Genomic DNA, 43,917 nt, shown 5'->3' on the forward strand with positions numbered 1-43,917 from the left:
AATTCTGGGGGGGCGGGGGCCCAAAAAAAAAAACCCAAAATTTTTTGTCCCCCCCCCCCCCCCCCCAAAAAACAACACCCCGTCCCCCCCCCCCGGGGTTGCGGGGCCGGGGCCCCCCCGAAGCGATTCTATTTGCTGATCAGCCCGGTACCACCAGCACCTTGACCTCGCCTGGCGCAGGCGGATTGGCGATCACCGCAGCCGCATCCTCAAGCGTCACCTGCCGGGAGATGAGGTTGTCGATCTCGATCGCACCCGAGGCGATGAGATTGGCAGCCCGGCGATGCGTAAACGGATTGAGGAACGACCCCAGCACCCTCAATTCCCGGAACAACAGGTCGAAAGGCTCGAATTCGGCCTTCATGCCTTGAGGCATCACGCCGACGACGACAACCGTGCCACCGGCCCTGGCGAGCCGCATCGATTGCTCGACCGTGTCCCTTACGCCGGCACATTCGAACACCACATCGACACCACCCGGCAGGAGGCCCGACGGACCGACGACCGTGTCGATGATGTCGCAAGCGGTTGGATCGACCGTCGCTGTTGCGCCCAATTCTTCTGCAAGGGCACGCCGCGAGGCCTGGCGCGTCGACAGGATGATTGTCGTCGCGCCGGCAAGCCTCGCCAGTTGCACGGTGAGCAGGCCGATCACGCCGCCGCCAAGCACGGCGACCGAGGAGCCGGGTCTGATCTGCGCCAGGTCCACGCCATGCAGGCAGCAGCCAAGCGGCTCGCAGAACGCGCCATGCGTCGGCCTCAGGTCTTTCGGGAGGAGGAAGGCCTGCTTGTGAGGCAGCACGACATATTCGGCGAAGCCGCCGTCGCGGCGGATGCCGATGGCAACCAGATTATGGCACAGATTGATGCGACCGGCGTGGCAGTGCGGACAGTGCCCGCAGGCGATGTTGGGATCGCCGGTGACGCGATCGCCGACCGAAAAGCCGGACACGGCGGTTCCAATCGCCTCGACGATCCCGGAGAATTCATGTCCGAGCGTCACCGGCGGCGTACAGGGAAATTCGCCATGGAAAAGATGCCGGTCGGTGCCGCAGACGCCGCAGGCCTCGATCCGTACCAGGAGATCGTCCGGCCCGGCCACGGGCTTGTCGACCTCCCGAAGGGCGATGCTGCCGACGCCCTCCAGCCGCACCGCTTTCATGTCTGTAGAGCCTCCGGCGTCAATTGAAACTCGGTGGTTGGGACAGATTGGGCGCTGGCGCTGCCGGCTTGGCAGCCGGCGTTTCACCGAAATTCGGCGGCTGCGACAGATCCGGTGCAGGCGCAGTCGGCGCCGTGCCGCCATCCGCAGGCGGAACGCCGAGCGGCGACAGGCTCGGCGTTTCCGGCACCTGGTAGTCGATCGTGCCCGGGTCCGCTGCCGTGCCCTTGTAGTGCATCACCATTTGCGGGAAGGCGATGGTCAAGCCGATCATGATCACCTGGATGCAAACGAAGGGCACCGCCCCCCAATAGATCTGGCCGGTGGTTACCGGCGCGATCTTTTTGCCGGTGAGGCGATCGAGATAGGGCACCCGGGCGGCGACCGAACGCAGGTAGAACAGCGCGAAGCCGAATGGCGGGTGCATGAAGCTGGTCTGCATGTTGACGCCGAGCAGCACGCCGAACCAGATCAGGTCGATTCCGAGCTTGTCGGCGGCCGGCGCCAAAAGCGGCACGATGATGAAGGCGAGCTCGAAGAAATCGAGGAAGAAGGCGAGCAGGAAGACGAGGATGTTGACGCCGATCAGGAAACCGATCTCGCCGCCCGGCAGCGATGTCAGGAGGTGTTCGACCCAGATATGGCCGTTGACACCGTAGAAAGTGAGCGAGAACACTCGCGCGCCGATCAGGATGAACAGCACGAAGGAGGATAGCCGCGTCGTCGACGCCAGCGCCTGCTTGATCACGTCCAGCGACAGCCGCCCCTTCATCGCTGCCATGATCAGCGCGCCGACAGCGCCCATGGCGCCGCCTTCGGTCGGCGTGGCGATGCCGAGGAAGATGGTGCCCAACACCAGGAAGATCAGCGCCAGTGGCGGGATCAGCACTATGATCACCTGCTGAGCCAGCCGCGACATCATGTTGATCTTCAGGCGCTGGTCGGCGATTGCCACGACATAGATGGAGATCACGCCGATGGTGGCGCCGAGGATGTCGGCGTTTTGGCCCTGCGAGGGCGCCAGATAGCGATAGGCCGCGTAGGAAACCACGATTGCCGCCAGCACCGCGACCAGCAGCGACAGGACACCGTGGCCGAGGGTGCGGGCCTCAAGTGGCAGCGCCGGCATCGAGTTCGGCCGAATGATCGACATGATCACGATATACATCGTATAAAGGCCGGTCAGAACCATCCCCGGGATCAGCGCACCCGCATACATGTCGCCGACCGAGCGGCCGAGCTGGTCGGCCAGAACGATCAGCACCAGCGACGGCGGAATGATCTGGGCGAGCGTGCCCGACGCGGCGATGACGCCGGATGCCACACGGCGGTCATAGCCGTAGCGCAGCATGATCGGCAGCGAGATCAGGCCCATGGCGATGACGGAGGCAGCCACCACGCCCGTGGTTGCGGCAAGCAGCGCGCCGACGAAGATCACGGCATAGGCGAGGCCGCCGCGGATCGGCCCGAACAATTGGCCGATCGTATCGAGCAGGTCCTCGGCCATGCCCGATCGTTCGAGCACGATGCCCATGAAGGTGAAGAACGGGATGGCCAGCAGCGTGTCGTTCGACATTACCCGGCTGCCGTAGAAATTGTCCGGCAGCGCGTGCAGCAGCGGCCAGGCGAGATTGATCGAGCCGCCTGAATAGGGTGACAGCACAACGCCGATGAAGAAGAACAGCAGGCCGTTGGCGGCGAGCGAGAAGGCGACCGGATAGCCGATCAGCAGGAAGATGACCAGCGAGGCGAACATGATCGGCGCCATGTTCTGGGCGATGAACTCGATCACGAGCGCACCTCTTCGGCGAGCGCCTTCGCTTCGAGTTCGGCTTGCTCATGCACCGATATGAACGGGGTGGGATCGTCCATGTCGCCGCGCATGATGGCGACCTTCTTGATGATCTCGGAAATGCCCTGAAGCGCTAGCAGGAAAAAGCCGGCCAGCAGGATCGCCTTCGCCGGCCAGATGATCAGCCCGCCCGAATTGTTCGACATTTCGCCGCTGCGAAACGACAGCGACACATAGGGAACAAAATAGATCACCATCAGCGTGACGAACGGCATCAGGAAAAAGAGGTGACCGAAGAGGTCGATCCAGTGCTGCACGCGGCGCGAGAACATGCCGTAGACGACGTCGATGCGGATATGGTCGTTCTGCTTGAGCGTGTAGGCGGCGGCCAGCATGAAGGCGGCGCCGAACAAATACCACTGCAGTTCCAGCCAGGCGTTCGACGACATGTCGAACGTCTTTCGGATCACCGCATTGGCGGCACTGACCAGCACTGCCAGCAGGATCAGCCACGACACCCATTTGCCGATGAACTCGTTCACACGGTCAATGGTTCTGGATAGAGTGAGAAGCCCTGCCATACATTCCTCCCTTTACGCATCAGCCCGAAAATCGGTGTCGATTTCGGAAAGCACGGTGCGTGACTCAAAGAATTAGCGGCGCGCCGATTCCCGCTTGTTTTCCGCCGCTTCAATGTGGCGCAACGGTATGCCGTGCGTGGCCCGGCGGGTCAACACAGGGCAGACCGAGTAAAACAATCTTGTGGGATGGGGAAGGGGCGAAACAGCCGCGGAAGGGATCATGCGCAAAAATCAAAGTGGCAGCCAACGCTAGCCGGGTTGGCGCAGTCAGACGATCTTGCTCTGGTCTCGCCCGGCGCCGATCAGCACCAGCATGGCGACGAGGAACAGATACATCCAGGCGTCGCGCCACTCGACCGGAAAATAGCCGGCCCACAGCGATTCGGCCATGCCGAAAGCGGCAGCGCCAAGTGCTGCCCGCAACGGCGAGAGATAGCCGCCCACCGCCGTCACGAACAGGATTTTCAGCCCGTAGACCAGGCCGGAGCCGAAGCTGATGTTGCCATAGTAGAGGCCGGCGAGCACACCGGCCAGCGCCGCGCAAAGGCCGCCGGCGAGCACCGCGTGCCGAAACACCGCGCGCACGTCGACGCCGCACATGGCGGCGGCTTTGGGGTCGTCGGACACGGCGCGCCAGCGCCGGCCGAAACTCGAGCGGGCGAACGCCCAGGAGGCGAGCACAATGGTTGCCACGACGATCCCGCAGTCGAGCAATTGGATAAGCGTCAGGGTGGCATTGAAGTTGGCCCCGTTCGCAAAAATGATGGGCTGGGCCAGCATTGGCGGCAGCCACAGATCATGCGTGTCAGCGGCGATGCGGCTTGCCTCCGACAGCAGCAGCAATATGCCCAGCGTCGTCACCACGATCGCATTGGGCGTGCGGTCGGCCAGCGGCTCGAAGATGCTGCGCGACAGGACATGGCTGATCAGCCCCGCATACAGGAACGCCGCGACAATACCGAGCGCGACGGCCGCGAACAGGGTCAGCCACAGGGCCTGATAGCCGAAGGCCGCGGTGAGGATCATCGTCTGTCCGCAAAAGGCGAACAGCGCCCCATAGGCGAGGTTCGTCCGGTGCAGGATGCCGTTGGTCAGCACATAGCCGAAGGCGAGCAGGGCATAGAGCGCGCCGGAATGCAGCCCGTTCAGCACCTGCTGGAAGAAATAGAGCATGCCAATGTCCTTGGATCGCGGAGAACCGCGTCCGTGCGGAGCAGATTTGCATCGGCAATCTAACTTGTCAAACGCAGCTTATCGGTTAGAAATGGCGCCCATGACGGTTTCCTGGACCCCGCACCGCTTCACTGGCGGCCTTCTTGCGCTCGACACGGCGAACACCGTCGTGCTGCGCGGCGATCCCCGGAAAACCTTCGACCGGTTCAAAGATCCGGCGGAGATCGCCCGTTTCGCCGACACGGCGAGCGTCTTTCGCGCCGCCGAGCTTGGCGGCAGGCGGCTCGAAGCGCCGTTCCCGGACAAGATAGCGCCGGTCGTGCTGGCGATCCGCGAGACGACCGACCGGCTGTTTCGTCGTGCGGTGTCGAAGGGCGCGGTCACTACAGGCGATCTACCGGGCTTCCTGAAGGCCTGCGCCGACGGTCTCGCGGACGGCCGCACCGAGATCGGTGCGCCGGGACGGCCGTTCGGCGAGCCGGCGACGCCCATCGCCTTCGAGGCGGCACTGGCGGTTTCCGCACTGTCGCTGCTGCAGGCTGACACCGTCGCAAGGCTGAGGATCTGCCCCAATTGCAGCTGGTTGTTTCTCGACCGAAGCCGCAATTCCAGCCGTCGTTGGTGCGACATGGCGGTGTGCGGCAACCGCCAGAAGGCAAGTCGCCACTATCGCCGCCGAACGGCAGCCAGAGGGACCGCCAATGTCTAGGAAAATCTTGCGCCTGATCGTTGTCGGCGCCATGCTCGTGGCCGCGGCAACGCTCGGCGCCTGCCGCGATACCGGCAAGGACGGCGAAGGCAGATTGTTCGAGATTTCCGGCAGGCTGGTCGTCTTCAATTATCGCCTCGCAAGGGCAACCTTTGTCGTCACGCTGAGGCCGCTGCAGCCTATGGAGGAAGGACAGGTTGCGGTCGCCAGCTTCCAGAACCCAGCGGGCGGCGAGCCACTGATCGTCGAACAGAAAATCTGGCCGAAGCTCGGCAAGGTGTCGCTGGAGAGCCCGGCGCTTTCCTGCATCGTCAAGGACAAGCCCTATGCGATATCGATCAGCATCAAGGATGCCAACGGTGCAATCCTCCAGAAGATCGACACCACGCTGATGTCGACGCAGGACCAATCGGTCCTGCCCGACCGGCCGCTGGTCATCGATCAGCTCTATACGCCCAATCCAGAGCTTGCCGGCCATCCGGACGGCAAGCTGCCGGGCGCGCCCAAGCCCGACTGTTCGAAGGCCGGCTGACGCGACATCGCCGGTATCGGTCGCGGCCGGAATATTCTTGGCGCTGGACCAATTGGTGCGCGTTTCTTACAGAATCGGGCGTGGACCGGATCGTTTGTTGCGCTTCGCCTGGCATCTTCGATTTTGTTTGACCTGCCCGGCAAGGGGAGAAACACTGCAGCCTCCAACTCCGACGTTGGCTGCGCTCGAACTGCGGCCTCCGCAGAGGAAATGCCTGATGACGCTGCATGATGTCTCGCTCGACGACAAGTTCGACCTGCGAAAGGAGCGCATCTTCCTTTCCGGCGCACAGGCGGTCATCCGAATGCTTTTGATGCAGCGCGAGCGCGACCGCCGGGTTGGCCTGAACACCGCTGGCTTCGTCTCCGGCTATCGCGGCTCGCCGCTCGGCGGCCTCGACATGCAGCTTTGGAAGGCCAGGAAGCAGCTCGCCCAGTCGGACATCGTCTTCCAGCCCGGCCTCAACGAGGAACTCGCGGCCACCGCCTGCTGGGGATCGCAGCAGGCCGAATTGCTGGGCGAGGGCACGCATGACGGCATCTTTTCGGTCTGGTACGGCAAGGGACCGGGCGTCGACCGCTCCGGCGACGTCTTCCGCCATGCCAATCTTGCCGGCTCGTCAAGACATGGCGGCGTGCTCGCCCTGATGGGCGACGACCACATGGCCGAATCCTCGACCAACGCGCACGCGACCGAGTTCCTGTTTGTCGACACCATGGTGCCGATCCTCAATCCGGCCGGGGTCCAGGAGATCATCGACTATGGGCTCTATGGCATTGCCATGTCGCGCTTCGCCGGCACCTGGGCGGCGATCAAATGCGTCAAGGACAACATCGAATCGACGGCTTCGGTCGATGCCGCGCTCGAACGGCTTGATATCGTCGTCCCGGACTTCAAGATGCCGCCCGGCGGCCTCAACATCCGCAACGAGATCGATATGCTCGGCCAGGAGGAGCGACTGCATGAATACAAACGCGCCGCCGCTTCGGCCTTTATCCACGCCAACGGGCTGAATCGGATCGTCTATTCCGGCGGCAGTGGCCCGAAGCTTGGCATCGTCACCGTCGGCAAGAGCTATCTCGATGTTCGCCAGGCGCTGGAAGACATCGGCGTCGACGAAGCCGCCGCCAACCGCATCGGCATCAGGCTGTTCAAGGTTGGCTGCCCGTGGCCGCTCGACCTGCAGCACATCACCGACTTCGCTCGCGGCCTCGACACCATCGTCGTCGTCGAGGAGAAACGCTCGCTGATCGAGGTGCAACTGCGCGAGAATCTTTACGGCACCGCCATGCAGCCGATCATCGTCGGCAAGAAGGACGAGCGCGGCGACGGGCTGTTCCCGGCCAAGGGCGCGCTCGATCCCAACGACATCGCCATCGCGCTCGGGGAGAGAATCTTGCGGACGATCGGTCCGTCGGACGAGATCGCCGCGCGGGTGGCGAAACTTCGCCAGTTCCAGGCGATGCTCGCCGAGACAACAGACTTTGCCTCGCGCACGCCCTTCTTCTGCTCCGGCTGTCCGCACAATTCCTCGACCAAGGTGCCCGACGGCTCGCTCGCCGCCGCTGGCATCGGCTGCCATTTCATGGCGCTGTGGATGGATCGCAACACCGTAGGTTTCACCGCCATGGGCGGTGAGGGCGCGCAATGGGTCGGCCAGGCGCCGTTCTCGAAGCGCGACCACATCTTTCAGAATCTCGGCGACGGCACCTACAACCACTCCGGCGCGCTGGCGATCCGCTTCGCGCTGTCGACCGACGCCAACATCACCTACAAGATCCTCTACAACGACGCCGTCGCCATGACTGGCGGCCAGCCGCACGAGGGTGGCCTGACCGTGGACATGATCGCCAGGCAGGTGCGGGCCGAGGGCGTCGAGCGGATCGCCATCGTCACCGACGAGCCGGCCAAATATACCGGCAAGGTCGAATTCCCTGCAGTCGCCACCATCCATCATCGCGACGACCTCGACCTCGTGCAGCGCGAGTTGCGCGCGGTCAGGGGCACATCCGTGCTGATCTACGACCAGACCTGCGCCGCCGAAAAGCGCCGCCGCCGCAAGCGCGGCACTTTCCCCGATCCCGACAAGCGCGTCTTCATTAACGAACTGGTCTGCGAAGGCTGCGGCGATTGTGGGGTGCAGTCGAATTGTGTGTCGATCCAGCCGGTCGAGACCGAATTCGGCCGCAAGCGCAAGATCGATCAGTCGAGCTGCAACAAGGATTTCTCCTGCATCAACGGCTTCTGTCCGTCCTTCGTCACCGTGCATGGCGCCAAGATCAGGAAGGCCGAGGGTATGGCCGGCACCACCGATCCGCTCGACGGCGTGCCCGCGCCCGCGGAATTCCCGCTCGGCGACCAAGGCTGGGCGGCGATCATCGACGGCGTCGGCGGCACCGGCGTCGTCACCATCGGCGCGGTGCTTGGCATGGCGGCTCATCTCGAAGACAAGGGCTGCGGCATGATCGACATGGCCGGCCTTGCCCAGAAGGGCGGCTCGGTGTTCACCCACGTCCGCATCGCGCGCAGCCCGGACGATATCCATGCCATCCGCGTTTCGGCCGGCAAGGCAGACCTTGTGCTTGGCTGCGACCTCGTCGTGTCGGGCGCCCAAAAGGTGCTCGCCGCGGTGCGCGAAGGCCACACGATCTTCCTCGCCAACACCGCGGAGATCATGCCCGGCGAGTTTACCCGGTCGGCCGATTTCTCGCTGCCCGTTGAGCGGCTGAAAAAGGCGATCCGCACTGCCGCCGGCGACGACAAGGCGCATTTTTTCGATGCCACCCGCACCGCCACCGCGCTGTTCGGCAGCTCGCTCGGCGCCAACATGTTCATGCTTGGCTTCGCCTTTCAGCATGGTGGCTTGCCGCTGTCTGCCGAGGCAGTCGAAAAGGCGATCGAGCTCAACGGCCAGTCGGTGGCGATGAACGTCTCAGCCTTCCGCTGGGGCCGCCGCGCCTCCCACCAGCCGGATTTCGTGCGCGCCCTCGTCGTTCAGCCGGGCACGGCCGCACAGAACACCGCTGTCGCCGAGACGCTCGATGACGTCATCGCCCGCCGCGTCGCCTTCCTCACCGCCTATCAGAACGCCGCTTATGGCAAGCGCTATGCCGACAGAGTGGCCGTGCTGCGCAAGGCCGAAGCCAGCGTGGCGCCCGGTTCGACTGATGTGACCGAAGCCGCCGCGAGGAACCTGTTCAAGCTGATGGCGATCAAGGACGAATACGAGGTGGCAAGGCTCTACACCGATGGCTCCTTTGCCGCTGAACTGGGCAAGCAGTTCCAGAGCTACGACAAACTCGAATTCCATCTCGCGCCGCCGATCATGGCCAGGCGCGGCAAGGACGGCAAGCCGAGGAAGTCGAGCTTCGGTCCCTGGATGATGAAGGGATTCCGCCTGCTGGCAGCGATGAAAGGCTTGCGCGGCACGGTCTTTGATGTGTTCGGCTACAGCTCCGAAAGGCGTATGGAACGGCAGCTTCTTGCGCAGTACGAGGCCGACCTGGAGCTTGTCGCCGGCGCGCTGGCGCCAGGCAAGGTCGAGGCCGCGGCAGCGCTTGCCTCGGTGCCGGCACTCATTCGCGGCTATGGTCACGTCAGGCGGGCCAGCGCCGAAAAGGCCGCCGGCGAGCGCCTGAGGCTGCTCGATCGCCTGGCGAAGACACCGGCTCGGCCGGAACTCCAGGCCGCCGAGTGATCGATGTCTTGTTTACCTGAAGGGTAGCTTCCCTGGCGTTAGCCGACCTGATGGTGAGGCCCGGAACCGCCTCTCTAAATCTTTCTTAAGGCTGATGTGACACAGCTTGCCTCCCCAGGGTGGGACTCAGGCGTGAATCTGAAAAGAAAAAACGAGATCCCGGTCGACGTCTACATTCCGTTCGTGGAAACTCTGTTCCGCGACAGCCTGACGCTTTCGATTGGATTCTTTGCCCAAACCCTGCTGGTCGCCCTGGTCTACTGGAAGACCAGGGATCCGATCTACATTGCGGTGGTCGCCGGATTTCTGATCGTCGCATTTCTGCGCCTGCGTAACATCAGAAAATACCGCCACGCCCCGTCACCCAGGAATTGGGAGGAGGCGCGCCGCCGCGAAAATGATTACATTTTCTACGGCTCCATGCATGGTTTCATGCTGGGCGCCTTCTGTTTCGCCGGCATCTACTTGGCGCATGACAACTATGCCGAAATCGCCGCTGTCTGCGTTACGCTGGCGTCCGCCACGGCGATCGCCGGCCGCAATTACGGCTCCCCGAGGATGGTCATGATCTTCATCATGACCATGACGTGGTCGATCTCGCTGGGCTTTATCCTGCGTGGCGATGTCTACCATGTGATCCTCGGTCTGATGTCGGCTCCCTTCCTATTCGCGATCAAACGCTTCGCCGATGTGGTCAGGGAGGTGCTTTTCGCCGCTTTGTCCGAAGAGAAGAAGGCGAACCGCCTCGCCCAGCGCTTCAATCGGGCGCTGAACACCATGTCGCACGGGCTTGTCATGCTCGGCCCTGACGGCCGGGTGGTGGTGGCCAACGCCGAAGCCGCGCATCTGATGTCGCTCAAGTCGCCCGACGCGCTGCTCGGGCGATCGATCCACGGCCTGCTGATGCGCGGCGTTGCCGGCGGCATGCTGGCGCCGAAGGACTGCCGCTACATCGAAGCCCAGCTTACGCGCGCCCTGCGCGAGGGCCGCGACCGCAAGGTTCTCGTCTCGCTCGCGAACGGGCAGCACTATGAGTTCTCGGCGCGTGAGGGCAGCCAGGAACTGGGCGTCATCACCTTCGAGGATGTGACGGCCCGCGTCGAGGCAGAAGGCAAGATCCGCTTCATGGCGCGCTACGACAGCCTCACCGGCCTGCCCAACCGCGCCTATTTCCACGAGCTGATCGGAGAGGCCATGGCATCCGGTGACCTCGAGCGTCTCTGCGGGCTCGCCGTGCTCGACCTCGACGACTTCAAGAGCGTCAACGACACGCTTGGCCACCCGGTCGGCGACGGATTGATCTACGCCGTGGCGGAGCGGCTGGCAGCGATCGCCGGACCAGGCGTCACCATCAGCCGTTTCGGCGGCGACGAGTTCATGGCCTTCTTCGACCGCGTTGAGGACGAGAGCCACCTGACCAGCCAAATCGACGGGATTTTCATTGAACTGCAGGGCGAGGTCGACGTCGCCGGCCACGGACTGCGTATCCAGGCCAGCGGTGGCGCGGTGCTGTCGCGGGTCAGGGATACCGATGTCGACGCCATGATCGTCAAGGCGGACCTGGCGCTCTACAAAGCCAAGGAACTCGGCAAGAACACCTGGCGGCTGTTCGAGGGATCGATGGATGCCGCTTTCCGCAACCGTCAGCTGATGAAGGCGGATCTGCGCACTGCGGTGGAAAGCAAGGGGTTGCGGGTGGTTTACCAGCCGATCGTGGCGATGAGCACGATGCGCATAGCCAGCTGCGAGGCGCTGTGCCGTTGGGACCACCCCGATCTCGGACCGATCTCGCCCAGCATCTTCATTCCGCTGGCGGAGGAAATGGGCATCATCTCCGAGATCAGCACCTTCGTCCTGCATGCGGCGTGCGTCGAATGCGCCAAATGGCCAGCACGGACCAGTGTCTCGGTCAATCTCTCGGCCAAGGACTTTCGCAACCGCGACGTTGTGCAAAAGGTTCGCGATGCGCTCGCCAGCTCCGGCCTCGCCGCCGGCCGCCTGGAGATCGAGGTCACCGAGACGGCGCTGCTCGACGACAAGTCGCTGACGCGTCAGTATATCGAGGAATTGAAGCGGCTTGGCGTGCGCATCGCGCTCGACGATTTCGGCACCGGCTATTCGAGCCTGAGTTATCTCCACAAACTGCCGCTCGACAAGATCAAGATCGACCGTTCATTCCTGATGGACGTCACCCAGAACAGCCGTTCGCTCGAACTGCTCAAGGGCATCGTCAATCTGTCACGGCCGCTGGGGCTTTCGGTGACAGTCGAGGGCGTCGAGACTTTCGAGCAGCTCAAGATCCTGGCCTTGCAGGTCAAGCCGGACCTGGTCCAGGGATTCCTGTTCGGCTCGGCGCTCAGCGCATCCGGTATCGAAACGATGGCGAGCACGGTCTGGCCCTTCGCCAAGGACATCAAGACGGCCAGCAAGGCGACGCATCGCTGAATTCGCCGGAAGACCTGGTACTTTAGTATAATTCTGCCGATTATTAACCTTAATAGCCGGTAAATGATTTCTATCTTGTTTTCATCTTTACATCATACGGCCCTGCCGTAGTGTTGATCGCGGCGGCAGTTGCGGGGAACGAGTTGATGATTGTCGAGTTGACTTCACCTCGCCAAGCGGCGGGTGCGGACGGGACTAATGCGTCTGACGATATGTCCGGCTTTGCCAGGAACGTCTCGGCGATGCTCGAGCGGACGGAATATCGCCGCTGCGACAAGGGCGAAGATCTCGAAGACATTTACAGGTTGCGCTACAAATCTTACCGTCTGAGCGATATGGTCCCGGAGAATCCCGACCATATTGTGCATGACGAGCTCGACGAAGCGGCCAATTGTTCCAAGTTCGGAATCTATATCGACGGCGTTCTGGTCAGTACGCTGCGTATTCACCATGCCTGCAGCGCCACGCCGCAGTCGCCTTCCACGACGGTTTATGGCGACATATTGCGCCCTATGCTGGCGTCTGGTCTGCATTTTGCCGATCCCAGCCGCTTTGCCGCCGATCCGGACTGGTCGCGGGTCTATCCGCAAATTCCGTATCTGACGCTGCGCCTCGCTGGCATGGCATGCTTCTACTTCGACGCGCCTTATTGTCTCTCCACCATCCGCCCGGAACATGCAGGCTTCTATCGTCGCATTTACTGTTCCGAGCAAATTGGCGAGTTACGCAATTATCCGGGCCTGAATTACAAGGTCGTGCTCTACCGAGCCGACGTCAGCGCCATTCGCGAACGGTCTTTCTCCCGGTTCCCATTCTTTCGGTCGACGCCGATGGAGCAGCGCATGCTGTTTGAGACACCCAGTGCCGGTGAACTCGCGCCGCTGACCATTCTGCCGACCGCCAAATACTACCGCGAAGCCGCCTGACAATTGGCAAATTTAGAGCGCGGCTAGAGCTTTCAGGCCGCTTCGGCGTTCTGGGAGGCGCGCCGGTGGTGCGCGGACGACGTCAATCTGCATCGCTTCGGCGGAAATTCTACCGAAAGGAACCCGACATGACCATTCCCACGCTCGCACTCACTCCGTTGATCTCGCTGATTGCCGGCGTGCTGATCCTGGTGATGCCGCGACTCCTCAACTACATCGTCGCGCTCTACCTGATCGTCGTCGGCCTGCTTGGGCTGTTTCCGCAACTCGCCGGCTGAAAATGTCGGCAGGCGCGGCGCGTTAGCCGGAAAGCAAGCGCGAGGCGGCAGCCGCGAGCGCCTCCGAAACGACATCCTGCATCTGGCGGCTCCAATTTTCTTTTGAGGCTGTTGTCTCCAGCGATGCGGCAATAGCGCCATTGCCCTCGGCCTGGCTTTTCGCTATGTGCCTGAAAGATGTCTTCGAAGGGGTATTCCTATGGCTGATCACTCGCCGACCGGTCCTGTCGAACTAGGCGCGAAGATGGACTATGCCGAGCACGACCGCACCTATGCCGGCTTTATCATGCTCGCCAAATACGGGTCGCTGTTTTGCGCCGCCGTGCTTCTGGCAATGGCTTTCGGTTTCTTTGCGGGCGGCTTCTTCTCGGGCTTTGTCCTGTTCGTTCTGATCCTCGCCGTCGGCGCTTTCATTCTCCGGTAAATTCTTCAAAACTCCCTTGCCCGCGACATCGCCGGAAGTTCGGTCGGCGTCCTGCGCAGACAGGTTCCAGCCGAAAGGATCATGCGGTGGGACAGACGGTTTTCATCCCTCGTGAGCTCGATGCGAACGAGCCGCGCGTTGCTGCCTCGCCCGACACGGTGAAGCGGCTGGCGGGGCTGGGGTTTGACGTCATCGTCGAAAGCGGCGCCGGCACGGCATCGCGCATTCCCGACGAGGAGTTCGCCAAGGCCGGCGCTGCGATCGGTAAGGCCGGCGATGTCGCCAAGGCTGATGTGGTGCTGAAGGTGCGCCGGCCTGATGAGGCGGAGCTGAAGGCCTATCGCCCGGACAGTGCCGTCATCGCCATCATCGATCCCTATGGCAACGATGCTGCGGTCGATGCTCTGGCAAGGGCCGGCGTCACGGCCTTCTCGATGGAGTTCATGCCGCGCATCACGCGCGCCCAATCGATGGATGTCCTGTCCAGCCAGGCCAACCTCGCCGGCTATCAGGCGGTGATCGACGCGGCTGCCGAATATGACCGGGCGCTGCCGATGATGATGACGGCGGCGGGCACGGTGCCGGCGGCGAAAGCTTTCGTCATGGGCGTCGGCGTCGCCGGCCTGCAGGCGATCGCTACTGCACGTCGTCTCGGTGCCGTGGTCACCGCCACCGACGTGCGTCCCGCCGCCAAGGAACAGGTCGCCTCGCTCGGCGCAAAGTTCCTGGCGGTCGAGGATGAGGAGTTCAAGGCGGCCGAGACGGCTGGCGGCTACGCCAAGGAAATGTCTAGGGAATACCAGGCCAAGCAAGCCGCGCTGACTGCCGAGCACATCGCCAAGCAGGACATCGTCATCACCACGGCGCTGATTCCCGGCCGTCCGGCGCCGAAGCTCGTTTCGGCCGCGATGGTCGCCTCGATGAAGCCGGGCTCGGTGATCGTCGACCTGGCGGTCGAGCGCGGCGGCAATGTCGAGGGCGCCGTGCCCGGGCAGGTGGTGACCACGGTCAACGGCGTGAAAATCGTCGGCCATATCAACGTGCCGGGCCGCGTCGCTGCCTCCGCCTCGCTGCTCTATGCCAGGAACCTGTTTGCGTTCCTCGAGACGCTGGTCGACAAGACCACCAAGACGCTTGCCATCAACCGCGACGACGAACTGGTCAAGGCGACGATGCTGACCGATGGCGGCCAGGTCGTGCATCCGGCCTTCGCCGGCAAGCCGGCGGTGATGATCGCCTCGGCCGAGCCTGCGAAGCCCGCCGCTGCAAAAAATCCAGCCCTGCCAAAGAAAGCTGCCGCATCCAGGAAACTTGCCGCACCCAAGTCGCCAGCAAACAAGTCGAAAGGGAGCGCGTGATGGACCAAACCTTGCAGAAAGCCCTCGACCAGCTCGACCAGGCTACCGCCGCCGTCCGGCTCGCTGTGCAGGATCTGGCCACAGCTCCAGGCGGCACCGATGCGGCGGGCGACGCCGCGCACGCGCTGTCCGGCGGGGCAATCGATCCGTTCGTCTTCCGCTTCGCCATTTTCGTGCTGGCGATCTTTGTCGGCTATTACGTCGTCTGGTCGGTGACGCCGGCGCTGCACACGCCGCTGATGGCCGTCACCAACGCCATTTCCTCGGTCATCGTCGTCGGCGCGCTGCTTGCCGTCGGCATCTCGGCGTCCGGCATCGCCACCGGCTTCGGTTTCGTCGCGCTGATGCTGGTCTCGGTCAACATCTTCGGCGGCTTTCTCGTCACCCAGCGCATGCTGGCGATGTACAAGAAGAAGGACAAGTAGAGCGCCATGAACGCCAACTTCGCCTCCTTCCTCTATCTGGTCTCCGGCATCCTGTTCATCCTGGCATTGCGCGGCCTGTCGCACCCGACCACGAGCCGCCAGGGCAACATGTACGGCATGATCGGCATGGGCATCGCCATTGCCACCACGCTGGCGCTGGCGACCCCTTCGGCGGGAGGCTTCGGCCTCATCGTGCTCGGCCTTTTGATCGGCGGCTCGGTCGGCGCGGTCACCGCACGGCGCATCGCCATGACCTCGATGCCGCAGCTGGTCGCCGCCTTCCATTCGCTGGTTGGCCTTGCCGCCGTCATGGTGGCGGCTGCCGCCGTCTATGCGCCGGAAAGTTTTGACATCGGCACGGTCGCCGACATCCACGCCCAGGCGCTGATCGAGATGAGCCTCGGCGTCGCCATCGGCGCCATCACCTTCACCGGCTCGGTCATCGCCTTCCTCAAGCTTGACGGCCGCATGTCGGGCAAGCCGATCATGATCGGCGGCCGTCATTTCATCAACGCCGCCCTCGGCATCGGACTGATCGTGCTGATCGTGCTGCTCGTCACCACCGAGTCCAAGCTGGTGTTCTGGCTGATCGTGGCGGCATCGCTTGTCCTTGGCGTCCTTCTCATCATCCCGATCGGCGGCGCCGACATGCCGGTGGTCGTCTCGATGCTGAATTCCTATTCGGGCTGGGCGGCTGCGGCACTCGGCTTCACGCTCGGCAATCTGGCTCTGATCATCACCGGCGCGCTGGTCGGCTCGTCCGGAGCGATCCTGTCCTACATCATGTGCAAGGGCATGAACCGGTCGTTCATCTCGGTCATCCTCGGCGGCTTCGGCGGCGAGACGTCCGCCACTGCCGACGACGGCATCGAGCGCACGGTCAAGCAGGGTTCGGCCGACGATGCCGCCTATCTGATGATGAACGCGCAGAAGGTCGTCATCGTGCCTGGTTACGGCATGGCGGTCGCCCAGGCGCAGCACGCGCTGCGCGAGATGGCCGACAAGCTCAAGGCCAATGGCGTCGACGTGAAATACGCCATTCATCCAGTCGCCGGCCGCATGCCCGGCCACATGAACGTGCTCCTGGCCGAAGCCAACGTGCCTTACGACGAAGTGTTTGAGCTCGAGGACATCAACTCCGAATTCGCGCAGGCCGACGTCGCCTATGTCATCGGCGCCAACGACGTCACCAACCCGTCCGCCCGCGACGACAAGTCGTCGCCGATCTACGGCATGCCGATCCTCGATGTCGACAAGGCTCGCACCTGTCTGTTCGTCAAGCGCTCGCTCGGCTCCGGCTATGCCGGCATTGACAACACGCTGTTCTACAAGGACGGCACCATGATGCTGCTCGGCGACGCCAAGAAGATGACCGAAGAGATCGTCAAGGCCATGGATCACTGATCCGGGTTGGCGACCCCGACAATCGTCCCACTGCGAGCGTTGCCTTTCACCGGAGTGCCACCGTTCCATAGGCTGAAGCGGCGACTGAACTGCAAAGGTCAAACCACTCGCACCCGCCGCAAGCACCCCGGGTGCGGCCCGAAGAGAACGCATCGCGCATACTTCGCAGAAGCGAGGAATGGAGCTGAAGTTCCATGTCCTCGGCAATCGAGTACCCCAGAAGCGTACCAACACTGGCCGCCGCCTGACGGTCGCGCTCCGTCACGCTGTCGCGAAGGCAGTGCGGCTCCGCCTCACCGAGCAGGGGCGCGCAAATATCGTCAGGCCCGGAGACGATCAGGATGTGTTCGCCTGCGGAGAGCCGAGCCGCGATCGCGTCGAAATTGGCGACGAACGCAGCGCTGTAACCCTTGCCTGCGTAAGTCAGCAGGCAAAGGAGATGGTGCGGCCGCAGCCGGACGGTCATTTTTGCGCGCGGGTCATGAGCTTGAGCGTCACCGCGGCCAATGCCGACTTGAGCGCCCCGCCGATCAGGAACGGCGCGACGCCGTGGACAATTGCCTGTTCGATGCCAATGGCGACGGAAAGCCATGCCGCGCCCAGCACGAGGCAAAGCGCGTTTCCCAGGAGCATGGAGACGAACGCCAGCCAGGGGCGGTTGCCGTTCCAGCCGTGCTCCGCCAGCCATCCCGTGAGCGCGCCGACCACGGGGAAGGCAAAGAGGTATCCGGCGGTCGGGCCGACAAAGTGATGCGCACCGGCAGCGCCCCCAGATAAAACCGGCAACCCGATCGCGCCTTCGACCAACCATGCAACGATCGTGGCCGCGCCGAGTCTCCAGCCGTAGACCGCACCGATCAGGGTGACCGCAAAGGTCTGCATGGTCACGGGCACCGGAACCATAGGCACTTCGATGTAAGACGCCAGCGCCAGAAATACGGTTCCCAGGACGACCGCCCCGATCTGCCAGGACAGCGACCAGTCGCGGATGCGCTGCGCGCTCGAAGCCGCGTGGCTGGCGGAGGTGGGGTTATGACGCATATGTGTTCTCTTTCGTACTGGCTGTGAAGCAGGCGCTATGCCTGACTTGCGGGATTGAACGACGTGCTGCCCGGGAGGACGGAGTAGCGGATCAGGCGGCTGTCGGCAACGGCGGCTTGCCGATGCTTCATGGCGGCGCGACAAACGGCACCGGAAGTCACAGTCCTAAGTTTCGCGACAAAATCGTCAGCGTTGAACTCTTCAACAAATTCCTGTCGCAAAACCCTCCCGCAAAAAATCGGCGATTTGCGACAGATATCTGCGACGCTTTTTGCACTTGCTTCGGATTCAGCACTACGATGGGCAAGTTCTGTTCCGATGGACGGATTTGTCACCAACGGAGGCACCGGTGTCTGGCCCCCAGCCTGTCGCTTCGCCGACCAAGTCCGGCTCGCCCGCGAAGGCCAGCCTGCCGGCCCCCGGAAAGGCGCCGCGCAAGCTCAGCCAGGCCGTGGTCATCGTGCATGGCATGGGCGAACAGCGACCGATGGGCACGCTGAGGGAATTTGTTCAGGCTGTTTGGAGCCATGATTCCGCCCGCGCGCCGTTTTATGCCCAAGTCGCCGATCCGGGCGGTCCCGCCGGCTCGAAGATCAACCGGAGCTGGATCACGCCCGACAGCCGGACGAATTCGCACGAACTTCGCCGGATCACCACCCCTTACGATGTCGATGGCCGCCGCACTGATTTCTACGAGCTTTACTGGGCCGACATCACGCAAGGCACGACGCGGGGCCGGCTTGCGGCCTGGGTGACGAATCTGCTCTGGCGCAAGCCCGCCGACATTCCGCGCGACGCCCGCGGGCTCTACGTCGTTACGCTTCTGGCAGTCATAACAGTCTTGGGCGCGGCGTTCGTGCTCGCGACGTCGGCCTTGCAAGGGTATATTTCCTGGATCACGGGCATGCTCGCCACGATCCTGGCCTCGTTCGTCGTCTGGGCGGCGGACCGGTTTGGTCTTCCTTATTTCGGTGATGTGGCCGCCTATGTGCGGGCTGAAGCGGCAACGGTCGAGAAGCGCGCGCTTGTCCGCGACCGTGGCCTGACACTGTTGAGGCGCCTCATGGTGGACGACGGCTACGACCGCATCGTGCTGGTCTCGCACAGCCTGGGGTCAATCATCGCCTACGATCTGCTGCAGATATTGTGGGCCGATTTCAGGCCACGAAAGCTGGAAGCCCTCCGCGACAAGGCGAGACTGAAAGCGATCCGCGCCGTCGACAAGGCTACGCTCAAGTCAGATGGTTCTGCGTGGCCCGACAAATTGGATGATTTTTCTGGATTCCGGCGCGCCCAATGGGAGCTCTACCGCCACCTCCGCGCCAGCGACGCCGATCATCCATTGCCTTGGAAGATCAGCGATTTCATCACGCTCGGCAGTCCGCTGACCCACAGCGAATTTCTGGCGACCTACAATCTCGCCGAATTCAGGCGCGGCATCGCTGAGCGGCTGTTCTCGGCATGCCCGCCGATCGCCGAGACGGCGGCCGGTGGAACCGTCCTCTATCAGGAAGGGCGCAGCCGTTCGGGCAAGCCGCAGCGGGCGGTGCATCATGGTGCGGTGTTTGCCGCGACACGCTGGACCAACATCTTCGACAGGGGTAATGGCTGGCTGACCGGCGACCCGATCTCAGGACCGATGGCGGAAAATTTCGGCCCCGGCGTGGAGAACATTCAGGTCGAACTGCGCAGTTCGCTTGGCCGCATCTTCACGCACAGGCTCTACTGGTCGCTGGAGGCGACCGGCGTCGAGGTCGCGGCAGCCGCCGGCACGCCGCCGCGCTCGCATATCGACGTGCTGCGTGACGCCGTCGATCTCGGCCGCAAACTGGAGCCAAGCCAGCCGGCACCGACGACTTCTGCCGGAAGAGAGGGCACGCTCGTTTGGGCGAATCAGCGCGCAGTTCATGGCGATGACGTCGTCAAAACAACCGGTCGATGCCGGGGAAAGTCTCGGCGTCGATAGAACCCTCAAGCACCGATCAACGGTCGGTCAGGAAGACCGCCTCCTCGTCGTCGCGCTGCCTGCCCCCAAGTGCTGCCGCGGCGCTTGCGATGAAAGCGCCGACGACCAGGGACAGAGCGCCAAGCAGCGCGAAGGTGGCACCGGCTTTCCTGGCGGTGTCGGCAGCCTGCTGGGCCTGGACCTTCGCCTCTTCGACCCTGGCAAGCACGGCATCGACACGGGCCCTGGCATCGGGTTCCGACAGCCCGGTGCGGGCGGCTACCAACTGCGACAGATAGGTCTTGTCGTCGGCTGACACTTCGCCTGCTGCTGCGCTCGCGATCAAAATGCGCGAGGCCTGCGCCGTCGCCGCCGCATCGCTCTCCGGGTTGGCGGCAGCAAGCCTGGCCGCATCGGCCGGGCGGAACAACGCATCGACGAAGTACGACGTTGCGTTGTCGGTCGCGGCGCCTCCGGCGTTTGCGGTAGCACCTGCCGAAGCGCCCATTGCCGCGCCCGACGCGACTGTCGAAGCGGCGTGGACGCCGGTTCCGACAGCTGCGGAGAGCGCCGAGCCGAGCACACCGGCGACGAGCAACGTTGCAAGCGCCCAGGCGAGGAACCCGTGTGCGGTATCGCGGAAAAAGACCTCATCGGTGTGGACGCCGACCCATTTGGTGCGTAGGCGCCCGGCAAGATAACCGCCTACGGCCGACGACAGCCACTGCACGATGATCAGCCACGCAGCCGTGGAGGCCGCGAAAGTTGTGACTGAGGTGCTCAAGCCGGACCACGGCGAAACCATCGTCAGCCCGAGCCCGGAGCCGAGCAGCATCAGGATCAATGTTAGCGTCGAGGCAGCAAAGGCGCCGGCCACGATTGGCCCCCAGCTGACAGCGGTAGAAGAGGATTCCGTCGGTGCGGAAACGTCGACAGTCGTTAGGGTTGACTGCATGTCGGCCCCCTAACGTGCGAAAAGCATGATGAGAATAATGATCGGAATCGGGACTCCGAGAAGCCAGAGCAAAATGCCACGTCCCATGAGTGCCTCCTGCGGCGATTGTGATCGATTACAATGCCTTGGATGCTCTTCCGTTCCGACCGGCTCTCATGATCCTTTGTTGCGACGCAGCAGGGATCGTTGGTGGGCCTGGGCCTAGCAATACCTTAAGTCTCCTAAGCTGAGCAGCTGCTTGGGCCTCAAATATCCAGATTGGCCACCGACAGCGCGTTTTCCTGGATGAACTCGCGCCTGGGCTCGACCTCGTCGCCCATCAGCCGCGAAAACAGCGAGTCGGCGTCCGTTGCGTCATTGACCTTGACCTGCAGCAGCGAGCGCACATTCGGGTCGAGCGTGGTTTCCCAGAGCTGCTCGGCATTCATCTCGCCGAGGCCCTTGTAGCGCTGCATGGTCAGGCCCTTGCGGCCGGTGGCAAACACGGCATTGAGCAGCGCCAGCGGTCCCGAGATGGTTTCGGATACGTCCTTGCGGCGCAGCACCGGCGGCTCGCCATAGACTTCTGCTAGGCGCGGCGCATAGCGGTCGAGCTGGCGGGCGTCGGCCGAATTGATCAGCGCCAGATCGAGATGCGCGAACTCCTTGACGCTGCGCACCGTGCGCTCGAACACATAACCGCCGACCCCTTCGTTTGAGGTCGACATGCGGCCGGTCCAGCCGCGTTCGGTGTCCTCGGCGATGATGTCGAGGCGCCGGGCGACACGCTCGGCCATCGCGTTGGCCCGGCCGAGATCGACGAAGACATCCGGATTGAGCGCGCCGGCGATCGCCGCCTGCTCGACCACGCCTCTGTTATAGCGGGTGTGCAGCCCGTTGATGAGCTGGCGCACCGCCAGCGCATCGTCGATGGCGCTGCGCAGGTCCTGCCCGGCCCGCACCTCGCCGGTGCTGAGCGCAAGCGACGCTTCTTCCAGCCCTGAGCCGATCAGGAATTCCTCGAAGGCGCTTTCGTCCTTGATGTATTGCGAACTCTTGCCGCGGGTCACCTTGTAGAGCGGCGGCTGGGCGATGTAGAGATGCCCACGCTCGATCAGCTCCGGCATCTGCCGGAAGAAGAAGGTCAGCAGCAAGGTGCGGATGTGGGCGCCGTCGACGTCGGCGTCGGTCATCAGGATGATCTTGTGGTAGCGCAATTTGTCTGCGTTGAACTCGTCCTTGCCGATCGAGGTGCCGAGCGCGGTGATCAGCGTGCCGATCATGTCGGAGCCGAGCATACGGTCGAACCGGGCCCGCTCGACGTTGAGGATCTTGCCGCGCAGCGGAAGAATGGCCTGGTTCTGGCGCGAACGGCCGCCCTTGGCCGAGCCGCCGGCGCTGTCGCCCTCGACGATGAAGATTTCCGACTTCGCCGGGTCGCGTTCCTGGCAGTCGGCCAGCTTGCCGGGCAGCGAAGTGACGCCGAGCGAGCTCTTGCGGGTGATGTCGCGCGCCTTGCGCGCGGCTTCGCGCGCCGCTGCCGCCTGGATGACCTTCTCGATGACCACCTTGCCCTCGGTCGGGTGCTCTTCGAGCCAGGTGCCGAGCGCCTCGTTGACGAGCCCTTCCACCACCGGACGGACTTCGGACGAGACCAGCTTGTCCTTGGTCTGCGAGGAGAATTTCGGGTCGGGAACCTTGACCGACAGCACGGCCGTCAGTCCTTCGCGGCAATCGTCGCCGATCAGCGCCACCTTCTCCTTTTTGGTGAGGCCCGTGGATTCGCCATAGCCGGTAATCTGGCGCGTCAGCGCGCCGCGGAAACCGGCAAGATGCGTGCCGCCGTCGCGCTGCGGAATATTGTTGGTGAAGGCCAGCACGTTCTCGTGGTAGCTGTCGTTCCACCACATGGCGACTTCGACGGTGATACCGTCGCGCTCGGCCTTGATCGCAATCGGCTTGTCGATCAGCGGCTTCTTGACGCGGTCGAGATATCTGACGAACTCCTCGAGCCCGCCATCATAGTGCAGCTCATGGCGCACGACGTCGGCATGGCGGGCATCGGTCAAAATGATGCGCACGCCGGAATTCAGGAAGGCGAGTTCGCGCAGCCGGTGCTCCAGCGTGCCGAAGTCGAACTCGACCATGGTGAAGGTCTCGGTCGACGGAAAGAAGGTGATCTCGCTGCCGCTGCGCCCCTCATAGGTGCCGGCAACCTTGCGCTGCTCATAGCTGCCGGTGACCCTCAGCGGTCCGTCGGCGTTGCCATGCGAGAAGCTCATCTCGTAGATCTGGCCGTTGCGGCGGATTTTCAGCTTCAGCCAGGCCGACAGCGCGTTGACGACCGAGACGCCCACGCCGTGGAGGCCACCGGACACCTTGTAGGAGTTCTGGTCGAACTTGCCGCCGGCATGCAGCTGCGTCATGATCACTTCGGCCGCCGAAATGCCTTCGCCGGTGTGGATATCGGTCGGAATGCCGCGGCCATTGTCGATGACCGTCACCGAACCGTCGGGATTGAGCGTCACCGTGACGAGGTCGGCATGGCCGGCCAGCGCCTCGTCGATAGCGTTGTCGACGACCTCATAGACCATGTGATGCAGGCCCGAGCCGTCGTCGGTATCGCCGATATACATGCCGGGCCGCTTGCGGACGGCGTCCAAGCCCTTCAAAACCTTGATGGAATCGGCGCCGTACTCGGCCTCAGCGCCGCTGGCGTTGTCGATCTGATCGCTCATGAAAACCTGTCTGATTGATGCCGCACATCCAGCGCAAAAAATCGGCTCCGAATCGCGCGTCCTTGATGGCCCAGATATAGGTGCAAAAGGCGGTTTTTCCAAGGTTTGCAAGCATTTCCGAATGGAAGAAGAGCACGCCTGGCGGGCCACGGCATCGGACCCAAAAAGTGGAACTGGTTTTGGGAACAGAGCGGCCGCACAAGAGCGGGCCGACCTGTTCCCGACGATCATCTACTCTCCTGTGCCCCGGTGACATTTCCGGAGAGCGGGCCCTTCGCCCTTGCCGTTCAGCAACATGGACGCTTGGCTTGCCAGCCACTACATTGAGTTCACCAGCGGAGCACGCCATGGACAGTCAGCCCGCCCCCTTTGTCCCACCGGCGCCGAAGCCGCGCACGTCGCCGCCTTCGACGCTGGAGATGATCCGCATCGTCTATCGCAATCCGCTCGAACTGTGGGGCGAGCCGACCTACAACCAGCCTTGGATTTCGGTGACCGGCATCGGCGGGCCGCTGGTCATCGCCAACGATCCCGGCCTCATTCGCCACGTGCTGGTCGACAATGCCAAAAACTACAAGATGGCGACGGTGCGCCAGATGATCCTGCGGCCGATCCTGCGCGACGGCCTGCTGACCGCCGAGGGTGAGGTCTGGCGGCGTTCACGCAAGGCGATGGCGCCGGTGTTTACGCCGCGCCACATCTTCGGTTTTGCCGAGCCGATGCTGAGGCGTACGCGGGAGTTCGTCACCCGCTACGAGGGCGGCGGCACGTCGGACATCGCCCACGACATGACGCTGCTTACCTTTGACATCCTGGCCGAGACACTGTTTTCCGGTGAGATATCGGGTGAGCCGGGCAGCTTCGCCAAGGAGATCGACCGGCTGTTCGAAACCATGGGCCGCGTCGATCCGCTCGACCTGTTGCGGGCGCCAGACTGGCTGCCGCGCCTGACCCGCATCCGCGGCCGCAAAACCATGGCCTACTTCCGCAAGATCGTCACCGACACCGTCAAGATGCGCGAAGAGCGGGTCAAGCACGATCCGGACAAGGTGCCGCAGGATTTCCTCACGCTTTTGCTCGAGGCGGAGGGACCGGACGGGCTGACGCGCGCCGAGGTCGAGGACAACATCATCACCTTCATCGGCGCCGGTCACGAAACCACGGCGCGTGCGCTCGGCTGGACGCTCTATTGCCTGGCCGAAGCGCCTTGGGAGCGCGAAAAGGTCGAGCGCGAGATCGACGCCGTGCTGGCGCGCGAGCCCGACCCGACAAAGTGGCTCGACGCCATGCCGTTCACCCGCGCCGCCTTCGACGAGGCGCTCAGGCTCTATCCGCCGGCGCCGTCGATCAACCGCGAGCCGATCGAGCCCGAAACCTGGAACGGCCTCTACATACCGAGGCGTGCTGCGGTGCTGGTCATGCCGTGGGTCGTCCACCGCCATCGCAAGCTGTGGGACCGGCCCGACGCCTTCATGCCCGAACGTTTCCATCCGGGAAATCGCGAGAAGATCGACCGCTTCCAGTATTTGCCGTTCGGCGCCGGTCCTCGCGTCTGCATCGGCGCCAGCTTTGCCATGCAGGAGGCGATCATCGCTCTGGCGATCATGCTGTCGCGCTTTCGCTTCGATACCACCGCCGAAACCAAACCGTGGCCGGTGCAGAAACTGACGACGCAACCGCAGGGCGGCCTGCCGATGCAGGTCACGCGGCGGCTTTAATGCATGTCGCGCAAAAGCATGCCCTCGGGCCTGAGCCGAGGGTGTGCAGCGGTTTTGCGATAACGGCATGCATAAAACAATAACCTAAAGCGCGTCGCATGAGACCGGTCAAACGCGACGCGCTTTAGCGAGCCGCCTGATTGGCTATTCCGCCGTCTTGCGCTGGAATTGGCCGGCGGGCCGGTAGCGCCAGAGATAGCTCGGCAGGATGCTGCCGATCGACTGTGGCTGGATATCGAGGCCGGCGAGCGTCCGGTTTTCCCTGATGGCCGATTCCGAGACGATGTTGTCCCCGCGCAACTGCAGGACCTGATCCTTGGTCAGCAGCGGATTGGGCAAAAGCCCGAGGATCGATGCCTGCATGTTCGCCACCCACCACGGCACCGACACCAGGAACCGCTTGCGATCGATCATGGCAAGCATTTCCTGCATGCATTGCTTGAAGGTGAGCACCTGAGGTCCGCCTAGCTCGTAGATCCGGCCACCCTGGACTTTGCCGTCGACCGAGCGCGCCACCGCTTCGGCGACATCGCCGACATAGACCGGCTGGAATTTGGTCCGCCCGCCGCCGATCAGAGGCAGGACCGGCGAATAGCGCGCCATGCTGGCGAAGCGGTTGAAGAAACTGTCCTCGGGGCCGAAATTGATCGAGGGCCGCAAGATGACCGCATCCTCGATCGTTTCCAGGACCGCTTTTTCACCGAGCGCCTTGGTGCGCGCATACTCGGATTGCGCGTTCAGATCGGCGCCCAGCGCCGAGATATGGGTGAGCCCGGCGCCGACGGCGCGCGCCGCTTCGGCGATCGCGCGTGCGCCGAACTCGTGGACGGGCGTGAACTTCTGCCGGCCGCTCTCATGCAGGATGGCTACCAAATTGACGACATGGTCGGCGCCCTGCACGGCGCGGTCGACCGACCAGCGCACGCGAATATTGGCCTGCACCGGCTGGACCTGGCCGACATTGCCGAGCGGCTGCAGATGGCCGGCGAGATCGGGCCGGCGGCAGGCGACCCTGATGCGATAGCCACGCCGGGCCAGCGCCCGCACCACATGGCGGCCGACAAAGCCGGAGCCGCCGAACACGACGACGAGCTTTGGGGTCTGCAGGATTTCGGTCATTGCGGGCTCCGGCGCAGTTTCCAGATTTACTGGTGGCTTGGCTGAAGCCGTTCATAATCCGTTTCGCGCCGAAGGCAAAGGGCGATCCTTTGTCGCCGTTTGCCGCGATATCGGCTGGTTCAGAACGCTTTGCCGATGCGCGCGTCGACCGATTGGCGGTTGCCGCCGCGGATAACGAAGAAGAACAGGATCGCCGCCCACAGCAGCGATTTTTCGGCACCCGAAAAGCCCTCGCCCAGGGTGACCCAGTGGAACCAGACGGTGACCAGAAGCACGAACATTCCGGCGAAGGCGGCCGGGCGGGTCAAGAGACCGATGGCGATGAAGATGCCGCCGAAGAACTCGGTGCAGGCCAGCAGCACCGACCAGAACGCGCCAGGATAGAAGCCGAGGCCTTCAACCATCTCGGCGGCGCCGAGCGGGTCGATGATCTTGCCAGAGCCATGGATGGTGAGGAAGATGCCGGCCACGGCGCGCAGGATGGTTTCAGAGGTGGTGTTCAGCGCCGCATAGAGGCTGCCAAGGGCCGGAACGACAAGATTGGTGCTGGGATTGTGGGTGCTTGCGGCCATTGGGGCTCCTCTTCTGCTGCTCCGCGCAAACAGCCGCCACCCCAGCCAAAGTCAAATGAACAAAAGTTGACCGGGAAATGCATGTTACTGGTCAGATGCGGGAGAGCGCGGAAAAAACCAGCCGAGGCGAGGGTCTCCGGCTGTTTCCGAAACGTGGTTCGACGAGGCAGCCTTGGCGTAACGGCAAGTACGCCCGCTGTCGACGATCCGAAAGATGTGACCGTCTTCAGGAAGAATACCGGGCGGCGAATTCGGAGATGCGCTGCACCACGGCTTTCGGAGCCGTTATACCCCGTGCCGCTGCCTTCTCCGCCGCTTCGGCCCGGGCACGGCCGGGGACATGCACGCCGTAGCGGCGGCGCAACCGGTCGAGTTGATCTTTCATGCGCTTCTCGAAATTCGGATCGAGCAGCTTGGGCTCGACGGCCAGCACGAAGAGGCCGGTTCCAGGACTGTCCGGTCCGCCATTGAACCATGGCGCATCGAGCGACCAGTTGGCGCCCGACAGGCCCGCCGCCAGCACTTCGACCATCAGCGCGATGTTGGCGCCGCGTTGGCCGCCGAAGGCAAGCATCGCGCCTTTCATGGCGGCGGCCGGATCGGTGGTCGGGTTGCCGCTCGCATCCAGTGCCCAGCCTTCTGGAATTTTCTTGCCGTCCTCGGCTGCCTTGCGGATGTTGACGAAGGCAGTGGCGCTCGATGACTGGTCGATGACCAGCGGCGCTCCGTCGGCGGCGGGCGCGGCGAAGGACATCGGGTTGGTGCAGTAGACCGGCTTGACCGAGCCCGAGCCGGCAAGCACGGCCGGTCCGTTGGTCGCGGCGAAGGACACCAGTCCCTGCGCGGCCAGCCGCCCGGTGAAATAGCCGAGCGCGCCGCATGTATAGGCGTTCTTCTGCGAAAAGATGGCAACGCCGAACAGGCGCGCCGCCTTGGCGAGATCGTCGATGGTGCGGTCGAAGCCGGTATGCGCCAGACCGCCGCGCGCGTCGGAGAGATAGATCGCCAAAGCCGGCCTGGTGATGACCGGCTCGGCCTTGCCATCGATGCGGCCGGCCTCCAGCGCTTCGAGATAGTCGATGAAATGCGACAGTCCGACCGTCGACAGACCTTCTGCCTCGGCCGCCACGACGGAGGCTGCAAGCGACTGCGCCGCTTCCTCATTGGCGCCGGCGCCGAGCGCCGCCATCCGGCACAGCCCTGTCGCCTGGTCGAGACTGAGTTGCATCTTTAGCTGCCCTGAAGCTCTAGCGAGTAGCGAATAGGGATTAGAGGAAATCAGCGAACTATTCGCTATTCGCTACTCCTATTCGCTCCTCACTAACCAATTTTGTTCGGGATCCGCGCCTCAATCTTGCCGAGGGCGAAGACCAGGATGCCGGTGATCGCCATATAGATCAACGCCAGGAGCAGCAAGGGTTCATAGGTGAGGAACGTGCTCTGCCGCACCTTTGACGAGACGGCGAATATGTCGATCACGCTGATGGTCGCCACCAGCGGCGTCGATTTCAGTTGCAGCACGGTTTCGCCGGTCAGCGTCGGCAGCGCCCGGTAGAAGGCTTGTGGCAGCCAGATCCGCCGCAGGATCTTCCAGCGGCTCATGCCGAAGGCGCGCGCCGCTTCCAACTGTCCTTTCGGCACGCCGGCGAAGGCACCCCGCATGACTTCCCCCTCGTAACCGGCGAAGGACAAGGTCAGCGCCAGGACGCCATAGGGCCATGCTTGCCTGAGATACGGCCACATCCAAGACTCGCGTACCCATGGGTACTGTGGAAACAGCGAGCCGAGCCCATAGTAGAGCAGCCAGAGCTGCAGCAGCAGTGGCGTTCCCCTGATGACGGTGCAGAAGGCCTTTGCAGGCGCCGCGAGCCAGAACGGGCCGGCAGCCTGCGCCAATCCGAGCGGCACGGCGAGCAGGAAGCCCAGTGTGCAGGTGACGGCGAGGATCCAGAGCGTACGCCAGAGGCCGACAAGCGCCATTTCGTAATATTGCGGCAGCCAGTCCCAGCGCATGAAAAAAGCGGCCGCGAAAACCAGCGCCAGTCCAGTCACAATCAGCACGATGCGGTGCGGCTGCAACCACAGCGACGCGCGGGCGGCTACGTTGACGATGGTCGTTTCGACAGCCATCACCGCGCCTCCTTGAGCGAGGGCATGCCGCGCCGAGCCCAGACCTCGATGCGGCCGATGATCAGATTGGAGACCAGCGTCAACAGAAGATAGATCACGCCCGCGGCGAGGAAGAAGGTAAGATAGGCCTTGGTCACGCCCGCCGCTTGCCGGGTGGCCAATGTCAGTTCGAAGAAGCCGACGACCGCCAGCAGGGCGGTGTCCTTGGTGGCGATCAGCCAGAGATTGGCAAGGCCGGGTATGGCGAAAGGCAGCATCGCCGGCAGCGTGATGCGTCGCAGCAGCAGGCCGGGAGACATACCATAGGCGCGCGCGGCTTCGATCTGTCCCTGCGGGATGGCAAGGATCGCGCCGCGCATCACCTCGGTCGAATATGCGCCCTGGACGAAGCCGAGCACGGCAATGCCGGCCACCAGCCCGCTGATATCGATGCGCTGATATCCCATTGCCGTCAGCAACTGGTTGATCAAATCGGTGCCGGCATAATAGAGCAGCAGGATCAGCACTAGCTCCGGCACGGCGCGGACGATCGTCGTATAGACTGCCAGCAGATCGCGCACCACAGGCCCGCCATAGAGCTTGCCATACGCACCGCAAATGCCGATGACGAGGCCGAGACCGAACGCACCGGCAGCGATCTCGACCGAGTGGAGCAGTCCGACCAGAAGCGTTCCGCCCCAACCGGGTGGCGTCGGCGAAAGCAGTTCGATGATGCGGGCCACAGAGGCCGGAAGAAATGCGTCGATCAGCGTCGCCCCCGAATTGCTGGCGCCAAAACCACCGGCGATGCCGTCAGCGGAAAGCTTGCATAGGTAGAGTTCGACGAAGCCACACGGCGCGCTGTCTGCGCCGCGTGGTTGTTCGCTCGGGGATGCACGCCGTCAATTCGACTGTGGGTCGGCGCCATAGATGTCGAAATCGAAGTATTTCTTCGAAATCTCGTCATATTTGCCGTTGGCGCGGATCGCCTTGATGCCGGCGTTGATCTTCTCCTTCAACTCGGTGTCCTCCTTGCGGACACCGGCGCCGACGCCGGGCCCGAGGATCGCCAGATCCGGCGCGACCGTGCCCTTCAGATCGCAGCATTGCTTGCCCTGATCCGATTTCAGGAAGGCATCGAGCGCGATGGAATCGGCCTGCACGGCATCGACACGGCCGGCGGCAAGATCCTGATTGGCTTCGTCCTGGGTCTGATATTCCTTGATTTCCGCGGCTTCGGTGAAGTGCTTCTTGACGTAGTCGGCATGCACGGTCGAAACTTGCACACCGATGATCTTGCCCTTGAGATCTTCCGGGGTAGCGCCGAACTTCTGGTCCTTCGGTCCGATGATAGCTGTCGGGGTGTTGTAATATTTGTCGGAGAAGTCGATCGTCTTCTTGCGCTCGTCGGTGATCGACATGGAACTGGCGATGACGTCGATCTTCTTGGTCGTCAGCGCCGGGATGATTCCGTCCCAGGCGACGGGGGTGATGACGCAATCGAGTTTCTGCTCGGCGCAGACCGCGTCGATGAATTCGATCTCCCAGCCAACCCATTTGCCGGAAGCATCCGGCGAGGTGAACGGCGGATAGGGTTCGGCAGCGACGCCGATCTTGACCGGCTCGGCCTTTGCCATGCCCATAGCGGCGACGCCGAGCAGAAGTGCTGCGGCAAATGTTTTCAGAACGGTCTTCATGCCAAAACTCCCAGTTTGTTGTTGTTCCCGTTTTTCGTCCGCCTCGGCTTAACCGATGTTGCGGATGAATTGCTTCAGCCTTTCGGATTTCGGTGCGCCGAAGATCTGCTCCGGCGGCCCTTCTTCCTCGACCAGTCCGTTGTAGAGGTAGACGACATGCGTCGCGACCTCGCGGGCGAACTTCATCTCATGGGTGACCAGCACCATGGTGCGGCCTTCGCGTGCCAGGTCGCCGATCACCTTCAGCACCTCGCCGATCAGTTCCGGGTCGAGCGCCGAGGTCGGCTCGTCGAACAGCATGACGCGCGGATTGATGGCCAGCGCCCGGGCGATGGCCGCACGCTGCTGCTGGCCGCCTGACAGATAGGCCGGATAGACATCGCGCTTTTCGGCCAGGCCGACGCGGGCAAGCAGCTTTTCCGCCTCGGCGATGGCCACATCGCGCTTGACGCCCAGAACATGCACCGGAACCTCGATGACGTTCTCGATCAGCGTCATGTGGCTCCACAGATTGAAATTCTGGAAAACCATGCCGAGCTTGGAGCGGATGCGCTCGATCTGCTTGCGGTCGGCGGGAACGGTGTGGCCGTGACTGTCGGCCTTCATCCGGATCTCCTCGCCATTGACGCGAACGATCCCGCTGGTCGGGTTCTCCAGGCAATTGATGCAGCGCAGCAGGGTCGATTTTCCCGAGCCGCTGCCGCCAATGATGGCGATGATCTCGCCGTCGCGCGCCGACAGCGAAACGCCTTTCAGCACATGCAGTTCGCCGAATCGTTTATGCAGGTTCTCGACATGGATGGCTTCGGCGACGTGGTTCTGCGCCGTGTACTTCAGGGCGGGGGCGGTGCCTTGCGCTATCACCTTTGCGGTGCCTCACGAAATGGCCGGACCCGTCGCTGCTGGAATTTTTTACCCATTACCATCACTGGACAGACTTCTCATTCTCAAGATGTACCGTTCCGCTTGCCTCCGTCAACCATGCTTTTTGGACCATTGATCACTGCTCGCTGAGTGGCTATTGGCTGGATGGGATGGTTCAGGAGCACTTGGTGGGTAAAGCATACGGGTCGCAGTCCATGGCCGGGCCCCTGCAGCGCGTGCTGATGCGGTCCGCCGCAAGCGCCATGGCCCGCGTCAAAGCATCGGAATGGCACTATGGTGCGGGCTTCGATCCGCAAAAGGCCGCCGCCCAGCATGAGGCGCTGACGACGCTGGTTCTGGCGTCCGGCGCCGCGATCGAATGGCTGACCGACGCCGATGACGGGCTCGCCGATTCGGTCTTCACGCATGATCCTTCGTTGATGACCGACCACGGCGCCATCATCCTCGCCATGGGCAAGGCGCTGCGCCGTGCCGAGCCCGGCCTGCACGAGGCGGCCTACAAGCGCATGGGCGTACCTATCCTCGGCCGCATCGAGCCTCCCGGACAGGTCGAGGGCGGTGATTGCGTCTGGGTGGATTCAGGGACCCTGGCCGTCGGCCGCGGCGTGCGCACCACCCAGGACGGCATCCAGCAACTCGCCAACCTGCTCACCCCCAGGGGTATCCAGGTCTATGGCTACGACCTGCCGCTCTGGCATGGCGAGGACGCCTGCCTGCATCTGATGTCGGTGATCAGTCCGCTGGCCGACGATCTGGCGCTGGTCTATGCACCGCTTTTGCCGGCTGCCTTCTACCAGATGCTGCGGGCGCGAGGCATTCGCCTGGTCGAAGGCGACGCCGGGGAGTTCTTCGCCTCCAACGGCCTCAGCCTCAATGTGCTGCCGACCGCGCCGCGCGAGGTGATCGCCGTTGCCGGGTTCCCGAAGACGGCGGCGGCCATGGCGGCAGCCGGCTGCAGGGTTTCAACCTTCGAGGCGGACGCACTGTGCATCGCCTGCGAGGGCGGACCGACCTGCCTCACACGTCCGGTGCTCAGGCAATGACGACAGTCGGCGAAGCGCTCATCACTTTGCTCGAAGCCCATGATGTCGATACGGTCTTCGGCATTCCGGGTGTGCATACGGTCGAACTCTATCGCGGCTTGGCGCGCTCGAAGATTCGCCACGTCACCCCGCGTCATGAACAGGGCGCCGGGTTCATGGCCGACGGCTATGCGCGCGCCGGCGGCAGGCCCGGCATCGCCTTCGTCATCACCGGACCGGGGCTGACCAACACCATCACCGCCATGGGCCAGGCCCGTGCCGATTCGGTTCCGATGCTGGTGATCTCGGGCGTCAACGCCACGCCGACACTGGGCAAGGGCCTTGGCCATCTGCACGAACTGCCCGACCAGCGCGGCATGATGGAAAAGGTCGCGCTGTTTTCGCACCGTGTCACCGACGCCGACGAACTGCCGGGCGTTCTTGCCCGCGCCTTCGCCCTGTTTTCGTCGTCGCGTCCGGGCCCGGTGCACATCGAGATCCCGACCGATATCATGGTCAAGCCGGCCGGCGGCATCGCCGCTTTGCTGACGAATGTCGCGCCGCCCGAGCCGAATCCGGCGGTGATAGCAGAGGCGGCAAAACTTTGCGCGGCTGCCCGCCGCCCGCTGGTCCTTGCCGGCGGCGGCGCCAAGAGAGCCGAAGCGCCGTTACAGCGCCTTGCCGAAAGGCTGGAAGCGCCGGTTGTCCAGACGGTCAATGCCCGCGGCCTGCTGCACCGCCATCCGCTCGGCGTGCCGGCCAGCCCCAGTCTGAAGGCGGTGCGTGCATTGATGGCCGAGGCCGATCTGGTCATTGCCGCCGGCACCGAATTCGGCCCGACCGACTACGACGGATATGGCGACGGTGGCTTTGTCCTGCCGTCCAATCTGATCCGCATCGACATCGGCGCCGACCAGCTTGCCCGCCGGCCCGCCCGGATTTCGATCAATGCCGATTGCGGCGCAGCACTCGAGGCGCTGCTTGTCGAGATTGGTACGGGCCAGCCGCCATCGGGCGACGGCCAGTCTCGCGCCGCTGCGACAAGGCAAGCAGCCTTTGCCGAAATGGCCCCGGCCCTCCAGGCGCAAACCCGCGCCGTCGAGATGATCCGCGATGCATTGCCGGGCTCGATCATCGTCGGCGATTCGACCCAGCCGGTCTATGCCGCCAACCTCTATTACGATCACGACCGTCCGGGCGGCTGGTTCAACGCCGCCACCGGCTTCGGCGCGCTGGGCTATGGTCCGCCGGCGGCGATCGGCGCAGCCCTTGCCGTGCCTGATGCGCCGGTCGTTTGTCTCACCGGCGACGGTGGTTTCCAGTTCACGCTGCCGGAACTGGGCGCCGCGCTCGACGCTGCGGCGCCGGTGATCTTCGTCGTCTGGAACAATCTCGGCTATCGCGAAATCGAAACCTCGATGCTCGATGTCGGCGTCGAGCCGGTCGGCGTCTCGCCGGCGCCGCCTGATTTCTGCAAGTTGGCCGAGGCCTATGGCATTGCCGCCGAGCGGCTCGCCGGCATCGGTCATCTGGCAGACGCACTCAAGCGCGCGCGGGCGACCGGACTGCCGTATGTCATCGAGATCACCATCGATTGAGTGCTGTGGCAGCGTCTGCCTGGGGATGCGATCCGCGTCGGATGGCCGACGTTCCGACGCGCACAAGCGGCGCTGCGTCATCAAGATTTCGGTTGAGTGATCGTGCGAAAGGCGCGACCTTCGGCGGCGAGCAGCGGCATATGAGTGACAGGAGCGGTCGTAGATGACGGATACACTGGACGGCAGGCATGTTGTGGTGACTGGCGGCACTGGAGCGCTCGGTGGCGCGGTTGTCGGCAAACTGCTGGAGCAGGGCGCGATCTGCCATGTGCCGAACGCCCATGCCGCCGCGCCCGCGCATTTTCCCTTCCCGGCACATGAGCGTGTCAGGCTGGCGCACAATGTCGATCTCGCCGACCCCGCCAAGGTCGATGCGTTCTTCGCCAGCGTTACGGATTTGTGGGGATCCATCCATCTGGCCGGCGGCTTCACCGCCGCGCCGGTCGAGAAGATCGAGCCCGCGTCTTTTGCCGAAATGATGGACACCAACGCCCGCACAACCTTCCTGTGCTGCCGCGCGGCGATCCGCTCGATGCTGGAATCTTCCGTGTCGGGCCGCATCGTCAATATCACGGCGCGTGCCGGGCTCGACCTGCGGCGCGGTTCCGGCATGATCGCCTATGCCGCCAGCAAGGCAGCGGTCGCGGCAATGACGGTGGCGATAGCGGAAGAACTCAAGGGCAAGGGCATCCTGGTCAATGCGGTCGCGCCCTCGACCCTCGATACGCCGGCCAACCGGGCTGACATGCCGGCCGCCGATTTCGGCAAATGGGTCAGCCTCGAAGCGGCGGCGGAAGCGATCACCTACCTCGCTTCGCCGGCCAATCTGGCGATGAGCGGCACACTGGTGCCGCTTTACGGCAGGGCCTGATCTGTCTCTTTGTTTGAGCGCGGATTTCCCAAAACCGGTTTGCCAGGTTTGGGGTTACGATGCTCTGACCATGGTCAAACAAAAACCCCGCCGGATCGCTCCGGCGGGGTTTTTTAACAGGCCGCGCGAGGCGCGGCGTTAGTGGACCTAGCTACCCTGCTTCTTCAGCGCGGCGCCCAGGATGTCGCCCAGCGAAGCGCCGGAGTCGGTCGAGCCGTACTGGGCGACCGCTTCCTTCTCTTCGGCGATTTCCAGCGCCTTGATCGAGACCTGCAGCTTGCGGGTCTTCTTGTCGAAGGCAATGACGCGGGCATCGACCTTCTGGCCGACCGTGAAGCGCTCGGGGCGCTGCTCGTCGCGGTCACGGCTGAGGTCGGAGCGCTTGATGAAGGTCTCGATGCCGCTGTCGACCAGCCGCACTTCCAGGCCGCCATCCTTGACGCCGGTAACCTCGCAGGTGACGACCGCGTTCTTGCGCAGTTCACCCGAAGTCGCCGCCTCGCCGGCCGTATCCTTGGCCAGCTGCTTGATGCCGAGCGAGATGCGCTCCTTGTCGATGTCGACGTCGAGCACCTGCGCCTTGACGGTGTCGCCGCGATTGTACTCCTCGATCACCTGCTCGCCCGGACGGGTCCAGTCGAGGTCGGAAAGATGGACCATGCCGTCGACATCGCCTTCGAGGCCGATGAACAGGCCGAACTCGGTCTTGTTCTTGACCTCGCCCTCGACCTGGCTGCCGACCGGATGGCTGCTGGCGAAAGCCTGCCACGGGTTCTCGAGCGTCTGCTTGAGGCCGAGCGAGATGCGGCGCTTGGCCGGATCGACCTCGAGCACCACTACGTCGACTTCCTGCGTCGTCGACAGGATCTTGCCGGGATGTACATTCTTCTTCGTCCACGACATTTCCGAAACGTGGATGAGACCCTCGATGCCCGGCTCCAGCTCGACGAACGCGCCGTAGTCGGTGATGTTGGTGACGGTGCCCTTGATCTTCTTGCCGATCGGGAATTTCGTTCCGATCTCGGACCACGGATCGCTCTCGAGCTGCTTCATGCCGAGCGAGATGCGGTGGGTTTCCTGGTTGATGCGGATGATCTGCACCTTGACCGTCTGGCCGATGTTGAGGATTTCGGTCGGATGGTTGACGCGGCGCCATGCCATATCGGTGACATGCAACAGGCCGTCGATGCCGCCGAGGTCGACGAACGCACCATAGTCGGTGATGTTCTTGACGACGCCTTCGACCACCTGGCCCTCTTCGAGGTTCTGCACGATTTCCGAACGCTGTTCGGCGCGGCTCTCCTCGAGCACGGTGCGGCGCGACACCACGATGTTGCCGCGGCGGCGATCCATCTTGAGGATCTCGAAAGGCTGCGGATTGTGCATCAGCGGCGAGACGTCGCGGATCGGACGGATGTCGACCTGGCTGCGCGGCAGGAAGGCCACGGCGCCGTCGAGATCGACGGTGAAGCCGCCCTTGACCTGGTTGAAGATGACGCCTTCGACGCGCTCGCCCTTGGTGAACTTCTCTTCGAGACGGACCCAGCTCTCTTCGCGGCGGGCCTTCTCACGCGAAAGCATCGCTTCGCCAAGCGCGTTCTCGATGCGCTCGACATAGACCTCGACCGTGTCGCCGACCTTAAGCGTCGAATCCTTGCCCTTGACGCCGAATTCCTTCAGCGGCACGCGACCTTCGACCTTGAGGCCGACGTCGATGATTGCCATGTCCTTTTCGATCGCAGTGATCGTGCCCTTGACGACTTGGCCTTCGCCGGAATGGCCGGCGGAAAAAGATTCTTCGAGCAGGCTCGCGAAATCATCGCGAGTGGGATTTGCAACTGACATAGTTTCTCCTGGAATGCCCCGCATCTCAAGCGGGGCGGGCGCCGTGGGTTAGCGTTGCGTTGGCCTGCCGGCGTTCCGGGCCTCAAAAAAGCCCTTGGCCGCCTAAGCGGCAATTCCGGCGCATGAAGAATGCTGGCAGGCTGGTTCGTGCCCGATATGGGTATCTTTTCGCCGCCGGCAATCGGCAACGGCAGGAAACCCGGCTCAGGCTTTGTTTCTCTTGGCCAGAACGTCGTCGATGATCGCCTTGGCCGCCAGGAACGCGGCTTCTATAGCCATTTCCGACGTGTCGAGCAAGTGCGCGTCGGCGGCCGGCTTCAGCGGCGAGTCGGCGCGACCCATGTCGCGCTCGTCGCGGCGCAGGATATCGGCGAGGATATCGTCGAAATCGGCGGTGCCACCGATGCTCTCGATCTCGGCCAGCCTGCGTTGTGCCCGCACCTCGGCGCTCGCCGTCACATAGAGTTTTATGTCGGCGTCGGGACAGACCACGGTGCCGATGTCGCGGCCGTCGAGCACGGCGCCCGGCGGCGCCTTGGCGAATTCGCGCTGCTTTTCGACCAGTATGCGCCGCACCGAAGGGATGACAGCCACTTTCGAAGCCGCTTCGCCGACCGCATGCGCCGTCAGTACCGACCGGTCGAGCTTGGCCAGGTCGACCTGCCGGGCAGCGGTCTCGGCGGCCGAGACATTGTCGAGCGGCAGGCCGAGCCGAAGCAGCGCATGGGCCACCGCGCGATAGGTGAGGCCGGTGTCGAGCAGGTTCAGCCGGTAATGGTCGGCCAGTCGGCGGGCAAGGGTGCCTTTGCCCGCGCCTGCTGGGCCGTCGATGGCGATGGTGAAGCCAGCTTTATCAGTGATTGAGCTCATACGCGCCGCTTCAAACGGAGGAAGGTCATTAAATCAAGAACCAATCATACGGGTTCAACGTCAAAGTCCGGAAGACCGCCGTCCGGTCCAATATCCGGCCAAGAATCCAACGGGAATTCCAATCAGAAGCGGTACGGAAATGGGAAACGTGGCGATCGCGACGAATGTGATCCCGGCAGCCAGCTTAAAAACGAAGTTCGAAACATATGGCATGAGAGCGCCGCTAACGTCTGGAAAAAAATGCGCCGTTGTCGCCAGCAAGATGAAGAGGACGATCCAAAACGGGAAAAAAAGAAACCCGATCAGGCTAATCGCACCTGGCTTCCTGTCGGAATATCCCAGATCGAAACCTGACTGCGCCGCCACGCGCCCGACCAATGCCGTCAAAACCAAACCGCCGACGAGCAACGTCCAAAACATTCGCAGACCTTAGCTGATCTCCGCCCCCAGGCCCTTCATAAGCCCCATGAACTCCGGAAAGCTGGTCGCGATCATCGCCTGGTCGTCGATGGTGACAGGCTTTTCCGTTGCAAGTCCCATGACGAGAAAGCTCATGGCAATGCGGTGGTCGAGATGGGTCTGGACGATGGTGCTCTTTCCGTTCGGATGTTGGCCAAGCCCCTTGCCGCCGGGTTTTCCACGCACCGCCAGTGTGGCTTCGCCCTCGGTACAGTCGACGCCATTGAGCTTCAGCCCTTCGGCGACCGCCGACAGCCGGTCCGATTCCTTCACCCGCAGCTCTTCCAGTCCCTGCATCAGCGTCTCGCCCTCGGCAAAGCTCGCCGCGACAGCAAGCACCGGATATTCATCGATCATCGTCGGCGCCCGTTCGGGCGGCACGGTGACGCCCTTCAGCTCGGAGTAGCGCACCCGCAGATCGGCGACATCCTCGCCGCCTTCATTGCGCGGCTCGAGAACGTCGATCCGGGCGCCCATTTCCTGTAGCGTCAACAAAAGACCGGTGCGGGTCGGGCTCATCAGCACGTTTTCGATTGTAATGTCCGAGCCCGGCACGATCAGCGCCGCCACCAGCGGGAATCCGGCCGATGACGGGTCGCCCGGCACAGCGATTGTCTGGCCGGTGAGCTTGCCCTGGCCCTCGATGAAGATGTGGCGCACGCCGCGCTCGTCGGTCTCGACCGACAGATTGGCGCCGAATCCCTGCAGCATCTTTTCGGTGTGGTCGCGCGTCATCACCGGCTCGATGACGGTGGTGATGCCGGGCGTGTTCAGCCCGGCGAGCAGCACCGCCGACTTCACCTGGGCCGAGGCCATCGGCACGCGGTAGGTGATCGGCGCGGCGTGTTTGGGGCCGCGCAGCGTGATCGGCATGCGGTCGCCGGGCGTCGCCTTCAGCACCTGCACGCCCATCTGGCGCAGCGGCTCGAGCACGCGGCCCATCGGCCGGCCGGACAGCGAGGCGTCGCCGATGAAGGTCGTCTCCATGTCGTAGGTGCCGACCAGGCCCATGGTGAGGCGCGAGCCGGTGCCGGCGTTGCCGAAATCGAGCGGGCCTTCCGGCTGCAGCAGCGCGCCGTTGCCGGTGCCGCGGATCACCCATTCAGCGCCGCGCTTCTCTATATGCGCGCCCATTGCCTTCATAGCGGCGCCCGTGCGCATCACGTCCTCGCCTTCCAGCAGGCCGGTGATGCGGGTTTCGCCGGAGGCGAGGCCGCCGAACATGAACGAGCGGTGCGAGATCGACTTGTCGCCGGGCACCCGTGCTGTGCCTGAAAGCGCTGGCGATTTGCGGGCGGTGGCCGGTTTCGGGGCGGCAGTATGCGACATGGGTTTTCCTTGGGTGAAAAACGCCGGTGGCCGGCCTTTTTCTTCTGGTTTGCGCGGTCTCGTATCACGGCGGGCGGAAATGGTCATCCCCTTGCAAGAGGTCGCTCAACGCGGGGATTTGTGACGCTGGCTTTAGGCTTTGACAGCGCCGTAAACTGTGGTTATGGGGACCAAACTTTCATCGACGAGGCTTGCTGTGGCAAAACCCGAACTTGGCACCAAACGCATCGACCCCGAGACGGGTCAAAAATTCTACGATCTGAACAAGGATCCGATCGTCTCGCCCTATACCGGCAAGAACTATCCCCGCTCTTATTTCGAGGAAGGCAAGATTGCCGCCCTTGAGGAGGAAGAGGAAGTTGCCGAGAAGGAAGTCGACGCCGAGGAGGAAGAGGGCGTCGAGGTCGTCTCGCTCGAAGAGGCGGACGAGGATGCGAAGCCCGACGATCTTCCCGATCTCGGCGATGACGAGGACGATGTGGACCTCGGCGACGACGACGATACGTTCCTCGCCGACGAAGAGGAAGAGGACGACGATGTCGCCGACATGATCGGCGTCGGCGACGACGACGACGAAGTCTGATCCGGCCTCTCGCACAGCGCCCGCCGACTTTCGCGGGTTCTTGATAAAAAGCGGCTCTTAAAGGCTTGATATTGACGGAAGGCGGGGTTAGAAGCCGCCTGCACTAACGGCGCGGTCTCAACCCGCGCCGGATCTCTTCGCCGGCAACGGCGCCGGTTGACTGCCGGAGTGGGGCCATAGCTCAGTTGGGAGAGCGCTTGAATGGCATTCAAGAGGTCGTCGGTTCGATTCCGATTGGCTCCACCAAAATTTCTATAATGATTTCAGTTGATTAGCATTCTCCCCCTCGGGGGCCTGTTGCCCTGAAATGGTTCGGGGCACCGCCGGGGCACCCCGAGGCGATTTTTGGGGGTCGCAAAATTTGCCTAGTCTCCGTTCCGCCAGATTTGCCGAAAGGCGAGGGGATGGGAAATGTTCGGACTTTTTAGCGCGGGCCTAGGTCCCTCGAAGTTAGATTGGCTTGAGGCACGATACGCTTGCATGTTCCGTATGCCGACGAGCGCAGCCCGTTGTGTCGCCGTAGCGTCAACCGGCTGAAGCCCGGCGGTGCTTCCTCAGCCGAGTGATTGCCGACCTGTCGACCGTAATCACGCCGCCGCAGTCAATCCGCACGGTGAGTTTGTCTGCTCCGCGATCGATGCGGGTGACGTCCCCAACAAGAACTACTCGGTCGCCGGCCCGGGCTTTGGGTGGCGGCTCTAGCGTGTAAGGATGGTCATAGGATGGAATGCTCACTCTGGCTCGGCCGCTAGGGAGAATGGAGATGACGGTACCTGCTAGCGCAACCTCATCGCCGACCTCAAATTCGCCAGGCATGTTAAGGTGCAGCATGGTTTTCCTCCCGATGCTTTCCTATTTGATGCTTTGCTAAATTAATGCCCGGCCACCGCGTTGGTTGCGTGCAATCCGCTTCGTACGGTTCCGCACATTTCCAAGCTGGATCGCGATGGCGACGGGACCACTTTGAGGTGCCTAGAGCGCCGTAAACCGCACCAGAGAGGCATCGCCTATCAGCTGGCCGAAATTTTCTAGGGGCGCCCTACAGGGAACACTCAAAAGGTTCAAAAGGGTCTGGGCCGCAGGCTGCTCGCTGTTTCCCTGCTGTTTATCAGCGGCAGTGGATTAACCGGGAACCCGTTATTTAAAATGGGCTAAGCCATTGGCTCTTATAAGGCTTCTTGAACTGACTCCCCCTCGGGAGCATGCGCGTACCGGTCCCGAAACTACCCTCCCCAATAGTGGGTAATGGCCTCGATTACCACGCTATAGCAACGGGCCGTTCTGATAGCGGTGCAGTGGCGAAATTTTGAATAAGCCCCTATGGGGAACATTCAGGTAAGCGGTTACAAGCTCCCTTGGCGCCCGAACGAAAAAGCCCGCCGCACCTTTCGGCGCGAACAGCTATGACGAAGGAACACGACCTCTGAAACGCGCGTCAGTCTTGCTCCCGCTTCCACAGATCCGAAGTCGATGCGTATGCGAACGATGCTGACCAAGCGATCAGGACGAGTCCGTTGAGACCCTCCAAGGCAGCAACGATTCGCATCGGCCCAGTGGCATAGACTTCGCCAAAGCCGATCGTCGTGTAACAGGTAACCGAGAAATAGAAGAAATCCGCTGCGCTTCCGGAAAACAAGCCTGCGAGACCTCCAAGGTCTGGATGGTGGTTCATCCAGGCGTAGGCGAGCGCGAAAAGACAGATCCCCACCACGTGAGCAATGATTGCTGCGACGACCAAGAGCAGCAGATCAACCCGCATCGGAAGTGAAAAACGACGCCTCATCGTTCCGGCGATATTTAGCACTTCATAGTGCATCAGAACCGTTACCAGTGCGAGACCTACAGATATGGCGAACGCGATGAGCAATTGCGGTACCTTCAAGTAGGACTCAGATGCTCAACCGCTTATCACCGCGCGAGCGGTTCGAACAGCGTCGACCTGACGCGACGCGATGCGATGCCGAACACGCGAATGGTGAGGACGAACGCGAGCACCCGGTGGTGCCATCTCCCCGGGTCCTCGGCAAAATCGTCGGAACCGAACCGCTCCCAATGGCTTTCGTAATCAGGGGCGGCGTCAAAGAGGAGATATGGATCGGCAAGAAAATAGCGTTTTGGAGGCGGGCTGGCTTTTGGCGGTCCCGCTTTCTATCGGATTTGCCGTTTTGATTGCAGGCTTAGTGCTGGGCTAGTGTGCTATGGGAACCGGAACTCGATCACTCGCCCCTCGGCCTTCCATGATTGCCGGGCGTCAACGGAACCAAAGTCGCGCAATAGCTGAGGGACAGGAGCAAGGCGGACGCCACCGTCGCGCTTTTCGCCAGCCGGCCGCTCGGGCTTTCTGCCTCTGCAAAACCAGCGCTCCCTCTTGCCGGTCGAGGTTACGGTTCGGTCATGACGGGCGAGGGAGCAATGCGCCGCTAGGTGTCAATCCTAATCGGAGGTTCACGCAAAGAAAAACCCGCCACCGTGAGACAGCGGGCTATGACAGTTTTTGTCCGGTTCAGTGATGGTCGCTCCCCCCACGCTTTCTACGAGGTTGCTTCGTGATCGGATGCGCTGCAAGAAACGCCTCGTCCGCCGCAATGAGCTTGGCGACTTCGTCCTCGCCGATCGGCAGATATCGGTCCTTTGCGGCTTCTCGCTTCCATTGGACGGCCATTAGATCGGGCGCTGGAACTCGGATTTGATCGGCCACAGCCTGCCGGCTCCTGTCGACGCTGATCATCCGTTTGTCAGAATAGGCGCTAGATTTGTTCTCGTCCTCCAGGACGTACATCGCGTGAATGCTTTTCTCTTGCCAGTAAGCCGTCTCCGCTCTTGCCAGGCTGGTGACAGCATCAGCCTTGCGCCAAGGAAGTCGGCGCGCCTGACGCATGAGCTGATTGTGGTGCGTGTCGATGAGGACGGCATCGGGCAGCGGATCAAGGCACTGCCGCACGAATGCAGCCAGCGCCTTTGTCTTGACGCCGGCGCTCATGCTGATGCGTCCCCTGCGGAAGCCAGCTGGAGAACCGACGCCGCCAGCTGCGCTGCCCAAAGTTCGGCTTCGAAGGGATATTTGCGCGCCGCGCCGGCCCTTGCGGGGCCGAAGCTTTTGAAGTTCAGTGCATGCGCAGGGGGCAGCATGCGCAAATACCATATTTTCGCGGCGGCAGGGGCCGCGACTATCCTTTTAAGCGGCTGCTCCGGTTCGGGCCTAGGTATGCCTGGCTCACCTGCTTGGTTTGCCACCACACCGCAGGCGGAACAGGCAACCTATTTCCGCAACCGATGCGTTTCCTACGGCTTCGAGCCAGGGACCCCGGCCATGGCCCAATGCATCCAAAACGAGTCCATTTCGTCTCGCGGCAGGGCATCTGCCAGGGCGAATGCGGCATTTGCCAACATGCAAAACAGTCAGCCGAAAACGACGACTTGCAACCGCTTCGGCAACACCGTGAACTGCACGACGTTTTGAGCCGACACCGAGAGGCGGAATGAGCGCCCGCCTCTCTCATTGCGAACGCTCGACGGCGAATGTTTGCGCGTCATCACCCTCCGGCCTAGAGAATGGTGGCGGCGCCGGCGTGAGGCTGAGGATTGACGCGCCGCCGTGCCCCCGCCCGATCAGGACGCTTCCTGCACTTCCTCGACTTGTGGCGTCACGGGTGCAGGATTAATGACGTAGGTGTTC

General features: G+C 63.0%; 40 protein-coding genes and 1 tRNA gene. 19 read left to right on the forward strand and 22 right to left on the reverse strand.

Annotation, left to right across the window (positions count from 1 at the left end; genetic code table 11):
• Positions 1 to 139 precede the first annotated feature (139 nt).
• The 4 genes from AC0L3O_RS17055 to AC0L3O_RS17070 form a co-directional block, all read right to left on the reverse strand.
• A complete protein-coding gene (locus AC0L3O_RS17055) occupies positions 140 to 1,162 on the reverse strand; it encodes a zinc-dependent alcohol dehydrogenase family protein (protein ID WP_473616119.1) in 1,023 nt (340 codons plus the stop codon).
• Between the two features lie 19 nt (positions 1,163 to 1,181).
• Complete coding sequence (locus AC0L3O_RS17060) at positions 1,182 to 2,954, reverse strand: TRAP transporter large permease (protein WP_287226730.1); 1,773 nt, start codon at positions 2,952 to 2,954, stop codon at positions 1,182 to 1,184.
• Positions 2,951 to 3,535, reverse strand: a complete 585-nt coding sequence (locus AC0L3O_RS17065) for a TRAP transporter small permease subunit (RefSeq protein WP_287176282.1) — start codon at positions 3,533 to 3,535, stop codon at positions 2,951 to 2,953. The genes AC0L3O_RS17060 and AC0L3O_RS17065 overlap by 4 nt, the downstream gene beginning before the upstream one ends.
• Positions 3,536 to 3,802: 267 nt before the next feature.
• Positions 3,803 to 4,708 carry a branched-chain amino acid ABC transporter permease gene (locus AC0L3O_RS17070; protein ID WP_023796805.1) on the reverse strand — a complete coding sequence of 302 codons (906 nt, stop codon included), beginning with the start codon at positions 4,706 to 4,708 and terminating at the stop codon, positions 3,803 to 3,805.
• A gap of 100 nt (positions 4,709 to 4,808) precedes the next feature.
• Here AC0L3O_RS17070 and AC0L3O_RS17075 point away from each other — a divergent pair, with 100 nt between their 5' ends.
• From AC0L3O_RS17075 to AC0L3O_RS17120, 10 genes are all read left to right on the forward strand, one after another.
• Positions 4,809 to 5,417, forward strand: coding sequence for a CGNR zinc finger domain-containing protein (locus AC0L3O_RS17075; RefSeq protein ID WP_091592713.1), 609 nt, complete (start codon positions 4,809 to 4,811; stop codon positions 5,415 to 5,417).
• Positions 5,410 to 5,949, forward strand: coding sequence for a hypothetical protein (locus tag AC0L3O_RS17080; protein ID WP_091592717.1), 540 nt, complete (start codon positions 5,410 to 5,412; stop codon positions 5,947 to 5,949). The genes AC0L3O_RS17075 and AC0L3O_RS17080 overlap by 8 nt, the downstream gene beginning before the upstream one ends.
• A 217-nt stretch (positions 5,950 to 6,166) precedes the next feature.
• Positions 6,167 to 9,646 (forward strand): indolepyruvate ferredoxin oxidoreductase family protein, encoded by a 3,480-nt coding sequence (locus AC0L3O_RS17085; RefSeq protein ID WP_473616120.1) that lies wholly within the window; start codon positions 6,167 to 6,169, stop codon positions 9,644 to 9,646.
• A 132-nt stretch (positions 9,647 to 9,778) separates the two neighbouring features.
• A complete protein-coding gene (locus tag AC0L3O_RS17090; RefSeq protein WP_473616122.1) occupies positions 9,779 to 12,091 on the forward strand; it encodes a putative bifunctional diguanylate cyclase/phosphodiesterase in 2,313 nt (770 codons plus the stop codon).
• 146 nt (positions 12,092 to 12,237) lie between these two features.
• Positions 12,238 to 13,017: an N-acyl amino acid synthase FeeM domain-containing protein gene (locus AC0L3O_RS17095; protein ID WP_023796800.1), complete on the forward strand. Its 780-nt coding sequence runs from the start codon at positions 12,238 to 12,240 to the stop codon at positions 13,015 to 13,017.
• Positions 13,018 to 13,145: 128 nt separating this feature from the next.
• Entirely contained in the window at positions 13,146 to 13,295 is a 150-nt protein-coding gene (locus AC0L3O_RS17100) for a DUF3096 domain-containing protein (RefSeq protein ID WP_023796799.1), read from the forward strand.
• A 199-nt stretch (positions 13,296 to 13,494) separates the two neighbouring features.
• Positions 13,495 to 13,719: an aa3-type cytochrome c oxidase subunit IV gene (locus tag AC0L3O_RS17105; protein ID WP_023796798.1), complete on the forward strand. Its 225-nt coding sequence runs from the start codon at positions 13,495 to 13,497 to the stop codon at positions 13,717 to 13,719.
• Positions 13,720 to 13,805: 86 nt separating this feature from the next.
• The gene (locus AC0L3O_RS17110) at positions 13,806 to 15,077 is read left to right on the forward strand and encodes a Re/Si-specific NAD(P)(+) transhydrogenase subunit alpha (protein ID WP_473616123.1); all 1,272 of its coding nucleotides are present in this window, start codon (positions 13,806 to 13,808) and stop codon (positions 15,075 to 15,077) included.
• Entirely contained in the window at positions 15,077 to 15,502 is a 426-nt protein-coding gene (locus AC0L3O_RS17115) for an NAD(P) transhydrogenase subunit alpha part 2 (RefSeq protein ID WP_029347614.1), read from the forward strand. Before AC0L3O_RS17110 ends, AC0L3O_RS17115 begins: the two co-directional genes overlap by 1 nt.
• A gap of 6 nt (positions 15,503 to 15,508) precedes the next feature.
• Complete coding sequence (locus AC0L3O_RS17120; RefSeq protein ID WP_023796795.1) at positions 15,509 to 16,906, forward strand: NAD(P)(+) transhydrogenase (Re/Si-specific) subunit beta; 1,398 nt, start codon at positions 15,509 to 15,511, stop codon at positions 16,904 to 16,906.
• 46 nt (positions 16,907 to 16,952) lie between these two features.
• On the opposite strand, the gene AC0L3O_RS17125 is transcribed toward AC0L3O_RS17120, so the two are convergent.
• From AC0L3O_RS17125 to AC0L3O_RS17135, 3 genes are read right to left on the reverse strand one after another with little or no spacing between them, the layout of a single operon-like run.
• Entirely contained in the window at positions 16,953 to 17,372 is a 420-nt protein-coding gene (locus AC0L3O_RS17125) for a DUF1284 domain-containing protein (protein ID WP_473616124.1), read from the reverse strand.
• Positions 17,369 to 17,947, reverse strand: coding sequence for a biotin transporter BioY (locus AC0L3O_RS17130; protein ID WP_473616126.1), 579 nt, complete (start codon positions 17,945 to 17,947; stop codon positions 17,369 to 17,371). The genes AC0L3O_RS17125 and AC0L3O_RS17130 overlap by 4 nt, the downstream gene beginning before the upstream one ends.
• Positions 17,948 to 17,982: 35 nt before the next feature.
• The gene (locus AC0L3O_RS17135; protein ID WP_128244513.1) at positions 17,983 to 18,285 is read right to left on the reverse strand and encodes a hypothetical protein; all 303 of its coding nucleotides are present in this window, start codon (positions 18,283 to 18,285) and stop codon (positions 17,983 to 17,985) included.
• Between the two features lie 11 nt (positions 18,286 to 18,296).
• On the opposite strand from AC0L3O_RS17135, the gene AC0L3O_RS17140 reads away from it, so the two are divergent.
• Positions 18,297 to 19,913 (forward strand): hypothetical protein, encoded by a 1,617-nt coding sequence (locus AC0L3O_RS17140; RefSeq protein WP_473616127.1) that lies wholly within the window; start codon positions 18,297 to 18,299, stop codon positions 19,911 to 19,913.
• Between the two features lie 16 nt (positions 19,914 to 19,929).
• Here AC0L3O_RS17140 and AC0L3O_RS17145 read toward each other — a convergent pair whose 3' ends face one another.
• Together AC0L3O_RS17145 and gyrB are read right to left on the reverse strand one after the other, a co-directional pair.
• Complete coding sequence (locus AC0L3O_RS17145) at positions 19,930 to 20,847, reverse strand: hypothetical protein (protein WP_473616128.1); 918 nt, start codon at positions 20,845 to 20,847, stop codon at positions 19,930 to 19,932.
• A gap of 245 nt (positions 20,848 to 21,092) precedes the next feature.
• A complete protein-coding gene (gyrB, locus tag AC0L3O_RS17150; protein ID WP_128172916.1) occupies positions 21,093 to 23,564 on the reverse strand; it encodes a DNA topoisomerase (ATP-hydrolyzing) subunit B in 2,472 nt (823 codons plus the stop codon).
• On the opposite strand from gyrB, the gene AC0L3O_RS17155 reads away from it, so the two are divergent.
• Complete coding sequence (locus AC0L3O_RS17155; protein WP_128172917.1) at positions 23,563 to 23,817, forward strand: hypothetical protein; 255 nt, start codon at positions 23,563 to 23,565, stop codon at positions 23,815 to 23,817. The genes gyrB and AC0L3O_RS17155 overlap by 2 nt on opposite strands.
• 94 nt (positions 23,818 to 23,911) lie before the next feature.
• The gene (locus AC0L3O_RS17160; RefSeq protein ID WP_473616130.1) at positions 23,912 to 25,282 is read left to right on the forward strand and encodes a cytochrome P450; all 1,371 of its coding nucleotides are present in this window, start codon (positions 23,912 to 23,914) and stop codon (positions 25,280 to 25,282) included.
• 144 nt (positions 25,283 to 25,426) lie between these two features.
• Here the strand turns inward: AC0L3O_RS17160 and AC0L3O_RS17165 are convergent, their stop codons facing one another.
• The 7 genes from AC0L3O_RS17165 to AC0L3O_RS17195 all read right to left on the reverse strand — a co-directional run bounded on the left by AC0L3O_RS17165 (position 25,427) and on the right by AC0L3O_RS17195 (position 31,640).
• Positions 25,427 to 26,401 (reverse strand): complex I NDUFA9 subunit family protein, encoded by a 975-nt coding sequence (locus AC0L3O_RS17165; protein WP_287235221.1) that lies wholly within the window; start codon positions 26,399 to 26,401, stop codon positions 25,427 to 25,429.
• A 119-nt stretch (positions 26,402 to 26,520) separates the two neighbouring features.
• Positions 26,521 to 26,973 carry a DoxX family protein gene (locus AC0L3O_RS17170; RefSeq protein WP_128172920.1) on the reverse strand — a complete coding sequence of 151 codons (453 nt, stop codon included), beginning with the start codon at positions 26,971 to 26,973 and terminating at the stop codon, positions 26,521 to 26,523.
• A 226-nt stretch (positions 26,974 to 27,199) separates the two neighbouring features.
• The gene (locus tag AC0L3O_RS17175) at positions 27,200 to 28,201 is read right to left on the reverse strand and encodes an Ldh family oxidoreductase (protein ID WP_473616131.1); all 1,002 of its coding nucleotides are present in this window, start codon (positions 28,199 to 28,201) and stop codon (positions 27,200 to 27,202) included.
• 92 nt (positions 28,202 to 28,293) lie between these two features.
• Positions 28,294 to 29,103, reverse strand: coding sequence for an ABC transporter permease (locus AC0L3O_RS17180; protein ID WP_023796783.1), 810 nt, complete (start codon positions 29,101 to 29,103; stop codon positions 28,294 to 28,296).
• Positions 29,103 to 29,825: an ABC transporter permease gene (locus AC0L3O_RS17185; RefSeq protein WP_208602491.1), complete on the reverse strand. Its 723-nt coding sequence runs from the start codon at positions 29,823 to 29,825 to the stop codon at positions 29,103 to 29,105. Before AC0L3O_RS17185 ends, AC0L3O_RS17180 begins: the two co-directional genes overlap by 1 nt.
• Positions 29,826 to 29,984: 159 nt before the next feature.
• The gene (locus AC0L3O_RS17190) at positions 29,985 to 30,779 is read right to left on the reverse strand and encodes a transporter substrate-binding domain-containing protein (protein ID WP_236377881.1); all 795 of its coding nucleotides are present in this window, start codon (positions 30,777 to 30,779) and stop codon (positions 29,985 to 29,987) included.
• Between the two features lie 48 nt (positions 30,780 to 30,827).
• Positions 30,828 to 31,640 carry an ABC transporter ATP-binding protein gene (locus AC0L3O_RS17195; RefSeq protein ID WP_473616138.1) on the reverse strand — a complete coding sequence of 271 codons (813 nt, stop codon included), beginning with the start codon at positions 31,638 to 31,640 and terminating at the stop codon, positions 30,828 to 30,830.
• A gap of 218 nt (positions 31,641 to 31,858) precedes the next feature.
• On the opposite strand from AC0L3O_RS17195, the gene AC0L3O_RS17200 reads away from it, so the two are divergent.
• From AC0L3O_RS17200 to AC0L3O_RS17210, 3 genes are all read left to right on the forward strand, one after another.
• The gene (locus AC0L3O_RS17200) at positions 31,859 to 32,707 is read left to right on the forward strand and encodes a dimethylarginine dimethylaminohydrolase family protein (RefSeq protein ID WP_473536970.1); all 849 of its coding nucleotides are present in this window, start codon (positions 31,859 to 31,861) and stop codon (positions 32,705 to 32,707) included.
• Entirely contained in the window at positions 32,704 to 34,284 is a 1,581-nt protein-coding gene (locus AC0L3O_RS17205) for a 5-guanidino-2-oxopentanoate decarboxylase (RefSeq protein ID WP_473536951.1), read from the forward strand. Before AC0L3O_RS17200 ends, AC0L3O_RS17205 begins: the two co-directional genes overlap by 4 nt.
• Positions 34,285 to 34,447: 163 nt before the next feature.
• Positions 34,448 to 35,155 (forward strand): SDR family NAD(P)-dependent oxidoreductase, encoded by a 708-nt coding sequence (locus tag AC0L3O_RS17210; RefSeq protein WP_473616132.1) that lies wholly within the window; start codon positions 34,448 to 34,450, stop codon positions 35,153 to 35,155.
• 147 nt (positions 35,156 to 35,302) lie between these two features.
• On the opposite strand, the gene rpsA is transcribed toward AC0L3O_RS17210, so the two are convergent.
• From rpsA to aroA, 4 genes are all read right to left on the reverse strand, one after another.
• Positions 35,303 to 37,000: a 30S ribosomal protein S1 gene (gene rpsA / locus AC0L3O_RS17215; protein ID WP_473536948.1), complete on the reverse strand. Its 1,698-nt coding sequence runs from the start codon at positions 36,998 to 37,000 to the stop codon at positions 35,303 to 35,305.
• A gap of 204 nt (positions 37,001 to 37,204) precedes the next feature.
• A complete protein-coding gene (gene cmk, locus AC0L3O_RS17220) occupies positions 37,205 to 37,870 on the reverse strand; it encodes a (d)CMP kinase (RefSeq protein ID WP_473536947.1) in 666 nt (221 codons plus the stop codon).
• A gap of 60 nt (positions 37,871 to 37,930) precedes the next feature.
• Positions 37,931 to 38,290: a hypothetical protein gene (locus tag AC0L3O_RS17225; protein ID WP_473507784.1), complete on the reverse strand. Its 360-nt coding sequence runs from the start codon at positions 38,288 to 38,290 to the stop codon at positions 37,931 to 37,933.
• Positions 38,291 to 38,299: 9 nt separating this feature from the next.
• Positions 38,300 to 39,658 carry a 3-phosphoshikimate 1-carboxyvinyltransferase gene (gene aroA / locus AC0L3O_RS17230; protein WP_473616134.1) on the reverse strand — a complete coding sequence of 453 codons (1,359 nt, stop codon included), beginning with the start codon at positions 39,656 to 39,658 and terminating at the stop codon, positions 38,300 to 38,302.
• Positions 39,659 to 39,854: 196 nt separating this feature from the next.
• On the opposite strand from aroA, the gene AC0L3O_RS17235 reads away from it, so the two are divergent.
• On the forward strand, positions 39,855 to 40,241 hold the full coding sequence (locus AC0L3O_RS17235) for a TIGR02300 family protein (protein WP_027151510.1): 387 nt from the start codon (positions 39,855 to 39,857) through the stop codon (positions 40,239 to 40,241).
• A gap of 170 nt (positions 40,242 to 40,411) precedes the next feature.
• A tRNA-Ala gene (locus AC0L3O_RS17240) sits at positions 40,412 to 40,487 on the forward strand.
• A gap of 1,189 nt (positions 40,488 to 41,676) precedes the next feature.
• Here AC0L3O_RS17240 and AC0L3O_RS17245 read toward each other — a convergent pair.
• Together AC0L3O_RS17245 and AC0L3O_RS17250 are read right to left on the reverse strand one after the other, a co-directional pair.
• The gene (locus tag AC0L3O_RS17245) at positions 41,677 to 42,123 is read right to left on the reverse strand and encodes a potassium channel family protein (RefSeq protein WP_236473766.1); all 447 of its coding nucleotides are present in this window, start codon (positions 42,121 to 42,123) and stop codon (positions 41,677 to 41,679) included.
• 621 nt (positions 42,124 to 42,744) lie between these two features.
• Positions 42,745 to 43,221 (reverse strand): hypothetical protein, encoded by a 477-nt coding sequence (locus AC0L3O_RS17250; RefSeq protein WP_473536945.1) that lies wholly within the window; start codon positions 43,219 to 43,221, stop codon positions 42,745 to 42,747.
• Between the two features lie 147 nt (positions 43,222 to 43,368).
• Between AC0L3O_RS17250 and AC0L3O_RS17255 the strand changes: the two genes are divergently transcribed.
• Positions 43,369 to 43,701, forward strand: a complete 333-nt coding sequence (locus tag AC0L3O_RS17255) for a hypothetical protein (protein WP_473531428.1) — start codon at positions 43,369 to 43,371, stop codon at positions 43,699 to 43,701.
• Positions 43,702 to 43,917: the final 216 nt, after the last annotated feature.

This window comes from Mesorhizobium sp. WSM4810 (assembly GCF_055811235.1).

Bases quoted from the DNA above. Each gene is read 5' to 3' on its own strand.
- AC0L3O_RS17130 (WP_473616126.1), bottom strand. From the start codon at position 17,947: ATGCGTCATAACCCCACCTCCGCCAGCCACGCGGCTTCGAGCGCGCAG.
- AC0L3O_RS17210 (WP_473616132.1), top strand. From the start codon at position 34,448: ATGACGGATACACTGGACGGCAGGCATGTTGTGGTGACTGGCGGCACT.
- cmk (WP_473536947.1), bottom strand. From the start codon at position 37,870: ATGAGCTCAATCACTGATAAAGCTGGCTTCACCATCGCCATCGACGGC.
- AC0L3O_RS17145 (WP_473616128.1), bottom strand. From the start codon at position 20,847: ATGCAGTCAACCCTAACGACTGTCGACGTTTCCGCACCGACGGAATCC.
- AC0L3O_RS17100 (WP_023796799.1), top strand. From the start codon at position 13,146: ATGACCATTCCCACGCTCGCACTCACTCCGTTGATCTCGCTGATTGCC.
- AC0L3O_RS17055 (WP_473616119.1), bottom strand. From the start codon at position 1,162: ATGAAAGCGGTGCGGCTGGAGGGCGTCGGCAGCATCGCCCTTCGGGAG.
- AC0L3O_RS17205 (WP_473536951.1), top strand. From the start codon at position 32,704: ATGACGACAGTCGGCGAAGCGCTCATCACTTTGCTCGAAGCCCATGAT.
- AC0L3O_RS17160 (WP_473616130.1), top strand. From the start codon at position 23,912: ATGGACAGTCAGCCCGCCCCCTTTGTCCCACCGGCGCCGAAGCCGCGC.
- gyrB (WP_128172916.1), bottom strand. From the start codon at position 23,564: ATGAGCGATCAGATCGACAACGCCAGCGGCGCTGAGGCCGAGTACGGC.
- AC0L3O_RS17170 (WP_128172920.1), bottom strand. From the start codon at position 26,973: ATGGCCGCAAGCACCCACAATCCCAGCACCAATCTTGTCGTTCCGGCC.
- AC0L3O_RS17125 (WP_473616124.1), bottom strand. From the start codon at position 17,372: ATGACCGTCCGGCTGCGGCCGCACCATCTCCTTTGCCTGCTGACTTAC.
- AC0L3O_RS17155 (WP_128172917.1), top strand. From the start codon at position 23,563: ATGAAAACCTGTCTGATTGATGCCGCACATCCAGCGCAAAAAATCGGC.
- AC0L3O_RS17120 (WP_023796795.1), top strand. From the start codon at position 15,509: ATGAACGCCAACTTCGCCTCCTTCCTCTATCTGGTCTCCGGCATCCTG.
- AC0L3O_RS17190 (WP_236377881.1), bottom strand. From the start codon at position 30,779: ATGAAGACCGTTCTGAAAACATTTGCCGCAGCACTTCTGCTCGGCGTC.
- AC0L3O_RS17080 (WP_091592717.1), top strand. From the start codon at position 5,410: ATGTCTAGGAAAATCTTGCGCCTGATCGTTGTCGGCGCCATGCTCGTG.
- AC0L3O_RS17175 (WP_473616131.1), bottom strand. From the start codon at position 28,201: ATGCAACTCAGTCTCGACCAGGCGACAGGGCTGTGCCGGATGGCGGCG.
- AC0L3O_RS17250 (WP_473536945.1), bottom strand. From the start codon at position 43,221: ATGAGCGCCGGCGTCAAGACAAAGGCGCTGGCTGCATTCGTGCGGCAG.
- AC0L3O_RS17105 (WP_023796798.1), top strand. From the start codon at position 13,495: ATGGCTGATCACTCGCCGACCGGTCCTGTCGAACTAGGCGCGAAGATG.
- AC0L3O_RS17085 (WP_473616120.1), top strand. From the start codon at position 6,167: ATGACGCTGCATGATGTCTCGCTCGACGACAAGTTCGACCTGCGAAAG.
- AC0L3O_RS17180 (WP_023796783.1), bottom strand. From the start codon at position 29,103: ATGGCTGTCGAAACGACCATCGTCAACGTAGCCGCCCGCGCGTCGCTG.
- AC0L3O_RS17225 (WP_473507784.1), bottom strand. From the start codon at position 38,290: ATGTTTTGGACGTTGCTCGTCGGCGGTTTGGTTTTGACGGCATTGGTC.
- AC0L3O_RS17075 (WP_091592713.1), top strand. From the start codon at position 4,809: ATGACGGTTTCCTGGACCCCGCACCGCTTCACTGGCGGCCTTCTTGCG.
- rpsA (WP_473536948.1), bottom strand. From the start codon at position 37,000: ATGTCAGTTGCAAATCCCACTCGCGATGATTTCGCGAGCCTGCTCGAA.
- AC0L3O_RS17165 (WP_287235221.1), bottom strand. From the start codon at position 26,401: ATGACCGAAATCCTGCAGACCCCAAAGCTCGTCGTCGTGTTCGGCGGC.
- AC0L3O_RS17115 (WP_029347614.1), top strand. From the start codon at position 15,077: ATGGACCAAACCTTGCAGAAAGCCCTCGACCAGCTCGACCAGGCTACC.
- AC0L3O_RS17065 (WP_287176282.1), bottom strand. From the start codon at position 3,535: ATGGCAGGGCTTCTCACTCTATCCAGAACCATTGACCGTGTGAACGAG.
- AC0L3O_RS17070 (WP_023796805.1), bottom strand. From the start codon at position 4,708: ATGCTCTATTTCTTCCAGCAGGTGCTGAACGGGCTGCATTCCGGCGCG.
- AC0L3O_RS17095 (WP_023796800.1), top strand. From the start codon at position 12,238: ATGATTGTCGAGTTGACTTCACCTCGCCAAGCGGCGGGTGCGGACGGG.
- aroA (WP_473616134.1), bottom strand. From the start codon at position 39,658: ATGTCGCATACTGCCGCCCCGAAACCGGCCACCGCCCGCAAATCGCCA.
- AC0L3O_RS17200 (WP_473536970.1), top strand. From the start codon at position 31,859: ATGGCCGGGCCCCTGCAGCGCGTGCTGATGCGGTCCGCCGCAAGCGCC.
- AC0L3O_RS17255 (WP_473531428.1), top strand. From the start codon at position 43,369: ATGCGCAAATACCATATTTTCGCGGCGGCAGGGGCCGCGACTATCCTT.